Origin of the sequence: Variovorax davisae (genome assembly GCF_030316845.1) — a bacterium.
In the GTDB taxonomy this organism is placed as follows: Bacteria; Pseudomonadota; Gammaproteobacteria; order Burkholderiales; family Burkholderiaceae_C; genus Variovorax; species Variovorax davisae.
On sequence record NZ_JASZYS010000001.1, the window covers coordinates 386,476 to 442,389 of the forward strand.

Annotated in this window: 51 protein-coding genes, 1 tRNA gene and 1 pseudogene (2 of these 53 cut by a window edge); 25 read left to right on the top strand and 28 right to left on the bottom strand. The window is 69.9% G+C overall.

Translation table 11 applies throughout. The features are described from left to right. On the top strand, nt 1-365 hold the 3' portion of the coding sequence (locus QTI33_RS01915) for a GFA family protein (protein ID WP_286504063.1). 43 nt of this gene lie to the left of the window's left edge; only the last 365 of its 408 coding nucleotides appear in the window; its start codon lies beyond the left edge, outside the window; the stop codon is at nt 363-365. Between the two features lie 74 nt (nt 366-439). Here the strand turns inward: QTI33_RS01915 and QTI33_RS01920 are convergent, their stop codons facing one another. Beyond that, nucleotides 440-823 (bottom strand): nuclear transport factor 2 family protein, encoded by a 384-nt coding sequence (locus QTI33_RS01920; protein WP_286504064.1) that lies wholly within the window; start codon nt 821-823, stop codon nt 440-442. Nucleotides 824-936: 113 nt separating this feature from the next. On the opposite strand from QTI33_RS01920, the gene QTI33_RS01925 reads away from it, so the two are divergent. Continuing rightward, nucleotides 937-1,368, top strand: a complete 432-nt coding sequence (locus QTI33_RS01925; protein WP_286504065.1) for a hypothetical protein — start codon at nt 937-939, stop codon at nt 1,366-1,368. A gap of 215 nt (nt 1,369-1,583) precedes the next feature. Then, nucleotides 1,584-1,919: a hypothetical protein gene (locus tag QTI33_RS01930; RefSeq protein WP_286504066.1), complete on the top strand. Its 336-nt coding sequence runs from the start codon at nt 1,584-1,586 to the stop codon at nt 1,917-1,919. A 51-nt stretch (nt 1,920-1,970) separates the two neighbouring features. Here QTI33_RS01930 and QTI33_RS01935 read toward each other — a convergent pair whose 3' ends face one another. From QTI33_RS01935 to QTI33_RS01960, 6 genes and pseudogenes are all read right to left on the bottom strand, one after another. Continuing rightward, nucleotides 1,971-2,726, bottom strand: coding sequence for a tRNA-uridine aminocarboxypropyltransferase (locus QTI33_RS01935; protein WP_286504067.1), 756 nt, complete (start codon nt 2,724-2,726; stop codon nt 1,971-1,973). 107 nt (nt 2,727-2,833) lie between these two features. After that, nucleotides 2,834-3,004, bottom strand: a pseudogene (locus tag QTI33_RS01940) (VOC family protein); the annotation flags it as partial. Between the two features lie 108 nt (nt 3,005-3,112). Next, nucleotides 3,113-3,352, bottom strand: coding sequence for a hypothetical protein (locus QTI33_RS01945; protein WP_286504068.1), 240 nt, complete (start codon nt 3,350-3,352; stop codon nt 3,113-3,115). Between the two features lie 177 nt (nt 3,353-3,529). Beyond that, on the bottom strand, nt 3,530-4,150 hold the full coding sequence (locus QTI33_RS01950) for an FMN-binding negative transcriptional regulator (protein WP_286504069.1): 621 nt from the start codon (nt 4,148-4,150) through the stop codon (nt 3,530-3,532). Between the two features lie 57 nt (nt 4,151-4,207). Then, nucleotides 4,208-4,993 carry a helix-turn-helix domain-containing protein gene (locus QTI33_RS01955; RefSeq protein ID WP_286504070.1) on the bottom strand — a complete coding sequence of 262 codons (786 nt, stop codon included), beginning with the start codon at nt 4,991-4,993 and terminating at the stop codon, nt 4,208-4,210. 60 nt (nt 4,994-5,053) lie between these two features. Beyond that, entirely contained in the window at nt 5,054-5,956 is a 903-nt protein-coding gene (locus tag QTI33_RS01960) for a LysR family transcriptional regulator (RefSeq protein WP_286504071.1), read from the bottom strand. Nucleotides 5,957-6,063: 107 nt separating this feature from the next. Between QTI33_RS01960 and QTI33_RS01965 the strand changes: the two genes are divergently transcribed. The 4 genes from QTI33_RS01965 to mmsB are packed head-to-tail and all read left to right on the top strand — an operon-like array spanning nt 6,064 to nt 10,792. Next, a complete protein-coding gene (locus QTI33_RS01965) occupies nt 6,064-7,584 on the top strand; it encodes a CoA-acylating methylmalonate-semialdehyde dehydrogenase (RefSeq protein WP_286504073.1) in 1,521 nt (506 codons plus the stop codon). 10 nt (nt 7,585-7,594) lie between these two features. Beyond that, nucleotides 7,595-8,749, top strand: coding sequence for an acyl-CoA dehydrogenase family protein (locus QTI33_RS01970; protein ID WP_286504074.1), 1,155 nt, complete (start codon nt 7,595-7,597; stop codon nt 8,747-8,749). Continuing rightward, nucleotides 8,746-9,861, top strand: a complete 1,116-nt coding sequence (locus QTI33_RS01975) for an enoyl-CoA hydratase/isomerase family protein (RefSeq protein ID WP_286504075.1) — start codon at nt 8,746-8,748, stop codon at nt 9,859-9,861. Before QTI33_RS01970 ends, QTI33_RS01975 begins: the two co-directional genes overlap by 4 nt. 40 nt (nt 9,862-9,901) lie before the next feature. Next, a complete protein-coding gene (gene mmsB, locus QTI33_RS01980) occupies nt 9,902-10,792 on the top strand; it encodes a 3-hydroxyisobutyrate dehydrogenase (protein ID WP_286504076.1) in 891 nt (296 codons plus the stop codon). Between the two features lie 21 nt (nt 10,793-10,813). On the opposite strand, the gene QTI33_RS01985 is transcribed toward mmsB, so the two are convergent. After that, nucleotides 10,814-11,506, bottom strand: a complete 693-nt coding sequence (locus tag QTI33_RS01985) for a hypothetical protein (RefSeq protein ID WP_286504077.1) — start codon at nt 11,504-11,506, stop codon at nt 10,814-10,816. A gap of 133 nt (nt 11,507-11,639) precedes the next feature. Between QTI33_RS01985 and QTI33_RS01990 the strand changes: the two genes are divergently transcribed. Next, nucleotides 11,640-13,376, top strand: coding sequence for a dipeptidase (locus tag QTI33_RS01990; RefSeq protein ID WP_286504078.1), 1,737 nt, complete (start codon nt 11,640-11,642; stop codon nt 13,374-13,376). 9 nt (nt 13,377-13,385) lie between these two features. On the opposite strand, the gene QTI33_RS01995 is transcribed toward QTI33_RS01990, so the two are convergent. From QTI33_RS01995 to QTI33_RS02040, 10 genes are all read right to left on the bottom strand, one after another. Next, on the bottom strand, nt 13,386-13,712 hold the full coding sequence (locus tag QTI33_RS01995; RefSeq protein ID WP_286504079.1) for a chaperone modulator CbpM: 327 nt from the start codon (nt 13,710-13,712) through the stop codon (nt 13,386-13,388). A 5-nt stretch (nt 13,713-13,717) separates the two neighbouring features. Continuing rightward, nucleotides 13,718-14,677 (bottom strand): DnaJ C-terminal domain-containing protein, encoded by a 960-nt coding sequence (locus QTI33_RS02000; protein WP_286504080.1) that lies wholly within the window; start codon nt 14,675-14,677, stop codon nt 13,718-13,720. A gap of 20 nt (nt 14,678-14,697) precedes the next feature. Beyond that, nucleotides 14,698-15,312 carry a histidine phosphatase family protein gene (locus QTI33_RS02005; protein WP_286504081.1) on the bottom strand — a complete coding sequence of 205 codons (615 nt, stop codon included), beginning with the start codon at nt 15,310-15,312 and terminating at the stop codon, nt 14,698-14,700. Nucleotides 15,313-15,338: 26 nt separating this feature from the next. Further along, a complete protein-coding gene (locus QTI33_RS02010) occupies nt 15,339-17,000 on the bottom strand; it encodes a phospholipase D family protein (RefSeq protein WP_444814791.1) in 1,662 nt (553 codons plus the stop codon). Nucleotides 17,001-17,007: 7 nt separating this feature from the next. After that, on the bottom strand, nt 17,008-17,646 hold the full coding sequence (locus tag QTI33_RS02015) for a CDP-alcohol phosphatidyltransferase family protein (RefSeq protein WP_286504083.1): 639 nt from the start codon (nt 17,644-17,646) through the stop codon (nt 17,008-17,010). A 119-nt stretch (nt 17,647-17,765) separates the two neighbouring features. Then, the gene (locus tag QTI33_RS02020) at nt 17,766-18,524 is read right to left on the bottom strand and encodes a glutamine amidotransferase (protein WP_286504084.1); all 759 of its coding nucleotides are present in this window, start codon (nt 18,522-18,524) and stop codon (nt 17,766-17,768) included. Between the two features lie 53 nt (nt 18,525-18,577). Beyond that, the gene (locus QTI33_RS02025) at nt 18,578-19,987 is read right to left on the bottom strand and encodes a GTPase/DUF3482 domain-containing protein (protein WP_286504085.1); all 1,410 of its coding nucleotides are present in this window, start codon (nt 19,985-19,987) and stop codon (nt 18,578-18,580) included. Further along, entirely contained in the window at nt 19,984-21,366 is a 1,383-nt protein-coding gene (locus tag QTI33_RS02030; protein ID WP_286504086.1) for a DUF2868 domain-containing protein, read from the bottom strand. Before QTI33_RS02030 ends, QTI33_RS02025 begins: the two co-directional genes overlap by 4 nt. Nucleotides 21,367-21,692: 326 nt before the next feature. Beyond that, on the bottom strand, nt 21,693-23,576 hold the full coding sequence (locus QTI33_RS02035; RefSeq protein ID WP_286504087.1) for an ABC transporter ATP-binding protein: 1,884 nt from the start codon (nt 23,574-23,576) through the stop codon (nt 21,693-21,695). Nucleotides 23,577-23,644: 68 nt separating this feature from the next. Continuing rightward, the gene (locus tag QTI33_RS02040) at nt 23,645-24,538 is read right to left on the bottom strand and encodes a LysR family transcriptional regulator (RefSeq protein ID WP_286504088.1); all 894 of its coding nucleotides are present in this window, start codon (nt 24,536-24,538) and stop codon (nt 23,645-23,647) included. 93 nt (nt 24,539-24,631) lie between these two features. Here QTI33_RS02040 and QTI33_RS02045 point away from each other — a divergent pair, with 93 nt between their 5' ends. Further along, nucleotides 24,632-25,453, top strand: coding sequence for a DODA-type extradiol aromatic ring-opening family dioxygenase (locus QTI33_RS02045; RefSeq protein WP_286504089.1), 822 nt, complete (start codon nt 24,632-24,634; stop codon nt 25,451-25,453). Between the two features lie 20 nt (nt 25,454-25,473). Further along, entirely contained in the window at nt 25,474-26,352 is an 879-nt protein-coding gene (locus tag QTI33_RS02050) for an alpha/beta fold hydrolase (RefSeq protein ID WP_286504090.1), read from the top strand. Here the strand turns inward: QTI33_RS02050 and QTI33_RS02055 are convergent. Further along, nucleotides 26,349-27,170, bottom strand: a complete 822-nt coding sequence (locus QTI33_RS02055) for an aldo/keto reductase (protein WP_286504091.1) — start codon at nt 27,168-27,170, stop codon at nt 26,349-26,351. The genes QTI33_RS02050 and QTI33_RS02055 overlap by 4 nt on opposite strands. Before the next feature lie 194 nt (nt 27,171-27,364). Between QTI33_RS02055 and imuA the strand changes: the two genes are divergently transcribed. From imuA to QTI33_RS02070, 3 genes are read left to right on the top strand one after another with little or no spacing between them, the layout of a single operon-like run. After that, complete coding sequence (imuA, locus tag QTI33_RS02060) at nt 27,365-28,162, top strand: translesion DNA synthesis-associated protein ImuA (RefSeq protein WP_286504092.1); 798 nt, start codon at nt 27,365-27,367, stop codon at nt 28,160-28,162. Further along, nucleotides 28,131-29,441 (top strand): DNA polymerase Y subunit UmuC family protein, encoded by a 1,311-nt coding sequence (locus QTI33_RS02065; protein ID WP_286504093.1) that lies wholly within the window; start codon nt 28,131-28,133, stop codon nt 29,439-29,441. The genes imuA and QTI33_RS02065 overlap by 32 nt, the downstream gene beginning before the upstream one ends. After that, nucleotides 29,434-32,784, top strand: a complete 3,351-nt coding sequence (locus QTI33_RS02070) for an error-prone DNA polymerase (RefSeq protein WP_286504094.1) — start codon at nt 29,434-29,436, stop codon at nt 32,782-32,784. Before QTI33_RS02065 ends, QTI33_RS02070 begins: the two co-directional genes overlap by 8 nt. 161 nt (nt 32,785-32,945) lie before the next feature. On the opposite strand, the gene QTI33_RS02075 is transcribed toward QTI33_RS02070, so the two are convergent. Continuing rightward, nucleotides 32,946-33,377, bottom strand: a complete 432-nt coding sequence (locus QTI33_RS02075) for a hypothetical protein (protein ID WP_286504095.1) — start codon at nt 33,375-33,377, stop codon at nt 32,946-32,948. Beyond that, nucleotides 33,374-34,393, bottom strand: a complete 1,020-nt coding sequence (locus QTI33_RS02080) for a M35 family metalloendopeptidase (protein ID WP_286504096.1) — start codon at nt 34,391-34,393, stop codon at nt 33,374-33,376. The genes QTI33_RS02075 and QTI33_RS02080 overlap by 4 nt, the downstream gene beginning before the upstream one ends. A gap of 635 nt (nt 34,394-35,028) precedes the next feature. On the opposite strand from QTI33_RS02080, the gene QTI33_RS02085 reads away from it, so the two are divergent. After that, the gene (locus tag QTI33_RS02085; protein ID WP_286504097.1) at nt 35,029-35,385 is read left to right on the top strand and encodes a hypothetical protein; all 357 of its coding nucleotides are present in this window, start codon (nt 35,029-35,031) and stop codon (nt 35,383-35,385) included. A gap of 136 nt (nt 35,386-35,521) precedes the next feature. Here QTI33_RS02085 and QTI33_RS02090 read toward each other — a convergent pair whose 3' ends face one another. From QTI33_RS02090 to QTI33_RS02100, 3 genes are read right to left on the bottom strand one after another with little or no spacing between them, the layout of a single operon-like run. Beyond that, nucleotides 35,522-36,517, bottom strand: a complete 996-nt coding sequence (locus tag QTI33_RS02090) for a S1C family serine protease (protein ID WP_286504098.1) — start codon at nt 36,515-36,517, stop codon at nt 35,522-35,524. 8 nt (nt 36,518-36,525) lie between these two features. Next, nucleotides 36,526-36,897, bottom strand: coding sequence for a response regulator transcription factor (locus QTI33_RS02095; protein ID WP_286504099.1), 372 nt, complete (start codon nt 36,895-36,897; stop codon nt 36,526-36,528). A 2-nt stretch (nt 36,898-36,899) separates the two neighbouring features. Beyond that, nucleotides 36,900-37,796 carry a S1C family serine protease gene (locus tag QTI33_RS02100; protein ID WP_286504100.1) on the bottom strand — a complete coding sequence of 299 codons (897 nt, stop codon included), beginning with the start codon at nt 37,794-37,796 and terminating at the stop codon, nt 36,900-36,902. 162 nt (nt 37,797-37,958) lie between these two features. Here QTI33_RS02100 and QTI33_RS02105 point away from each other — a divergent pair, with 162 nt between their 5' ends. Both QTI33_RS02105 and QTI33_RS02110 read left to right on the top strand, forming a co-directional pair. Then, a complete protein-coding gene (locus QTI33_RS02105) occupies nt 37,959-38,231 on the top strand; it encodes a hypothetical protein (protein WP_286504101.1) in 273 nt (90 codons plus the stop codon). A gap of 62 nt (nt 38,232-38,293) precedes the next feature. Beyond that, a complete protein-coding gene (locus tag QTI33_RS02110) occupies nt 38,294-39,226 on the top strand; it encodes a hypothetical protein (RefSeq protein ID WP_286504102.1) in 933 nt (310 codons plus the stop codon). A gap of 78 nt (nt 39,227-39,304) precedes the next feature. Here the strand turns inward: QTI33_RS02110 and QTI33_RS02115 are convergent, their stop codons facing one another. Continuing rightward, a complete protein-coding gene (locus QTI33_RS02115; RefSeq protein WP_286504103.1) occupies nt 39,305-40,402 on the bottom strand; it encodes an acyltransferase family protein in 1,098 nt (365 codons plus the stop codon). A gap of 153 nt (nt 40,403-40,555) precedes the next feature. Continuing rightward, nucleotides 40,556-41,602 (bottom strand): glycosyltransferase family 2 protein, encoded by a 1,047-nt coding sequence (locus QTI33_RS02120; RefSeq protein ID WP_286504104.1) that lies wholly within the window; start codon nt 41,600-41,602, stop codon nt 40,556-40,558. A gap of 294 nt (nt 41,603-41,896) precedes the next feature. On the opposite strand from QTI33_RS02120, the gene QTI33_RS02125 reads away from it, so the two are divergent. The 5 genes from QTI33_RS02125 to QTI33_RS02145 all read left to right on the top strand — a co-directional run bounded on the left by QTI33_RS02125 (nt 41,897) and on the right by QTI33_RS02145 (nt 50,463). Next, a tRNA-Gly gene (locus tag QTI33_RS02125) sits at nt 41,897-41,970 on the top strand. Nucleotides 41,971-42,008: 38 nt separating this feature from the next. After that, the gene (locus QTI33_RS02130; RefSeq protein ID WP_286504105.1) at nt 42,009-42,995 is read left to right on the top strand and encodes an exostosin domain-containing protein; all 987 of its coding nucleotides are present in this window, start codon (nt 42,009-42,011) and stop codon (nt 42,993-42,995) included. A gap of 13 nt (nt 42,996-43,008) precedes the next feature. Then, nucleotides 43,009-46,728 carry a CHASE domain-containing hybrid sensor histidine kinase/response regulator gene (locus QTI33_RS02135; RefSeq protein WP_286504106.1) on the top strand — a complete coding sequence of 1,240 codons (3,720 nt, stop codon included), beginning with the start codon at nt 43,009-43,011 and terminating at the stop codon, nt 46,726-46,728. 88 nt (nt 46,729-46,816) lie between these two features. Beyond that, nucleotides 46,817-49,441 (top strand): alanine--tRNA ligase, encoded by a 2,625-nt coding sequence (gene alaS, locus QTI33_RS02140; protein ID WP_286504107.1) that lies wholly within the window; start codon nt 46,817-46,819, stop codon nt 49,439-49,441. Nucleotides 49,442-49,443: 2 nt separating this feature from the next. Continuing rightward, nucleotides 49,444-50,463 carry a 2-dehydropantoate 2-reductase gene (locus QTI33_RS02145; RefSeq protein WP_286504108.1) on the top strand — a complete coding sequence of 340 codons (1,020 nt, stop codon included), beginning with the start codon at nt 49,444-49,446 and terminating at the stop codon, nt 50,461-50,463. 6 nt (nt 50,464-50,469) lie between these two features. On the opposite strand, the gene QTI33_RS02150 is transcribed toward QTI33_RS02145, so the two are convergent. Together QTI33_RS02150 and QTI33_RS02155 are read right to left on the bottom strand one after the other, a co-directional pair. Then, the gene (locus QTI33_RS02150) at nt 50,470-51,216 is read right to left on the bottom strand and encodes a transporter substrate-binding domain-containing protein (RefSeq protein WP_286504109.1); all 747 of its coding nucleotides are present in this window, start codon (nt 51,214-51,216) and stop codon (nt 50,470-50,472) included. A gap of 31 nt (nt 51,217-51,247) precedes the next feature. Then, a complete protein-coding gene (locus QTI33_RS02155) occupies nt 51,248-52,555 on the bottom strand; it encodes an MFS transporter (RefSeq protein ID WP_286504110.1) in 1,308 nt (435 codons plus the stop codon). 294 nt (nt 52,556-52,849) lie between these two features. Between QTI33_RS02155 and QTI33_RS02160 the strand changes: the two genes are divergently transcribed. The 4 genes in view from QTI33_RS02160 to QTI33_RS02175 are tightly spaced (at most 38 nt apart) and all read left to right on the top strand, a layout consistent with a single transcriptional unit that may run on beyond the window. Beyond that, nucleotides 52,850-53,833: a Bug family tripartite tricarboxylate transporter substrate binding protein gene (locus QTI33_RS02160; protein ID WP_286504531.1), complete on the top strand. Its 984-nt coding sequence runs from the start codon at nt 52,850-52,852 to the stop codon at nt 53,831-53,833. A gap of 16 nt (nt 53,834-53,849) precedes the next feature. Further along, on the top strand, nt 53,850-54,665 hold the full coding sequence (locus QTI33_RS02165) for an SDR family oxidoreductase (protein ID WP_286504111.1): 816 nt from the start codon (nt 53,850-53,852) through the stop codon (nt 54,663-54,665). Between the two features lie 25 nt (nt 54,666-54,690). Beyond that, nucleotides 54,691-55,236, top strand: coding sequence for a cupin domain-containing protein (locus QTI33_RS02170; protein WP_286504112.1), 546 nt, complete (start codon nt 54,691-54,693; stop codon nt 55,234-55,236). Between the two features lie 38 nt (nt 55,237-55,274). Next, nucleotides 55,275-55,914: the 5' portion of an alpha/beta fold hydrolase gene (locus tag QTI33_RS02175; RefSeq protein ID WP_286504532.1), read on the top strand. The gene runs 218 nt beyond the window's last position; the window shows 640 of its 858 coding nt (coding positions 1-640); the start codon lies at nt 55,275-55,277; its stop codon lies off the right edge, out of view.

Sequence of the window (55,914 nt, forward strand, 5' to 3'; positions counted from 1 at the left end):
AAGCGGAAGTTCAGGAAGGAAGCATGACAGTCTGCCACTGCACTGACTGTCAAACTCACTCGGGTTCCGCCTTTCGCGCCAACATCTCCGCACCCGCGGCCGGCTTCCGTCTGGTGAAGGGCGCTCCTCGCACCTATGTCAAGACCGCTGCCAGTGGTGCAAGGAGGGTTCTCGCATTCTGCGAAAACTGCGGCACCCCGCTGTATGCATGCGCAGTCGAAGCGCCGACAGCCTATTCGTTGCGAATCGGGACGCTCAAACAGCGGCATGAATTGGGCACGCCGAAGAGGCAGATATGGGTGCAACGACGCCTTCCGTGGGTGACGCTTGCGGAAAGCGCAGAGACTTTCCTTGGCCAGCCGTGATGGGAGGCGTCATGGCATTCGACGGATGGCGGTCGCTCCGTGCGTTTGGCAGATGACGGGCCTGAAGGTGAACGCTATGCCGCCGGAAGCGCGGGGCGGTTCTTGCGGTACGAGTTCTTGACGGCAATCTTTCCTTCCCGGAAAGTGAACACGTCGCATCCGTGGACCTCGACGCGCGAGCCGTCGGCCCGCGTCCCGGCGAATGTCCATTCGGACACCCCACGGTCGCCGCAAACGAAGTGACGAGGGTCCAGCCACCGCGCGTCGGGAAATGTCTTCCAAACGTCGGAAAATGCGGCCCGGACAGCCTCTGTGCCGATGTGCGAGGTTCCGCAGATGTCGGGGCCGGCGGACGCTTCAAACACACAGTCGTCCGTCATGAAGCTCATGAGGGCTTCGGCATCGTGGCTGTTCCAGGCATCGGCGAAGGCCTGCAGGGTTGCAACGCTGACATTCATGTTTCACCTCCAGTTTGGCGTGACTTGCGAATTGTTGCTCAGGTTAGCCGACTCCCTGCGCCCATCGCATGCGGCAGCGGCGGCGTCGCCGGAAGCTCCCGCACGCGATCCCGATGCAAGACTTCGACAAATTTATCGCCCCTGCGGTGGCTGGCGCATTGCGCTTCGGTCGTACTGAGCTGCGGGTTGCAGAGCTGCACGCGGCGGGCAGAATGCGGCAAGAAACCGGACCTCCGATGTTGACCTCCAATCGCAGCTGGCACCTTTTCGCAGCGCTCGTACTTCTCCACGCGGCAGGCGTGCTGTTTGCACCAGCTCCGTTGGCGCCACTCGTCGCGGCTTCGGTGTACTTGCCGCTCATGCCGCTGCAGCAAATGGGCGTCCCTGTCTTCGGCTCTGGCGAATCGGGAGGCTGGGCAGCTCCGTCGGTGCTTGGATGGGCAGCGGTCGTCGCCGTGTGGGCCGTCACCTGGTGGGCCGTCGCCCAGCTCGGCTTCGGACTGTGGCGCCGCGTCGGCAGTTCCAGGTCAGGCGAAGGAGTCTAGGTCGAATGCGCCACGACCGGAACGGTCACCGGCGCCTCGGAATGCGCGGGATGCCGGACGTTCGCGGTGCGCGCGAGGCGGCTTGGCTTGAAGGCTGCGAGGCCATTGCAACAGGGGGTGTCGTCCTGCATTGACTCCGCGATTCGGCTTGCATCGGCAGGCCCAGGCTTCGTGGCACCTTTCGACCACCAGGTTCCATCGAGCCGGAGGGCCCAATGACTGAGCAACAGAATCTCTTGACACCGGGCGCAGCGGAAGGCGTCGAGAAATCCCCTGCGGACTTGGGCCGTGCGGGCGGCTTCGCCAACCTCGAAGACAAGGGCGGATGGCTGACCTTCCGCGTGACGCGGGCGGGTGGTTCGATCCCGGTGCGCGCCACGCGAGAGGCGATGGAAGACCACTTTGGAGCAGGGCCGGGCGAGAAAGGTCTGGCCGAGGCCTACCTTCAACACAGCGAGGCCATCAACGCGAAGGTGTTGGAGCTCGCTCCAGCGGGCGACGTGTACTCCACGGAGAACCCCTTGAAGCTCGGCACTGGAGATTTCGAATAGGAATCCCGTCACCGCTCGAACGACCGCCGGATCTCGAGCGCATGTTCAGTTTCATATGCGCTGGGTGGCTGTGAAAGACACCTCGCGCAATCGCTGGTGGGCGGCGCCATCCATCGCGATGGGCTGCTGGTTCTTCGCATGCAGATAGTGTTGGGTGAATACCGCCAGGTAGGCTTCCAGCATTTGCTCGGCAGCGCGTTCGCCCGCCAGGTTCATGCACAAGGCGGCCACTTCGCTGGTGCAGAAGTGGTCGTTGCGGCCCGAGTTGCGCAGTTTGTATTGCGATGTCTGGTCGGGCTCCAGGCTCAGCACCGGCAGCCGGTCCAGGTAAGGGCTTCTTCGGAACATCTTGCGAGCCTCGGACCAGGTCCCGTCCAGGAGGATGAAGAGCGGGCGCTTCTTCCGGGCCTCATCCCGGAGGCTGGCGGGCGGTTGAACGGTGCGCACGACCCGCTCGGGCGCTGCATAGCGGCCGGGAAACACCACATAGGGATGCCATTGCGGGTCGCGCAACAGGGCCAGAAGGGCCGGGTCGGTTTCGGTGCGCTTCCAGCCGAAGGCAAAGGTATCTCGCACCACATCGGCGACCAGCCAGCCCGTGTTGCTTGGCTTGAGCGGCTCGATGTCCGCCATCAGCAGGCACACCCCAGCCGAAGTCGTCAGCGAAGGGCGCAAGGCACACATGCAGTGGCTGGGTACCAGCCGGCAGTCCGCGCAGCGCTCGCGCTTGAAACCACCACGGGCGAGAAAGGGTTTGGCGCTGCGCGCCAGGCGCGCGGCGCGCAGGTGGGAGACGGCGTGTGGCATGCGGAGATTCTCTTCGGGATCGTCGTGCGCGCGAGCGATCCGCCCGCCCTCAGCCGAGTGGCTCGGCCAGCCCGACGATGATGCCCTCGGGTCCACGAACACAGGCGAGGTCCGAACCCGACCGCGTCCGGCGTGTGGAATGTGTCCAGTTCGATTCGCTGCCCATCGGGCGTGCGCAGCATTGCGAGGGTGGCTCGGACGTCGCCAAGCCCTATGAGGCTCCCGATGGAAGGCCCTTCGACCGTGGTCTGGCCATCGAATTCGAGGCCCAACTCGACCACGCGGAACAATGCGGCTTCGTCGCCGGGCCTGAATCGTCGAATCTCCATGAGACCCGAAGATGCGACATCTTGCTCGCCGCCGGCGGCGTTGGCCTTCTCCGCGCCTCAAAAAGAGGGGACCGCCGGCGTCTCGTCGCGCTGCTGCGCCAGCGCCGCCTGAACCTGCGCGAAGCGCTCGCCGAAGTAGGCGTTGGAGGCCTCGGACAGTTCGGCCGCCGGGTTGGCCTGGCCGATTCCGGCCAGCGTGGGTGCGAGGTGTTGTGCGGCGTGTTCGTCGCAGGCGACCAACGTCAGCATGGTGCAGAGGGCGCCGGCGCACAGCGGGCGCTGAAAGATGCGAAGCATGGAAATCTCCCGAAACCGGCCCACGGCGGGCTCGGCATGCGTCGATGTTGGTCGCGGCTGTGCTCTGGAGCAAGGCGGCAAATGGCCAAGGCACCCCTGGCCTAGGCCGGCCGGCTGTAGGGACTACGACTGCATAGGCCGTTGGGCGATCTCGTGCCAGGCGCCGCAGCGCCCGACTCAGGGCACGATCAGCGCCGCCAGGTCGCGGGCCGTGCCGGACGCTTCGCGTTCGAGATGCTGGATCACGCTTCGGCGATCGGCCTCGGTGCGCTGTTGCGACAGGAAGAGCTTGCCGCTCAGCGCCAGGATGTCGATCTCGAAGCCGACCAATGCCTGCGCCGCGTCCGCTGCGAACGGCGCGGAGGTGTCCGCCATCGACCAGGGCTGCTCGCGATGCGCTTCCTGCCGCTCCATGAGCGAGGTCAGGTGCGCCAGCACCCATGCCGCGTCATCGATGAAGCGCAAGCGGCCGCGGGCCTGAACCGCAACGTAGTTCCAACTGGGCGCCAGCCGGCCGCTGCGCTGTCCGTTCACATACCAGCGGGGGGAGATATAGGCATTCGGCCCCTGGAAGACGGCCAGCGCGCTGTCGTCGGGGGCGTCTGCATACAGCGGGTGATGGCGTGCCACATGGCCTCGCAACAGGCCGCAGGTGCCGGCTTCGATCAGTTCCAGGGGCAGCAGATTGGCATCCAGCCCGTGGGATGTCTGGGTCGTCAGCGTGGCCAGCGGGTAGGCGCGGATCAGGCCGTGAAGTGCACGGATGTCGGTTTCGGCGAAGAGGGGCTGGATGTGCATGGAGGCTCCGTCAAGTCTCGCGCAGTGTCGGCGGATCGCGCCTCGGGGTCTTGAACGTTACGGCCACGCCGGATGGCGATCGATGGCCTCCACGACCGGTGCGGCGGCCGGCAATGCGGGCGTGAAGGCACCGAATCGGCGGAACTCCCGCGTCATGTGGGCCTGGTCCGAATACCCGGTATCGGCAGCCAGGTCTCCAAGGCTGGGCATCGTCCCCGCCTGGAGCCGGGCCATGGCACGCTGGAAGCGCAGGATGCCCCAGAGGGTGCGCAGCGACAGGCCGACATGATTGTTCACCCCGCGACGCAGCGTGCGCTCCGAGGTGCCGGTCCGGGCGCCCAGGGCGCTGATCGGCACGCCCCGCCGCAACAGCGCCACGGCTTCCAGGACGCTCGCATGCCCCGCGGCCGGCGAGGCGCGGGCGCTCACCGTGCGGGCGGCGTCCATCAGCGCGCGCTGCAACTCGTCCAGGCTGCCCGAGTGCAGCATCGATTGCGCGACCGGGCCGATCAGCGCCTCGGCGGCGCGCCCGACGACCACACGGTTGCGCATCGAGGCCGCTTCGAGGCCCAGGCACGCGCTCCCCCATCCGATGTGGAATCGCACGCCCAGGGTCACGGAACCCGCAGGGGCGACAACGAAACCGGGCCGGTCGGCGGGGCCTGCGACTGCGAGCTGAACCCTGGAGATCCGTCCGGAGGCGGTCAGGGTGCCACGCGCCACCAGATCGATCCGTCCATCGGGCAGCACGAGCTGCCGATGGACCATCTTGGCGCGGTAGCGCCACAACGCTTCGATGCGTTCCGCCGGCAGATGGTCGAGCGGCAGTTCCTCATAGGGCATGGAACTGGCGTGATTGTGGTGCATCGCGCGCCATGATAGGCAACCGCACTCGCCGAGCTTTCAGCCTTCGGGCCCCGGCGGCAGCAGGACATCGCGCTGCGACTCCACCGTCTCGCGCAGGAAATCCCACACCGCCTTCATCCGCGCCAGGTGCCGCGTCTCCGCCGGCACCGACATCCAGAAGGTGCGCGTGAAGTTGGCTTCATGGGGCAGCACCCGCCGCAGCGACTTGTCCCGCTCGGCGATGAAGGCCGGCAGCACCGCGATGCCGGCGCCGGCCGCCGTGGCCTGGTGCTGCGCCAGGATGCTGGTGCTGCGCAGCGCGAAGGAATCGGGCTTGTACAGCTCGTCGAGGTACTGCAGTTCCTTGCTGAACAGCAGGTCGTCGACGTAGCTGACGAAGGTGTGGCCGCGCAGGTCGTCGCGGCTGCGGATCGCGGCGTGGTTCGCCAGGTAGGCCTTCGAGGCATAGAGCCGCAGGACGTAGTCGCTGAGCTTGGTCACGACCACCGGGCCGCGGGCCGGCCGTTCGAGCGAGATCACGATGTCGGCCTCGCGCCGCGACAGGTGCACCAGCCGCGGCATCGCGAGCAGGTCGATCACCAGCTTCGGATGCGCCTGCGCGAACAGCGCCAGCTGCGGCGCCAGCACGACCGTGCCGAAGCCCTCGGTGGCACCGATCCGCACCAGGCCCGACAGGCCTTCCTGCGATGCCGGAGCCGAACGCTCGACGGTATGGAAGGCGGCCTCCATCGCCTCGACCTGCGGCTGCAGCCGGCGGCCGGCCTCGGTCAGGCGGTGGCCATCGGCCTCGCGCGAGAAGAGGGCGCTGCCGACCTGCTTCTCGAGCGACTGGATGCGGCGCGCCACCGTCGTGTGGTCGACCGCCAGCCGCCGGGCCGCGCCGACCAAGGTGCCGGTGCGCGAGAGTTCGAGAAAGAAGCGCAGGTTGTCCCAGTCCATGATCTGCAATTATGCAGATCGAAGGTGCATATTTGTCTATTGCCATCGCAAAAGTGCAAAGCTAGCATCGGCCGTTGACGACCCCCATTCCAAGGAGACACATACACATGGACGCCACCACCACCCCCGCGACGCAAGTCGCCACCGTCAAGCTGCTGATCGGCGGCAAGTTCGTCGATTCGAAGACCACCGAGTGGCGCGACATCGTCAACCCGGCCACGCAGGCCGTGCTGGCCAAGGTGCCGTTCGCGACGCCGGCCGAGGTCGATGCCGCCGTCGCCTCCGCCAAGGAGGCCTTCAAGACCTGGCGCAAGACGCCGATCGGCGCCCGGGCCCGCATCTTCCTCAAGTACCAGCAGCTGATCCGCGAGAACATGGCCGAGCTGGCCGCGATCCTCACGGCCGAACAGGGCAAGACGCTGCCGGACGCCGAAGGCGACGTGTTCCGCGGCCTCGAGGTGGTCGAGCATGCGGCCGCCATCGGCAACCTGCAGCTGGGCGAGATGGCCAACAACGTCGCCAACGGCGTCGACACCTACACGCTGATGCAGCCGCTGGGCGTCTGCGCCGGCATCACGCCCTTCAACTTCCCGGCGATGATCCCGCTGTGGATGTTCCCGATGGCGATCGTCACCGGCAACACCTTCGTGCTGAAGCCCTCGGAGCAGGACCCGATGGTCACGATGCGCCTGTGCGAACTGGCGCTCGAAGCCGGCATCCCGGCCGGCGTGCTCAACGTGGTGCACGGCGGCGAGCAGGTGGTGAATGCGATCTGCGACCACCAGGACATCAAGGCGATCTCCTTCGTCGGCTCGACCAAGGTCGGCACCCATGTCTACAACCGCGCCACGCTGGCCGGCAAGCGCGTGCAATGCATGATGGGCGCGAAGAACCACGCGATCGTGATGCCCGACGCCAACAAGGAGCAGACGCTCAACGCGCTGGCCGGCGCGAGCTTCGGTGCCGCCGGCCAGCGCTGCATGGCGGTGTCGGTGGCGGTGCTGGTGGGCGACGCGCAAAAGTGGGTGCCGGACCTGGTCGAAAAGGCCAAGTCCCTGAAGATCGGCGCCGGTACCGAGAAGGGGGTCGACGTCGGCCCGCTGGTCTCCTGCGCGGCTTACGACCGGGTCAACGGCCTGATCGAGCGCGGCGTGGCCGACGGCGCGACCCTGGCACTCGATGGCCGCAAGCCCGCCGTGCCCGGCTACGAGAAGGGCAACTTCGTCGGCCCGACCGTGTTCGCCGACGTCAAGCCCGGCATGACCATCTACGAGCAGGAAATCTTCGGCCCGGTGCTGTGCCTGGCCAATGCCGAGAGCATCGACGAGGCGATCGAGATGATCAACGCCAACCCGAACGGCAACGGCACCGCGATCTTCACGCAGTCGGGCGCCGCGGCGCGCCGCTTCCAGGAAGACATCGACGTCGGCCAGGTCGGCATCAACGTGCCGATCCCGGTGCCGGTGCCGATGTTCTCGTTCACGGGCTCGCGCGCTTCCAAGCTCGGCGACCTGGGTCCGTATGGCAAGCAGGTGATCCTGTTCTACACGCAGACCAAGACGGTGACGTCGCGCTGGTTCGACGACAGCACGGCGCACGGTCTCAACACCACGATCAGCCTCAAGTAAGCTCGTCCGCATGGACTTCGAGCTGACCGAGGAGCAGCGCGCCTTCGCGCAGACCGCGCGCGACTTCGCACTGAACGAATTCGCGCCGCATGCGGCGCGCTGGGACGCCGAGGCGATCTTCCCGAAGGAAGCCATCGCCAAGGCCGGCGAGCTCGGCTTCTGCGGGCTCTATGCGCCGGAAAGCATCGACGGCCTGGCCCTGCCGCGCCTCGATGCGACGCTGGTGTTCGAGGAGATGGCCGCGGTCGATCCCTCGACCACCGCCTTCATCACGATCCACAACATGGCGACCTGGATGCTCGGCACCTGGGGCGGCCCGGCGGTGCGCGAGCGCTGGGGTGCGGACCTCACCAGCGGGCGCAAGCTGGCCTCGTACTGCCTGACCGAGCCCGGCGCCGGCTCGGACGCCGCATCGCTCAAGACCCGCGCCGAGTTGCAGGGGGGCGAGTACGTCATCAACGGCGGCAAGGCCTTCATCTCGGGCGCCGGGTCGACCGACGTGCTGGTGCTGATGGCGCGCACCGGCGGTGGCGGGGCGGGTGGCATCTCGGCGCTGGCAGTGCCGGCCGATGCGCCCGGCATCCGCTACGGCAAGAAGGAGCACAAGATGGGCTGGAACAGCCAGCCTACGCGCACCATCGACTTCGACAACGTGCGGGTGCCGGCCGAGAACCTGCTGGGCAGCGAGGGCGAGGGCTTCCGCATCGCGATGAAGGGGCTGGATGGCGGCCGGATCAACATCGCGACCTGCTCGGTCGGCGCCGCGCAGGGTGCGCTCGACGCGGCCCGGCGCTACCTGCACGAGCGCCAGCAGTTCGGCAAGCCGCTGGCGAGTTTCCAGGCGCTGCAGTTCAAGCTCGCCGACATGGCGACCGAACTCGTGGCAGCTCGCCAGATGGTGCGGCTGGCGGCGAGCAAGCTCGACGCCGGCCATGCCGATGCGAGCACCTATTGCGCGATGGCGAAGCGCTTCGCGACCGATGCCGGCTTCAACGTCTGCAACGAGGCGCTGCAGCTGCACGGCGGCTACGGCTACCTGAGCGAATTCCCGCTGGAGCGGCTGGTGCGCGACGCGCGCGTGCACCAGATCCTCGAAGGCACCAATGAAATCATGCGCGTGATCGTCGCGCGCAAACTTCTCGAAGGCGATTGCGATATCCGATGACCGACTCCGTCATTCTCTTCAACGAAATCAAGACCGCCGACGGCCAGCGCTTCGGCGTTGCCACGCTCAATGCGCCGGCCTCGCTCAATTCCCTGTCGGTCGCGATGGTGCGGCTGCTGACACCGAAGCTGCGCGAGTGGGCGGCGGACGCGGGCATCGTCGGCGTGCTGCTCGATGCGGCGGGCGAGAAGGCCTTCTGCGCCGGCGGCGACCTGCGCCAGCTCTACCAGACGCTGCGCGACTGCGGCCCTGACCGCAACGAATATGCCGAGCGCTTCTTCGGCGAAGAGTACGAACTTGATTACCTCATCCACACCTTTCCCAAGCCCTTCCTGTGCTGGGGCCACGGCATCGTGATGGGCGGCGGCGTCGGCCTGATGGCGGGCTGCTCGCACCGGGTGGTCACGGCACAGAGCCGGGTCGCGATGCCCGAGATCAACATCGGCCTCTACCCGGACGTCGGCGGCAGCTGGTTCCTGCGCCGCATGCCGGGGCGGGTGGGGCTGTTCCTGGCCCTGACGGCGGCGCCGCTGAATGCCGCGGACGCGATCTTCTGCGGCCTGGCCGACCTGCTGGTGCCGCACGAGAACAAGGCGCAGGTCCTGTCCTCGATCGCTGCGACCGCATGGCGGTCCCAGGCGCAGGCCGATCGCGCCACGCTGTCCCGCCTGCTGGCGCAGGCCGGCGAAGGCGCCGCACCGCCGCCTTCGAAGCTGCGCGAGCACTTCGACACCATCAACGCGCTGATGGCCGGCGACGACCTGCTCGACATCGCGAAGCGCCTGCGCAGCCTGCAGCACGAAGACCCGTGGCTGCAGACCGCCGCCAAGACCTTCGCCAAGGGCGCGCCGAGTTCGGCCGCGCTGAGCTTCGCGCTCTGGCAGCGCGTGCACCGCATGTCGCTGGCCGAGGTGTTCCGGCTCGAGTACTGGGCCTCGCTGGGCTTCTGCGCCCACAAGGATTTTGCCGAGGGCATCCGCGCGGTGCTGGTCGACAAGGACCGCAATCCGAGCTGGAGCCCGGCCACCCTCGAGGAGATCACGCCGGCCTTCATCGAAGACCATCTGCGCCCGCGCGGCGAGATGGCGCCCGAACTGGTGTCGCTCAGCTGAGCGGGCCGCACGCATCCCCACAAGAACGGAGACACACGACATGAAGATCGCATTCATCGGCCTGGGCAACATGGGCGGGCCCATGGCCCTCAACCTGCTGAAGGCCGGCCACACGCTGAGCGCCTTCGACCTCTCGGCCGACGCCTGCAGGAAGTTCGCGGCCGAAGGCTTGGCCATCGCCGCCTCGGCGGCCGAGACCGTGGCCGGCGCCGAGGTCGTGATCAGCATGCTGCCGGCCAGCGCGCATGTCGAAGGGCTCTACCTGGGCAGCGACGGCCTGCTCGGGAAGATCGCACCGGGCGCGCTGGTGATCGACAGCAGCACCATCGCGGCCGCGACCTCGCGCAAGGTGGCCGAGGCCGGCGCCAAGCGCGGCATCGCGGTGATCGACGCGCCGGTGTCGGGCGGCACCGGCGGCGCCATCGCAGGCACGCTGACCTTCATGGTCGGCGGCGCCGAAGCCGACCTCGAGCGTGCCCGTCCGGTGCTCGAGAAGATGGGGGCCAACATCTTCCACGCCGGCGCCGCGGGTGCCGGCCAGACCGCCAAGATCTGCAACAACATGCTGCTCGGCATCCTGATGATCGGCACCTCGGAGGCGATCGCGCTGGGCGTGGCCAACGGCCTCGATCCCAAGGTGCTGTCCGAGATCATGCGGCGTTCTTCGGGCGGCAACTGGGCGCTCGAGAAGTACAACCCGCTGCCTGGCGTGATGGAAAACGCGCCGGCCTCCAAGGGCTATGCGGGCGGCTTCGGCACCGACCTGATGCTGAAGGACCTGGGCCTGGCGCAGGAGAACGCGGCCGCAGTGCGCGCCTCGACCCCGCTCGGCGGCCTGGCGCGCAACCTGTATGCCGCGCACAGCCTGGGCGGCCATGGCGCGCTCGATTTCTCGAGCGTGATCAAGCTGGTGCAGGCCAAGGCGGCCTGATCCAGAGGCAGCCCCGCCGCCTCAGGTCCCCAGCATCGGATTGCGCCGCGCCTCGTCGCGGCGCCGGTCCGCCCGCACCTCGTTGCAGCGCGGATGGCGTGTGTAGGCCGCCTGGTCGCAGTGCGCGGCTTCGCAGCGGGCGGCGGAGAAGAAGTTGAGGTTCTGGCAGCCCTGGCGCGGGTCGAGGGCGGCCGCGCGCGCCGGTGCGGCCGGCGCCGGCCGGCGTTCGACCGCCGCCGGCGTGGCGGGTGGCGGCGCTGGCGCGGCGGCGACGCCCGATGGCGGCACGGGCGGCTGCTGTTCGGTCACTTCCGCTTCGCCCGCGCCCAGCGACGAGCCGAGCGGTATCGGCACGGGCGCCGGCTCCGCCAGCCTGGGCGCCTCGGCGGCCTGCGCCGGCGGCGCGACCGCCACCGGCGCCGGGCGGCTGGCGGGCGCGGGGACCTTGCGCGTCACGTAGCCGAACCAGCCGCCGAATCCGACCGCCACCGCGAGCATGAGCGCCCCCAGCCCGAGCCAGAATTCGCGCGGCGCGTTCTGCCCGGCGAGGCCGGACGGATGCCCCGCGGCCGCGTCGGCCGGCCGCTGCGCGCGCAGGCCGTCCAGCAGCGAAGGCCCGGTGGCGGCGAAGCCGGGCAGCTTGCGGGCGCAGCCGTGGCAAAACTTCGCGGCCTCGCGGTTCTCGGTTTGACAGGCGGCGCAGATCACCGGCATCGGGACTCCTGGGGCAAGGGAACGCAAGCGTGCATTTTTCGGCCTGGTCGTCGCGCTGTCTGCCAGCCGCCGCCTACTTTTTCCGGTCGTAGACTTGCACGCCTGCCCCAAGTTCCCAGGCCGGACCCTCACCATGCATCGATTCACTTCTTCCGTTTTCTCGGTCGGCCTCGCGCTGGCCGTCGCCACCCCGTGGGCCGCCGCCGACACCCTCAAGAAGCCCGAGCTCGACCGCCTGGCCGCGACCCAGCAGGCGGCGCCTTCGGCCAGCTTCCGCGCCTTCCTGGCGCAGGCTGCCAAGGCCGATCCCAGGCTCAAGCCGGCCATTGCGGCCTACGAGGCCAGGCGGCCGCTCGCCGGCGATGACCTGACCCAGGTCGCGCGCCTGCTGGGGCTCTACAACCGCCTGCACAACCAGAAGGCGGTGCTGTCGTCGCTGGAGGCGATGGTCGCGATCCCGACGGTGCGCGACGACAAGGTGCCGCCGCACGAGAGCCCGCAGATCATCGAGTTCGGCCGCCTGGTCGAACGCATGGCCAAGGACTTCGGACTGCAGTACCGCAACGTCGACAACCGGATCTTCGAGGTCAAGCTGCCGGGCCGGGGCGCCGACGAGTTCGGCATCCTGACCCATGCCGACGTCGTGCCCGTGGTGGCCGACGAGTGGGTGCTCGACGACGGCACGCGGCTCGACCCCTTCAAGATGACGCGCGTGGGCGACACGCTCTACGGGCGCGGCACGATCGACGACAAGGGCTCGATCGCGGCGGTCCTGTATGCGATGAAGGCCGTGAAGGAAAGCGGCCTGCCGCTGGCCCGCACGATCCGCCTGATGATCGAGACCACCGAGGAAACCGGCGGCGACGGCATGAAGTACTACCGCGCGAAGACGCCGCTGCCCGACTACAACATCGTGCTCGACAGCAAGTACCCGGCCGTGGTCGCCGAGAAGGGCTCGGGCGCGCTCAAGGTCTTCTTCCCGGTCGAGGAGGCGGACGGCAGCAGCGCCGTGCGCACCGCCATCACCGCGATGGCGGGCGCCTCGTCGGCCAATGCGGTGCCGCAGACGGCGACCGCCACGCTGAAGGGGGGCGACCTGGCGCAGGTGGCGGCCCGGCTCGAATTCGTCAAGGGCCCGTTCATCCGCAAGTACGAGGGCCAGGGCGGCAAGTTCGGCATCGACATCGCGAAGGGCGCGGACAGCATCGAGGTCAAGGTCACCGGCGTGTCGGCGCACGGCTCGCGGCCGGAGGAGGGCGTCAATCCGCTGCCGCGGCTCGCGCTCTTCCTGCAGGAGTCCGGCGTGGTGACGGCGGGCAACCACTACACCAAGGCCGTCAGGTACCTGATCGACCTCTACGGCACCGGCTACCTCGGCGAGAAGATGGGCGTCGGCTACCAGGACGACTTCATGGGGCCGCTGACCCTGTCGCCCAACCTGATCCGCGAGAAGGACGGCAAGCTCGAAGTGACCACCAATGTGCGGATGCCGCGCGGCGGCACGCCCGAGCAGCTCACCGCCACGCTCAAGGCCAAGGTCGACGAGTGGGCCGCGGCGAGCCAGGCCCGGGTCGAGATCGACCATGCGCAGGGCGACTGGATGGCCCGCGACCCCAAGGGCGCCTGGCTGGCGACCTTGCTGAACATCTTCGGCGACACCACGGGCCTCGAAGCCAAGCCGGTGCCCACCGCGGGCAGCACCACCGCCAAGCTGATGCCCAACGCGATCAACTTCGGCCCGGCGATGCCCGGCAAGAAGTACACGGCGCACAACGCCAAGGAATACAAGGAGCTCGTCGACCTCGACGCCGACATGCAGATGTTCACCGAGATGCTGGTGCGGATCGGGAACCTGAAGACGATGCAGTAGGCGGCGGCGTCAGATCTCGCGCTCCAGCCCCTGGGCGCGCAGCACGCCCTTCAGCCGCCGCACCTCGTGCTCGAGGTCGAGGATCAGCGCAGCCGCATCGAGCCCGACGCCGAAGTCGCGCTCCAGCCGTCGCGCCTCCAGCGCGCACTGCAGGTCCGCGCCATGGAAGCGCCAGTCATCCGGTTGCTCGGCGGGCGTGCGCGATTCGATGATCCCGACCTCGACCAGCTGGACCACCCAGTCGAGCTGCGCGCCGCAGGCATGCGCGAGTTCGCCGGCGGCCAGGGGGTGCGAGGCGCTCAGGGTGGTGGTCGTGATGGAGACGGAGGAAGTCATGGTCGTCACACTCCGAGATGGCGCCGCGGATCGAAGGGCGCGGCCTGGGCGAGCTGCTCGTAGGCCTTGCGCGCGGCGTCGGTGTCGGCCGGCGGCAGGGCGATCTCCAGCAGCAGATACAGGTGGCCCGGCGGCTTGCCCGGCAGGCCGCGGTCCTTGAGGCGCAGCTTGAGTCCGTTGCGCGCCTTCGGCGGCACCGTGACCTCGACCACGCCGCCACTCGGCGTCGGCACCTTGACCTGCGCGCCGAGCGCGCCTTCGGTCGGCGTGATCGGCAGCGTCATGTAGAGATCGCGGTCCTCGACCCGGTACAGCGGATGCGGCGCGATGCGCACCTCGAGGTACAGGTCGCCGGCCGGCTCGCCGCCGTGGCCCGGCATGCCCTGGCCGGCCAGCCGGATGTACTGGCCCGGGTGCACGCCGGGCGGGATCTTGACGGACAGCGTGCGGGTCTTGAACTCGGGCCGGCCCTGGGCGTCGAGCTCCTGCGAGCGCAGCGTGATCTCGCGCTCGGCACCGTTGAGCGCATCTTCCAGCGCGATCTCGATGGCCGCGTGGTGGTCCTCGCCGCGGGCGCGGTAGTTGCGGCGTTCGGCACCGCGCCGTTCGGCGGCGCCGAACACCGAGGAGAAGAACTCGCTGAAGTCCGCATGGTCGGCCGGCCCCTGGTTGGCGCCCCGGTGGAACTCGAAGCCCTCGTCCCAGTTCGGCGGCGGCCGGAAGCTGCCGTCCGGGCTGCCGCCGCGCGCGACATGGTCGGCCAGCTGGTCGTAGGCGGCGCGCTTCTCCTTGTCGCGCAGCACGTCGTTGGCCTCGTTGATCTCGCGCATGCGCTGGTCGGCGTCGGCTTCCTTGCTGACGTCGGGGTGGTACTTGCGCGCCAGCTTGCGATAGGCCTTGCGCACCTCGTCTTCCGAGGCCCCGCGCTCGAGGCCCAGCGTCTTGTAGTAGTCCTTGAAGTCCATGGCGGATCCGCGAAGCGTTGTCAGGCAATGGCGGCGCCGCCGTCGACCTGCTGCAGCAGCGAGCGGACGCGCCAGCCGGCGCCATCGCGTTCGAAGCGCAGCGGCTGGGCGTTGCCGAGCAGTCCCATGTCGACCGGCACGCCGAGCAGCGCCGCCAGCACGTAGAGCGAGCCGCCGTGCGCCACGATCAGCACCGGCGCCGGCTGTGCGAGCGCCTCATCGAGGGCGGCCCGCTTGCGGGCCACGAACTCGGGCAGGGTCTCGCCGCCCGCGGGCGCGCAGGCCCAGTCGATGTTCGCCGACGAGCTGCCGATCAGCGCGCCGAAGTGGCGCTCGCGCAGGCCCTCGTGCACCCAGGGCGCGATGCCGTGCGGCGCCGACACCGCCTGCGCCGTGGTCAGTGCCCGCTGCACGTTGCTGCTCACGATGCTGCGGATCGGCTCGCCGGCCAGCAGCTCGGCGGCGCGCGCCGCCTGCTGCAGGCCGAGCGCGCTGAGCGGCTCGTCGGCGGCCTGGAAGATGCGCCGCGCATTGCACTCGGTCTGGCCGTGGCGCAGGAAGTAGAAGTGGTCGCAGGCCGGCGCCAGCGGGTGCGCGGCGGCCAGGGTGGCGAGTTGGAGCAGGCCGGGATTCATTCGGGTGGGTTCCGGGTAGAAAGCAGTCAGAGCAGCCATTCGATCGGCAGCACTTCGAGGACATCGATCCAGGTCCGCTTGAGGGCGCCGGCGCCGGGCTCGGTGGTGTAGCGCATCTGGCCCTGCGGCGTCTGCTCGATCCATTCCATGCCACGGCCGTCCGCCTGCAGCCGCACCTCGAAGGCCTTGGCCGGGATCACGGTGTCGAACTGCTGGGCCAGCTGGCCGGACAGGTTGCGGCTGTCGATGATCACGCCCATCTCGGTGTTGAGCCGGGCCGATCGGGGGTCGAGGTTGAAGGAGCCCACGAAGATGCGTTCGCGGTCGATCCCGAAAGTCTTGGCGTGCAGGCTGGAAGCCGAGCTGCCGCGGCTGCCGCTGCCCGGGAGTCCGCCGCCGCGTTCGCCGTCCTTGCCCTTGTCCTTCTCGGGCGGCGGCACGGCGTCGCCGGGCTTCAGCTCGTAGACCCGGACCCCGCCCTCGAGCAGCGCCTTGCGGTACTTGGCGTAGCCGGCGTGAACCGCACCGACGTCGGTCGCCGCCAGCGAGTTGGTCAGCACGCGCACCTGGATGCCGGAGCCGGCCATCCTCACCAGCGCCGCGGTGCCGTCCTTGCCGGGCACGAAGTAGGGCGAGACCAGGTCGAGTTCGCGCCGTGGCTGGCCGAAGGCCGCGACCAGCAGCGGCATCATCTGCAGGTCGCTGCGGTCGGTCGACTCGAGCACCTTGGCCGGGTCGTCGTGGATGACATGGGCGCTGGTCCAGTCGAGCGCCAGGCGGCCGTCGTTCAGGTCGCGCAGCAGCGGCGTCTGGCGCACGGCGTCGAGGTAGCGCGTGGCCTCGGGGTCGCGGTGGACCTGGTCCCAGCCGGCCCTCAGGTCGGCCTGCGCGGCCGGGCCCGGCGGCGCCAGCAGGCTGGCGGCGGGATAGGCCGAGGCGCTGTTCCAGAACAGGTCGAAGGCGGTCGAGACTTCGCGCACCACCGGGCCGACCGCCACCACGTCGAGGTCCTGGAAGCCGACTTCCATGTTGGCGCCGAAATACTCGTCGCCGATGTTGCGGCCGCCGACGATCGTGAGCTGGTTGTCGGCCGTGAAGGACTTGTTGTGCATGCGCCGGTTGACGCGCGAGAAGTCGAGGGCGAAGTCGCCGACCCGCAGGCCCCGGTTGGCGAAGGGATTGAAGAGCCGGACCTCGATGTGGGGGTGGGCGTCGAGCGCCGCCAGCATCGGGTCGAGCCCGCCGGTGTTGGCGTCGTCGAGCAGCACGCGCACCCGCACGCCGCGTTCGGCCGCGTCCCACAGCGCCTGCCACATGAGCTTGCCGGTGGTGTCGTTGCGCCAGATGTAGTACTGCAGGTCGAGGCTGCGGTCGGCATGGCGGGCCAGCAGGATGCGGGCCGCGAAGGCGTCCTCGGCCGACTGCAGCGCACGGATGCCGGATTGGTCCGGGTGGGCCGCCACCGCGGGACCGAAGGCCTTGGCCAGCCGGCTGTCGGCCGTGTTGACGAGGGCATGCGACTCGGTCCGTTCGACCTTGCCGGGCAGGCTGGCGCAGCCGGTGACGAGCAGGCCGAGAACGAAGGCGATCAGGACGCGTGAGGCTGAAATGGGCACGGCGCGTTTCGGACGGTGACTGTGCGGCCATTCTAGGCAGGTTGAAGCCGCAGGCCGGCGCCCGGCCGTCATCGCGGCGTCACAGCTTCGGGATGTGCAGCGTCTTGCTGATCATCAAGGTGCCCGAGAGTCCGAACAGCAGGGCGAGCGGATGCAGCACCCAGGGCCCGATCGACCAGGCGCCGCCCCAGATGGCGTCGCCGATGTGGCCCTGCCAGGCCGCCAGGGCCAGCAGGCCGACCAGCACCACGCTGGTCGGGATCGGCGTGCCTTCGAAATACTTGACCTTGTCCGCGCCTTCGGAGAGGGCTTCGGCCGTGACGTTGTAGCGCGCCAGGCGGCTCACGCCGCAGCAGACGAAATAGATCAGCAGCACGCAGTCCCAGCCGCCATCGAGGCCGGCCGCGAAGGCCAGGGTCGCCGGCAGCACGCCGAAGGAGATCACGTCGGCCAGCGAGTCGAGTTCGCGGCCCAGCGCCGAGTGGGTCTGGCGCCAGCGCGCGATGCGGCCGTCGAAGACATCGAAGACGAAGGCCGCGGGCGCCAGCGCCGCGGCCCAGAGGAAATGCGCCACCGACTGGCTGCGCATGAAGGCCATGGCCAGGAAGATGGCGCCGACGCCGCAGGCCGCGTTGCCGAGCGTGAACGCATCGGCGAGATGGAAGCCGCGGATCATCGAGAAATGCTTGCGGGCCGGCGCGGGGGCTGAAGTGGGCATGCTGGGTTCCATGGAGAAATGCGACTGCACCATAGCTCAACCGCGAGCCGGGGTGTGTAGTCGCATTCTGATGCCGAGCCGGCTCCGCGGGGGCACAGGGACCGGCCCTGCGAAGCGTGCTAACCCGCGGTCGCTGTCGCCAAGGCGTCGTGCGCCTCGGCGATGCGGGCAAAGCGGCCGAGCAGCCCGGCCGCCTGCGCGGTCGGCGCCACCCGCTCGCGCAGCGCCGCCGGATCGAGGCCCTGGCGGCGCAGGTCGTCGCCCAGGTGGTCGACATAGCCGCGCATGACCTCGGCGTCGAATTCGGGATGGAACTGCAGGCCCCAGGCCTGGTCGCCGACCCGGAAGGCCTGGGTCGGCTCGAAGCCGTTGCCGGCGAGGCGGACCGCGCCTTCGGGCAGCTGCAGCGCGCTCTGCCGATGCACCACATGGGCCTCGAAGCGCGCCGGCAGGCCGCCCATGAGGGCATCGTCGGCGGCCTCGGGCCGGAGCTCGACTTCGACCGTGCCGATCTCCAGGCCCCCCGGGTGGTCGCCGGCCTCGCCGCCGAGCGCATCGGCCAGCAGCTGATGGCCGAAGCAGATGCCGAGCACCGGCGTGCCGTGGGCGACCAGCTGCGCGAGCCAGCGGCCGGTGGCTTCGCTCCAGGGCGCGCGGTGCGAGACCATGGCATGCGAGCCGGAGACGATGGCGCCCGAGATCCGGTCGGGCGGGGGCAGCGCGTCGCCGCGGCGCGGGTCGAGCACCACGACCGGCAGCCGGGTGTCGCCGAGGCCGTCGGCCATCCAGTGTTCGAAGTCGCCGCGCCGTTCACGCAAGGCGTCGAAGGTTTCTCCGACCTTGATGATCGCGAGCGGGCGGGGAGGGGTGTTTTCCATGGCCGGGATGATGCCGGAATCCGGATCGCCCGGCGGGCGTGGGGTCGACCGGCTCAGGGGCCGGCCAGGGCCGCGAGCGCGGCCGGCACCTGGCGCGCGACCGCGGCCACCAGCGCCTGCCGCTGCGGCGTCTCGCGCCAGCGCAGGCCGCTGCCGGCCTCCCATGCCGGGTGGCTGCGCGCCGGTTGTGCCGCGTGCACCAGCTCGGCCAGCGCGCGCCGGGCCGCCGCGGCCGGCTCGCCGGGGGCGTTCGCGATGCGGTCGACCGCGGCGTGGCCGCGCGAGGCGAGCGCGCGCAGCAGTTCGAGCTGCCAGGCCGCCAGCACGAACAGCACCCGGTCCTCGACCGTCAGCTCATGGACGTCGCGCAGCTTGTTGACCAGCTTGCGGCCCAACGGCCCCAGGCCCTGCGAGACCGCGCCGCCGATGGCGCCGCCCAGCGCCGCGCCGGCGCCGAGCGACAGGCCGGCGAGCGCCAGGTCGGCCACCACGCCGACGGCGGCGCCCACCGCCACGCCCTTGCCGAGCAGGATGCCGGCATCCTTCAGCGCCTCGGGGTGGAAGAAATCCATGGCCCAGCGGCCTTCTAGCAACGGCAATGCGGCTTCGTCGGCGTCGCCTTCGCGAAAGCCATGGAGCGCCAGCAGGTCGTCGGCGCAGCGCTGCGCCTTGTCGAACACGGCCTTTTGCAGTCCGGCGATCAGGCGCTGGCGGGTCGGCGGGTCGGCGAAGGCGTCGGCCGAGGCGGTCCGCCGCATCGATGCGGCATCGACCAGCAACTCGGCGATGCGCGTGCTGGCGGCCTGGCGGCGCTGGGCCGCCTCCGCTTCGAGGGATTCGGCCACCCGGTCGAGCTGGGCGCGGCGGTCGCGCAGCAGGGTCGCCAGGTCGCGGTAGAGCTCGCGCTCGGCGCCGACGAAGGGTGCCGCCGCATCGAAGCGCACCACCACGTGCAGCCCGTAGGCCGACAGCAGCTCTTTCCAGGCCGCTTCGCGGCTGGCGGCATCGCGCACGAAATTCAGCACCGGCAGTACCGGACGCGCGCAGGCGTTGAGCAGTTCGATCTCGGCCCGGAACTTGGGCAGCACGGGCTCGCGCGCGTCGATCACGAGGAAGGCGGCGTCGACCTCGAGCAGGGCGCGCAGCACCTTCGCCTCCTGCTCGAACACCCCGTGCGCCTCCGGCCCCTGCAGGAACAGGCGGATCCGCTCGGGCGGCGTGGCCGCCTTGTCGAGGCCGTCGATGTGCTCGCGCAGTGCCACGCCGTCCTCCAGCCCCGGGGTGTCGAGGAAGCGGACGGCGGCCGCGCCGTCGACCCGCAGGTCGACCGCCTCGACATGGCGCGTGGTGCCGGGGCGCTCGGACACCTCGCCGAAGTCGACGCGCCGCGTCAGCGTGCGCAGCAGCGAAGTCTTGCCGGCATTGGCATGGCCGACCACGGCGATGCGGATCGGCGCCGTCATGCCCAGCCGTGCATCACGGCCTCCGGGGCTGCTTCGGCGCCGAGCGCGTCCAAGCCGGCGTCCGCCAGCCAGGCCTGCCAGCGCGAGCGGGCGGCGCTGTCGTCGGGCGCGCCGAGCAGCCACAGGCGGCATTCGCCGCACAGGGCCATGACCTCGCGCAGGAAGCGCTCGGTGCCGCGGTCCGGGCTGGCGGCGGCGCGGCAGCCGATCACGGCGCGGCGCGGGCGCAGGCGCGCCAGCGTGTCGAGCAGTTCGCGCCGCTGTGCCGCGCTGCCGTCGATGCGCAGCGCGCGCGTGGCGGCGGCTGCGAGCGCGGCCGGGGGCCAGTCCTGTTCCGGCGGCAGTTCGAAGCCGATCGCGACCAGGGCGTCGGCGGTGTCGCCGGCCGCCAGGTGCGCGGGCCGGCCGGGCGCGGTCCTGCCGGGATCGGCATCGACGATCTGGCGCGGGGCCAGGGCCTCGAAACGCGCCAGCAGCCGCTGGAAATAGGGTTCGGACAGGTCGGGTTGCAGCGCCTTGCTGCGCTGGGCGCAGACCGCGGCGCTCAGCAGCGCCAGCGCCAGCCGCGGCAGCAGCCCGTAGACCACGATGCAGCCGGTGAGCCACAAGGCCCAGGCTCGCTGGCCCGAAGCCGCCGCGAGCGGCGACAGCACGGCCTGCGCATCAGGCACCGGAAAGCCCAGCCAGGCCGGCGCCCGCCCGAGCAGCTGGACGCTGTGCACGAAGAAGCCGGGTTCGAGGATGGTGGTTTCCCAGCTCAGCGTGTAGTTGCGGAAGGCCAGCGCGAACAGCAACGCCGCCAGCACGACCGCGAACGACAGCGTCCAGATCGCATGGCTCGCCAGCCCCAGTGCCCAGGGCAGCAGCCGGGCGCGCGCCAGCAGCCGGGTGATGGCCCGCAGCAGCACCGGGGCCTGGCCCCGCCGGCCGCCGGCCACCCGGGCCGTGAGGTTCAGCCAGAGCCAGCCGAAGGAGGCCTGGAAAGCGCCCAGCGGCAGCACCAGCCCCGCCAGCCACAGCAGCAGGGTGAGCAGGTGCAGGCCCAGCAGGCTGGCCAGCGCCACCACGACGTTGATCTGCCGCTGGCCGCCGCCCAGCACGTTGCCCGCGAGCGTGAGCCCGGCGACCACGATCAGCGCCACCAGGCCCAGCAGCACCCACGGCGCCCAGGCGCGGGCGCGCGCCAGTTCGGCCTGCAGCCCGAGGCGCCGGCCCAGCAGCCGCGCGCGTTCGGCGATGCGGGCCGCCGCGTCGCCATGAAGCGCGATGGCCTGGCGCACCGCCTGTGCGTCGTCGAGCGGCCCCGTTGCCTCGATCAACTGGACGGCCTCGGTGATGGCGGCGTCCTGGAACGACGAGCGGGGCGCAACGGAATTCAACGGCTTCCTTCACAACGGGGAACGGTGTCGGCGCACCGGGGTGGAGCGCGAAATTATGCCCGTCGAAGCCGCGCCGCCCGGCCATGAAAAACGGGGCCGCAAGCGACCCCGTGAACCCCCGCTGGAGGGCGGAAAAAGAGGAAACGGGCGCGATCAGCGCAGGCCGAAGAACGACAGCACTGCAACCACGACCACGACCAGACCGACGATGTAGATGATGGAATTCACGGTGGAAACTCCTCTTTGTTGAAGACGCATCCACTGTGCGCGCTTCCCCGTGCGGCTGTGTGTAGTCGGCGGTCATCGCCCCCTGTAGGACTCCCGAGTCAGACCGTCGAGGGCTCCTCGACCGCACCGCTCTCCTGGTCGTCGTCCTCGTCGTTGCCGTCGCCGAGGAAGCCACCGCTCTGGTGCGCCCACAGCCGGGCATAGAGGCCGCCGCGGGCCAGCAGCGTCTTGTGGTCGCCTTCCTCCACCACCCGGCCCTGGTCGAGCACGATCAGCCGGTCCATCGCCGCGATGGTCGACAGCCGGTGCGCGATCGCGATCACCGTCTTGCCTTCCATCAGCCGGTAGAGGCTGGCCTGGATCGCCGCCTCGACCTCGGAGTCGAGCGCGCTGGTGGCCTCGTCGAGCAGCAGGATCGGCGCGTCCTTGAGCATCACCCGGGCGATCGCGATGCGCTGGCGCTGGCCGCCCGACAGCTTCACGCCGCGTTCGCCCACGTGGGCCTGGTAGCCGCGCCGGCCGCTGGCGTCGCCCAGCGTCTGGATGAACTCGTGCGCCTCGGCGCGCTCGGCGGCGGCGCGGATCGCGATCTCGCCGGCATCGGGCCGGCCATAGGCGATGTTGTCGGCCACCGAGCGGTGCATCAGCGAGGTGTCCTGCGTCACCATGCCGATGTGGGCGCGCAGGCTGTCCTGGGTGACGTGGGCGATGTCCTGGCCGTCGACCAGGATGCGGCCGCTGTCGAGGTCATGGAAGCGCAGCAGCAGGTTCACCAGCGTCGACTTGCCGGCGCCGGAGCGGCCGACCAAGCCGATCTTCTCGCCCGGCGCGACCGTGAGCGTCAGGTCGTCGATGACGCGGCGGCCCGCATCGGCGTAGCGGAAGCTGGCATGCTCGAAGCGCACTTCGCCGCGCGGGACTTCCAGCGTCTTCGCGTCGGCGGCGTCGAGCACCGTGCGCGGGCGCGACAGCGTGTTCATGCCGTCCTGCACGGTGCCGATGTTCTCGAACAGGCTGGTCATCTCCCACATGATCCAGTGCGACATGCCCTGCAGGCGCAGCGCCATCGCGGTCGCCGCGGCCACCGCGCCGACGCCGACCGCGCCCTGCGACCAGAGCCACAGCGCGGTGCCCGCCATGCCGGCGGTCAGGCCCATGCTGAGCGTGTGGTTGACGATCTCGAAGGCGCTCACCAGCCGCATCTGGGCATAGCCGGTGCCCATGAACTCCTTCATGGCCGAGCGCGCGAAGCCGGCTTCGCGCTGGGTGTGCGAGAACAGCTTGACGGTGGCGATGTTGGTGTAGGCGTCGGTGACGCGGCCGGTCATCGAGGCCCGCGCATCGGCCTGGGCCTTGCCGACCTTGCCCAGGCGCGGGACGAAGAACACCAGCGAGCCGATGTAGAACGCGAGCCAGACCAGGAAGGGCAGCATCAGCTGGCGGTCGAGCACCGCCGCCAGCACGATCATCGTCGCCACGTAGACCACCATGGCGACCAGCACGTCGGCCAGCACGAAGATGGTTTCGCGCACCGCCAGCGCGGTCTGCATCACCTTGGCCGTGATGCGGCCGGCGAACTCGTCCTGGTAGAAGGCCATGCTCTGGCCGAGCATCAGGCGGTGGAAGTTCCAGCGCAGCCGCATCGGCAGGTTGACCGCCAGCGTCTGGTGCTTGACGATGGTCTGCAGGCCCACCACGGCGATGCTCGCCGCCAGCGCGAAGGCCAGCCACATCAGCGTGGTGCCGCGCTCTTCCCACAGCCGTGCCGGCACCTGGCCGCCGAGCCAGTCGACGATGCGCCCGAGCATCGCGAACAGCAGCGCCTCGAAGGCCGACATCGCGGCCGTCAGCAGCGCCATCGCGGCGATCTTGCCGCGCAGGCCCTGGGTGCAGGCCCACAGGAAGGCGAGGAGGCCGCGCGGCGGCAATTCGGGTTCGGCGGCGGGGTAGGCGGGAAGCAGTTTTTCGAAGAAGCGGAACAAGGCGGACGGTCTCCAGTGAGGCGTCACTGTAGCGGCGGCCACGGGGCTGCGCGCACGAAAGGGATTTGTCAGGCGACGGCGGCGCCCAGCCGCTCGCCGAGGAAGTCGATGAAGCTGCGCAGCTTGGGCGCCATGTACTGCCGGCTGGTGTAGACCGCGAACAAGGTCACCGCCGGGGCCTTGAAGTCCGGCACCAGCCGCACCAGCCGGCCCTGCGCCAGGTCGTCGTCGATCAGCCATTCGGGCAGGAAGGCCATGCCGATGCCGGCGCGCACCGCGTGCAGGGTCAAGGTGGTGTCGTCGGACTTCATCACCGGCTGCAGCCGCAGCGGCGCCTGGCGGCCCTTGCCGTCCTTGAGCGCCAGGCCTTCGATGCTGACGTAGCTCGGCACGATGGCGTCGAGCTTCGCCAGGTCGGCCGGCAGCCGCGGCAGGCCGGCGCGGGCGATGCAGGCGGGCGCGGCCACCAGGTGGAACTGAAGGGTGCACAGCGGCCGGGCGATCAGCGCCGGCGAGAGTTCCTGCGTGGCGCGCAGCGCGAGGTCGTAGCCGTCGGCCGCGAGATCGACCTTGCGATTTTCCAGGTGCAGGTCGACCAGCACCTCCGGAAAGCGCTCACGGTAGCCGGCCAGCACGGCGGCGAAGCGCGGCGTGGCGCACCACACGGGCGCGCTGACCTTGAGCTGGCCGCGCGGTGCTTCGTTCTTCCGGCCGATCGCGTTCTCGGCGGCGTCGAGCAGGTCGAGCGCACGGCGGCTCTGCTCGTACCAGGCCTGGCCCGCCTCGGTCAGGCTCAGGTGCCGGCTCGAGCGATGCAGCAGGCGGGCGCCGAGCGATTTCTCGAGCTGCGCCACATGCTTGCTGGCCATGGGGGCCGAGATGGCGAGGCGCTCGGCAGCGGCGACGAAGCTGCCCGACTCCACCACCTCCCTGAAGACCCGCAAACCGGTCAGGCGGTCCATTTGATGATTTCCTCCTGGGAAACGAATCGATGAATCCTAGCCTATCGATTTCCTGAAGGGAAATCTCTAGACTTGGCTTCCAAGGAGCCTTCCATGACCACGACTTCCAGATTGCCCACCTATTTCATCTCGCACGGCGGCGGCCCCTGGCCGTGGATGAAGAAGGAAATGGGCGCCACCTACGCCAGGCTCGAAGCCTCATTGGCCGACATGCCGCGCCAGATCGGCCGCACGCCGGCCGCGATCCTGATGGTGTCCGCCCATTGGGAAGAGCCCGCCTTCACCGTGATGGGCAGCCCGCGCCCGCCGATGATCTACGACTACGGCGGCTTCCCGGCCCACACCTACCAGGTGCACTACGACGCGCCCGGTTCGCCCGAGCTGGCGCGCCGCGTGCAGTCGCTGCTCGAGGCGGCGGGACTGCCGGCGGCGTTCGATGGCGAGCGCGGCTTCGACCACGGCACCTTCTCGCCGATGGCGGCGATCTACCCGAAGGCCGAAGTGCCGGTGGTGCAGCTGTCGCTGCGGCGCGGGCTCGATCCGGCCGAGCACATCGCGCTGGGCCGGGCGATAGCGCCGTTGCGCGACGAGAACGTGCTGATCGTCGGCAGCGGCCTGAGCTATCACAACCTGCGCAATTTCGGTCCGCAGGCGCGCGACGTCTCGAAGGCCTTCGACGACTGGCTCGACGAGGCGGTGGTCGATGCGGCGCCCGGCGAGCGCGTCGAGCGCCTGCTGCACTGGGCGGCGGCGCCGGCGGCCCGGATCGCCCATCCGCGCGAGGAGCACCTGATCCCGCTGATGGTCGCGGTCGGCGCGGCCGAGGGCGAGGCCGGCGAGCGCGTCTATCACGAGGATGCGTTCATGGGCGGGATCTCGGTGTCGAGCTTCCGTTTCGGGTCGGCTTCCGCCTGAGCCCGCGGCACAATGCGGCGGTGCCCTATTTCTCGACCTTCGATCCCCAGGCCGAAGCCGGTGCGCTCGACCTGATCGCGCGCATCGATGCGCTGGCCACCCTCCACGACGTCGAGCACGATGGCCTGCGCGTGCGCTGGCGCCGCTTCGGCAGCGACAGCTCGCGGCCTCCGCTGGTGCTGCTGCACGGCGGCCATGGCAGCTGGATGCACTGGCTGCGCAACGTCGAGGCGCTGGCGGCCTCGCGCACGCTGTGGCTGCCCGACCTGCCGGGCTTCAACGAATCCGATGCGCCGCCGGCGCCGCGGGCGGGCCAGGCGGCGGTCGACCCTTTGCTGGACCTGCTTTCGGCGACGCTCGACCGCCTGATCGGTGCCGGGACCGAGGTCGATCTGGGCGGCTTCTCGTTCGGCGGCCTGGTGGCCGCCAAGTTCGGCCAGCGCCGGGGCCACATCCGGCGCATGGTGCTCGTGGGCAGCGGCGGCCACGGCACGCTGCGGCGCATGACGGTCGAGATGATCAACTGGCGCGCCGCCGAGGACCGCGACCAGGAGCGTGCCGCGCTGCTGCACAACCTGGCGGCGCTGATGCTGCATGACAAGTCGGCCATCGACGCGCTGGCTTTCGCGATCCACGACATCTCCTGCCATGGCACCCGCTTTCGCAGCAAGGAGGTCTCGCTGTCTGGCGGACTGCAGGCCGCGCTCGACGCGATCGGCGGGCCGCAGCTGCTGCTGTGGGGCGAGCATGACGTCACGGCCGATTCGCGGCCCCTGGTGGCACAGCTCGCGGCAGGACATCCGCTGCGCGAAGGCGTGGTGATCGACGGTGCCGGGCATTGGGTGCAGTTCGAGCGGGCCGGCGAGTTCAACGCGGCGCTGCTGCGCTTCCTGGATTAGGACGACACCGACGCCGCATGGCGCCGCCAGAAGTCGGCGTCCGGAAACGCGCCCGCGCCGGCCGCCGCGTTGTCCGCCATGTGCTCGGGCCGGCTGGTGCCGGGAATGGTGCAGGTCACGGCCGGATGGCTCAGCACGAACTTGATCAGCACCTGGGCCCAGCTGCTGCAGCCGATCTCGGCGGCCCAGGCGGGCAGGGGCTTGTCGCGCAGCCGGCGCAGCAGGCCCCCGCCGCCGAAAGGCATGTTGACGATCACGGCCGCGCCGCGCTCGGCCGCCAGCGGCAGCAGGCGCTGGGCGGCTTCGGGCGCATCGAGCGAATAGTTGATCTGCAGGAAGTCGAGCTTCTCGGCGCGCAGCACGGCCTCGACCTCGGCATGGGCCGAGGCCGTGTAGTGCGTGATGCCGATGTAGCGCACGCGGCCCTTCTCCTTCCAGCCGCGCAGGGTCTTGAGATGGACGCGCCAGTCGACCAGGTTGTGCACCTGCATCAGGTCGATGCGCTCGGTGCGCAGGCGCTGGAAGGACTGCTCCATCTGCGCGATGCCGGCCTCGCGGCCGGAGGTCCAGACCTTGGTGGCAATGAAGGCCTTGACGCGCTGGGGCGAGGCGGCCAGCAGGTCGCCGGTCACGGCCTCGGAGCGGCCGTACATCGGCGAGCTGTCGAGCACCGAGCCGCCGGCGGCGAACAGCGCCTCGATGACGCCGGGCAGCCGCTGGTATTCGGCGCTGCCGGGCGCGACGTCGAAGCCGATCCAGGTGCCGCAGCCGACGACGGGCAGGGCTTCGCGGGTGCTGGGGATGGGGCGGGTGTTCATGCGCTGGACTCCCGGGGGCTGGGCTGAGGCGGCTCCTGGCCAGGCGGCGCACAGCGAGAGCGCCGCGCCGAGGCGAAGCAGCGCGCCGCGGGTGAGGACGGGGGAAGAAGCCACACCGGACTATGCACTCCTTACAAAAAATCCTTCCATGACGCAGAGAATACTGTATAAAAATACAGTCTTCTCGATCCATCATGGGCCTCCCTTCTCTCGACCCTTTCTCCTCCTCCGCGCGCCACAAGGTCTGGCGTGCGGACGAGTTGGGCCTGGCCGATGCACAGGTCATCGGCACCGGCCATGCCGCGCTCGACGCCCAACTGCCCGGCGGCGGCTGGCCGGTCGGGGCCATGACCGAACTGCTGCAGTCGGCGCCCGAGGCGCATGCGTGGCAACTGCTGCTGCCCGCCCTGGCGCAGGCCGTTCAGGGCGGTACCGGCCCGGTGGTGCTGATTGGCGCACCGCACGAACCCTTCGGTCCCTCGCTGGCGGCCGCGGGCCTGCCGATCGAGGCACTGCTGTGGGTGCGCAGCGAGGCGCCCGCCGCCCGGCTCTGGGCCTGCGAACAGGCGCTGCGCTGCGCCGACGTGGCCGCCGTGCTGGCCTGGCTGCCGCAGGCGCGGGTGGGCGAATTGCGGCGGCTGCAGCTGGCGGCGGCGCAGCACGAGTCGCTGCTGTTCGTGTTCCGGCCGGCGAGCGCGGCGGCGTCCACCTCGCCGGCGCGCCTGCGGCTGCAACTGATGGCCTGCGAGGACGACCGGACGCAGATCGATGTCCACATCCTCAAGCGCCGCGGTCCGCCGCTGGCCTCGCCGATCCAGCTGCCGGCGCGCAGCCGGCGCATGACGGCGCTGCTGGCCGCGAACCAGTTGCGGCGCAAGCTGCTGCGGCAACAAGAAGGCGTGGGGCAGGCCGGCGAAGGTGCGACGGTGGTGCGCCTCGAGATTTTTTCAGGAAAACGGCATGCACTGGATCGCATTGCATTGGCCGCCTGAAGTGCAGCAGCCGTCCGATGAAGCGCTCGGCTGGTGGGCGCTGCAGTTCACGCCGCGCGTCGCCTGGGTCGACGAGGCCCTGCTGCTCGAGGTGTCGACCTGCGAGCGCCTGTGGGGTGGGCGGCTGGGCCTGATGCGGCAGATCGCCAGCCTCAATCCGGCGGCGCCGCAGCGTGTGCGGCAGGTGCAGGGCGCGACCAGCCTGGTCGCGCTCGCGCGGCTGCGCATGTTCGCGCGCGGCCAGCAGCCGCCGGTCGACCTGCCCGCGGGCCTGCCGCTCGACACGCTGAGTGCCGCGCACGAGCACCTCGGCGTGCTGGCGCACCTCGGCTGCCGCACCTGGGGCGAGGTGGCGGCGCTGCCGCGCGGCGGCCTCACGCGCCGCTTCGGCAAGGAACTGCGCGCGGCGCTCGATGCGGCCTGGGGCCTGGGTCCCGAAAGCCATCGCTGGCTGACGCTGCCCGACGTGTTCGAGCAGAAGCTGGAGCTGCCCGCGCTGGCCGAGGGCGCCAGCGAGCTCATGTGGTCGGCCAACCGGCTGCTCGCGGCGCTCTCGATCTGGCTGCGCGCCCGGCAGCGCGGCGCGGTGTCGCTCGAACTGCAATGGACGCTCGACCTCAAGCGCTTCAATGGCGTCGACCTGCCGCCGCACCAGCAGATCGTGGTGCGCACGGCCGAGCCGACGCAGGACATGGCGCACCTGCGCCGCCTGATGGCCGAGAAACTCGCGCTCACCACGCTGGCCGCACCGGCGAGCTGGCTGCGCCTGCGCACCCTCGACACCACGCCCTGGGCCGGGGCCAGCACCAGCTTCCTGCCCGAGGACAACCGCAAGGGCGACAAGCTGCACGAGCTGGTCGAGCGGCTCAGCGCGCGGCTCGGCCCGCAGCAGGTGCTGCGCGCGGTGGCGCAGGCCGATCACCGGCCCGAGCGCCGGCAGTCCTGGCAGCCGGCGCTGCGCACGGCGGGCAAGGCAGTGGCTCCATCGCCATCTCCGGCCGATGCGATCTACCCGGCGTGGCTGCTGCCCGAACCCCTGCGCCTCGAGATGGACGGCGAGCGTCCGTGCTACCGCGGACCGCTGCGCAAGCTGATCGGGCCCCAGCGGGTCGAGGCCGGCTGGTGGGGCGGCGTGGGGGAGGGCGGCCGGCCCGCGGTGCGCGACTACTACGTCGCCGAGAGCCCCGAAGCCGGACTGGTCTGGATCTTCCGCGAGCGCCCGACCGCCTGCTTTTCAGAGGGCGAGGTGCACTGGTACCTCCAAGGCCTCTATGCCTGAACTCAGCGACAAGAAGATCCGCTCGCTCACGCTCGGCGAGGTGCACCCGCTGCCGCAGCGCGATGCGCCGGTGCCGGGGCTGCCGGACTATGCCGAACTGCATGGCCTGACCAACTTCAGCTTCCAGCGCGGCGCTTCCACCCCCGAGGAAATGGTCGAGCGCGCCTATCAGCTCGGCTATGCGGCGCTGGCGATCACCGACGAATGCTCGGTGGCCGGCGTGGTGCGGGCCCATGTGGGCCTGCGTGAACTCCCGGCCAAGCTCGATGCCTGGGAGCGCGAGCATCCCGAAGAGCCGCCGATTCCGCGCCACCCGGATTTCCGCCTGCTGTTCGGCAGCGAGTTCCGCTTCGAGCGCTTCCGGCTGGTGGTGATCGCCAACGACACCGAGGGCTGGGGCAACCTGTGCGAGTTCATCACCGCGGCGCGCACGACCGAGTTGCCCAAGGGCGAGTACCGCGTGAGCTGGGAGGGCAGCGACGTGGCCTCGCTGCAGCGCTGCCAGGTGCTCCTGGTGCCGGATCGCGCGCCCGGCGCAGCGGTCGATGCCGATGCGCTGCATGCCGACCTGGGGGCCGCCAAGGCGCTGTTCGGCGGCAATCTCTGGCTGGCCCTGGAACTGCCGAACGAACTCGACGACGACCTCTGGTTCGTCGCGCTGTTCGAGGCCGGCCAGCGCGCCGGCGTGCCGCTGGTGGCGGCCGGCGACGTCCACATGCATTCGCGCTCGCGCAAGCCGCTGCACGACGTGCTGACCGCGGTGCGCGAAGGCCGGACCGTGGCCGACTGCGGCTTTGCCTTGCAGCCCAATGCCGAGCGCTATCTGCGCCCGCGCGTGCGGCTGGCCGGGCTCTACACGGCCGGGATGCTCGCCAACACCTTGGTCGTGGCCGATCGCTGCCGCTTCGATCCCGAGGTGATCCGCGAGAACTACAAGTACCCGCTCGAAAGCCTGGGGGCCGGCGAGACGCCGGCGCAGACGCTGGCACGCAAGACCTGGGAGGGCGCGCGCGCGCGATATCCCTCGGGCATTCCCGAGCCGGTGCGCCTCCAGGTCGAGCGCGAACTGGCGCTGATCCACGAACTCGACTACGAGATGTTCTTCCTCACGGTCGAGGACATCGTGCGTTTCGCGCGTTCGCAGAACATCCTTTGCCAGGGCCGCGGCTCCTCGGCCAACTCGGCGGTCTGCTATTGCCTGGGCATCACCGCGATCGATCCCGACAAGGGCACCCTGCTGTTCGAGCGTTTCCTGAGCCGGCACCGCAAGGAGCCGCCCGACATCGATGTCGACTTCGAGCACCAGCGGCGCGAAGTGGTGATCCAGTACATCTACGAGAAATACGGCCGCGAGCGGGCCGCCATCGCCGCGGTCGTGATCTGCTACCGCTCCCGCAGCGCATTGCGCGACGTCGGCAAGGCGCTCGGCATCGACGCCCGGCTGGTCGACGAATTCGCCAAGGACCACTACTGGTTCGACGAGACCGTGCTCGGCGAGCAGCTGCAGGCGGCGGGCGAGCGCGCGGGCGTCCGGGAAGACGCACTCAAGCTGCAGCAGTGGATCGATCTCACCGTCACCCTCAAGGGCTTCCCGCGCCACCTGAGCCAGCACGTCGGCGGCTTCGTGCTCACCCACACCCGGCTCACGCGCCTGGTGCCGGTCGAGAAGGCGTCGATGAAGGACCGCTCGGTCATCCAGTGGGAGAAGGACGACCTCGAGGCCATCGGCATGCTCAAGGTCGACGTGCTCGCGCTGGGCATGCTGAGCGCCATCCGCCGCGGGCTCGAGCTCATGAACCGCTGGCGCGGCAGCACCACCGAGATGCACCAGGTGCCGAACGACGATCCGAAGGTGTTCGACATGGTCTGCGACGCCGACACCGTCGGCGTATTCCAGATCGAAAGCCGGGCCCAGATGTCGATGCTGCCGCGCCTCAAGCCGCGCACCTATGAAGACCTGGTGATCGAGGTCGCGATCGTCCGGCCCGGACCGATACAAGGCGGCATGGTGCACCCCTACCTGAAGCAGCGCGAGCGGGTGAGCAAGGGGTTGCCGATCCATTACGAGAAGGAGGAACTGCGGCCCGCCCTGGCGCGCACGCTGGGCGTGCCGATCTTCCAGGAGCAGGTGATGCAGATCGCGATGATCGCGGCCGGGTTCACGGCCGACGAGGCCGACCAGCTGCGCCGCGCCATGGCCGCGTGGAAGCGCAAGGGCGGACTCGGCAAGTTCCACGACAAGCTGGTGGACGGCATGACTGGCAGAGGGTACAAGCCCGCCTTCGCCGAGGCGATCTTCAAGCAGATCCTCGGCTTCGGCGACTACGGCTTCCCCGAAAGCCACGCCGCCAGCTTCGCCCTGCTGGTCTGCGTCAGCGCCTGGCTCAAGCGCCACGAACCCGCCTGCTTCCTGGCTGCGCTGCTCGATGCCCAGCCGATGGGCTTCTACAGCCCATCGCAGCTGGTGCAGGATGCGCGGCGCCATGGCGTCGAGGTGCGGCCGGTCGACGTCACGGCCAGCGACATGGACAGCACGCTCGAGGCGCGCGCCCCCGATGCGCCGCGCATGCCCCCCGGCACCGATGCGCGCCACGCCGAACGCCTGGGCAACGACAACCAGCCGGCCGTGCGCCTGGGCCTGCGCCGCGTTTCAAGCCTCAGCGATGCGGGTGCGAAGCGCCTGCTGGCGGCACGCGCCCAAGCGCCCTTCACCAGCACCGAAGACCTGGCGTTGCGCGCCGAACTGGACGCCCGGGACATGGCGGCGCTGGCCGCGGCCGATGCCCTGATGGCGCTGTCGGGCCATCGCCGCCAGCAGGTGTGGGAGGCGACCGCGCAGCGCCGCGCGCCGGCCTTGCTCAAGGGCGTGCCGATCGACGAGCCGGCCTTGCGGTTGCCGGCCGCGCCCGAGGGCGAGGAGATCGTCGGCGACTACGCCGCGCTCGGCCTCACCCTGCGCCGCCATCCGCTGGCGCTGCTGCGTCCGCGGCTGGCGCGCATGCGGCTCATGAGTGCCGAGCAGCTGCGCCCGCTGCCCAGCGGCCAGACCGTGCGGGCCTGCGGCATCGTCAAGGGCCGCCAGCGCCCGCAGACCGCCAACGGCACGATCTTCGTCACCCTCGAGGACGAGACCGGCAACGTCAACGTGATCGTCTGGAGCCACGTGGTCGAGGCCTGGCGCGAGCCGCTGCTCAAGTCGCATCTGCTGGCGGTGCAGGGCACTTGGCAGCGCGACGTCGACAGCGGCGGCGAGGTGCGCCACCTGGTGGCGACCGGCTTCAAGGACCTGACGCCGCTGCTCGGGCGGCTGGCGGACAGCAACAGGAGCCGCGACTTCCACTAGGCCAGCCTGGCTGCCTCTGCCTCTTAGCCAAGGTCACTCGCGTGACATGGGAATTCGTGGGCCATTTCCTCCCGGGTTGCGCTGCACTGGAGATCGCCAATGAGTCGCATGACCGCATGTTCGCGCTGCCGCCTCAGCTTTTCGCCGCCCTGCTCGCGCCGCTACGGGCAACACGACTGAGTTCTCGTGCAGGCTGGCTGTATGCCTATTGCAATCACATCGACCGTGTCTTGGAAAGTCGGCGATGCGATGCTTGACTCGGCTATGGATTTGCGAACGGGGGAGTGATTCGGGTCGCCCTGCTCGATCAATCGAACGATGCGCGAGACGCGCGCCTGGGCTAGACGCTTGCTTCGGGAGTTTCCTTTTTCCACCTTCGCGAAGATCCACAAGTAATCGATCCCCAGTGACGCGTTTTCTCCGGTTTTCCAGATCGAGTACCACTCCGCGAGGGAGCGAATTTGTGCAACGTCCAATGTTGAGCTGCCAGGGCTCAAGTGAACTTCATGTTCCAGGTCGCCGGGCCTGCACGCGAGAGCGAATGAGGTTGCCAGCAGGCATGACAGGCTGATGATGGTCTTCTTGTTGATCATTCTTCCACCCCGACGATGTAGGAGGCAATGCTGTCTGCGTTGGACAGAAGGGCGGCGCGATTCTCGATCAACTTCGCTTGCGCGAGTGATTGCCTGCTGGTGTACCAGGTGTCGTGCGAGCTGAAGGTGTCGTCGAAGTGCGTGACTTCGTGGACCAACGTCAGGAGTTGGGTGTCGCCGAGGAGAATGGTCTGAGTGCCGAATCTCACAATATTCTGCGCCATGTCGCAAAACTTGGGAGCAATCGCGATAGTGCGCGTTGACAGATCCGGCTTGCAAACGGCGGCGACGGTGCCTCCATCGGCGTTGCTTGGGAAGGTACATCCAAGGTATTTTGAGTGGCCGGCTGAATACCTAACGAAGTTCTCGGCCTCTAGCCCTCTAAGCACGCGATCGCAGGCCATCACTCCCTTGCGCAAGTAGACACGAATGTCTTCGCTTGAGTGACCGAACCACTTCTTCACACGGACTTGCGCGCGTGAGTCCCAGCGATCAAGTTCACCGAGCCGTTGTGAGATCAGTGTGACTGCATCGTCACGCGTCTTCAGAATCCTGTCGCAGAACTCTCGATTGGTCATGTTCGGACAGATGTTCTCCGTCTGCTCAGCCTCAGGTGGGTACGTCACCTCCGAATCGACGAGCCGCTTGCTTGCGGCCATCGTGGATCTGTCCGCGCTCAGCCACCCCGGCGCGAGCATATGGGGCTCCAGTTCGCCAGCGCCGCCACCCATGTCTTCGAACCATGAGGTGTGCACGAGCGTCGCGATGATTGGCGGCGGAAGGGGGCAATGGCAGATCACCACGTCGCCCTCCAGGGCCACTTCGGAGATGAACTCCATGCGGCGGGGCCCGCCCGCCTTCGCGATGATGCCCACGCTGTTGCAACCCTCGCAGTAGGCGCGCCCGCCGATGAGTGCCACTTGATGTCCATGCAGGCTGTACTCGCGGCTGCTGTAGGGCAGCACGGCCCCACCCGGTGCCGGGCGGTCGCCGACGACGACCATCTTTCTCATCATTTCTTTTCTCCCTCTTTTACGGGCGTCGAGGGCAGCCGATCATTCGAGCTGCGTGGTTGGGCGGTAGATGATCAGCCCTTGATACGCGGGTTTTGGCCTTGACTCAGGATTTCAGGCGTTTCCCACGCGAGCGCAGGCCTTGTCGTGGTGACAGACCCAAAGCTTCCCGATGGATAGGGTGCGTATCAGCGAGCTTGCGGTCGAACCGGGCTACAGCGTTCAGGTGGCGTCGGATGGGGACTTCGACGAGCAACCCTGGCGACTGCCGGCGAGGGCGATGCCTGCGAAATACGGCGAAGGCTAGGCGCAGAAGTTTCGGACGAAGGTTCGGATCGGGTCGGTGCTTGATTGCGTGCGCTTGCGGTAGCGGCGCAGGCATACTGCGCGCGTCGCGTCGACAAGGGCGCGATCGGGTTTGGAAGCCCGCGAATGACGTCGCTATGGCGGAAGCTGCAGTTGCCTCTATGGCCTGCGGCTTCTCGCCGCTCGGCCCCTTTTAGGCGGCTCGGGCGGGAGGGCGCAAGCCCTGCCGGTTTTCTCGTAGCAACGTCCCCGGTCTTCCAACCCGTCCGAGCCGCCGCCCCTCCTTCGAGCGGGCGGCGGTTGAAGTTGCCGCAATCAGGGAGACCCAAAAAATGGCCAAGACCGTTCGCACGGCGGAGACGACATCCGCCAAGTCAAAAGGCATCAAGCGCAAAGTCGCCGGTGACGACCCGGCCAAAAGCGCCAAGACCAAGAAGCAAGCAAGGAACAAGGCAGCCAGCTCGGCGGCGTTGCTCGTCGAGGACGAGTTCAACAACCTGCGCTGGGCGCATCGCGCTTACGGCTGCGTCCATGACTTCCTGAAGCCCCTCAACATGCTGAACGTCGAGGAGTATCTTGGCGAGCCCCGGGGGCTGACGGCCTTGATGGAGTTGATCAATGCCGAGATGGATCGGCGAATCCAGACGTTGGAAAAGGCGATTCACGCGGCGCGGAAGGTGATTCACTGATGTGTGGTGAGGGCTTGGGCGCTTCTTGCGGCCGCCTCGACCACGTCAGGTCGTCCAACCCGTTCGAGCCGCCGCATCCCGTTTGATCGCTGAAGCACCGGGTGAGGGTGCATTCACTGGCAGGCAAAAAAAGCTTTTAGGCCGCCGGCTGCACGCGCTCCTGCGCCGTGACCGTGCGGGTCATCAGGCGGCCCTCGCGCAGCAGCGACACCTCGACCGGGCGCCCGATCCGCTCGGCGCCGAGCAGGCGCAGCAGGTCGTCGGCGCCCGCGATCGTCACGCCGTCCAGCGCCACCAGCAGGTCGCCCTGGCGCAGGCCGGCCCGCTCGGCGGCGCCGCCGGGCTGCAGCTCGCCGATCCGCACCGCGTGGGTGCCGGCGTGGATCAGGCGTGCGACGCGGCGCGGCAGCGGCACCGTCTGCGCCGCGATGCCCAGGTGCGCGCGCCGCACCCGGCCGTGGGCGATGAATTCCCCGATCACGAAGCGCGCGGTGTTGCTGGAGACCGCGAAGGCCAGCCCCTGGGCGCCGGCGATCATGGCGGTGTTGATGCCCACCACCTGCCCGGACGCGGCCACCAGCGCACCGCCGGAGTTGCCGGGATTGAGCGCCACGTCGGTCTGGATCACGTCGTCGATCAGGTGCCCGCTCTGAGAGCGCAGCGAGCGGCCGAGCGCCGACACGATGCCGGCCGTGATGGTCGATTCGAACCCGAGCGGATTGCCGATCGCCACCACCAGGTGGCCACGCTGCAGCCGCTTCGAATCGCCCAGCGACGCGGCCGCCGCGCCGCGCGGAAGCGCCACCCGCAGCAGCGCCAGGTCGGTGGCCGGATCGTCGCCCAGCACCTCGGCCTCGCTGTCGCCGCCCTCCGCCAGGCCGATGCGCACGCGCCGGGCGCCGGCCACCACGTGGCTGTTGGTGAGCACCAGTCCATCGCCCGCGATGACCACGCCCGAGCCCAGCCCGCCGCGCCGTCCGGGCGGCCCGCTCTGCACCCGCACCACCGCGGGACCGACGCTGTCGGCCACGCCCGACACCGCGCGCGAGTAGGCGTCGAGCAGCGCCTCCCGCGGCGCCTCGGGCAGGCCGCTCTCGTCGGCGGCATCGGTGGCAGGGCGTTCGTCGAACATGGGGTTCCTCAAAGATGGATGACGCCCTGGCGCACGGCCTGGGCCACGGCGTCGGTGCGGCCGGTGGCATCGAGCTTGTCGAGCAGCGAGCCGACGTGGAACTTGGCGGTGTGGACCGAGATGCCCAGCCGGCGCGCGATGCCCTTGTTCGAGGCGCCCTCGGCCAGCAGGTCCAGCACTTCGAGTTCGCGCCGGGTCAGGGCCGTGTCGGGCTCGGGCGCCGCCTGCGCACCGGCCGCCGCCAGCCGCAGGTCGGCCGGCTCGCCGGGCCGCGCCAGCCGCAGTTCGGGCAGCGGCGCCAGCAGCGCGAGCAGGCGCTCGGACAATCGCGGGTCGGCGATGTCGAGTGCGATCACGATCGGGTCCGGCGCGGTCGTCATGCTCAATCGGCCGGCCTTTCGCCCACGGTGAGCTGCGCTTCGAGCGGCTCGCCGCCGCGCTGCAGCGACAGCCGGGCCAGGCTGCCGACGCTGCCCGGCCCGAGCGCGCGCAGCAGCCGTCGCACGCCGTGCACCGGCTCGCCGTTCCAGGCCAGCAGCAGGTCGCCCTGGCGCAGCCCGGCGGCCGCGCCGGGGCCGCCGGGGGCTACGCCCATCACCATGGCGCCGGAGCCCGCCGGCTCGACCTTCACCGCTTGCAGCGCCAGGCCGAGGTAGCCGCGCGGCACCCGGCCGTGGGCTGCCAGCAGGCCGGCCACGCGCTCGATCGTCGGGCCCGGGATCACCAGCACGCGGCGGCGCGGGCCGAACACCGTCATGCCGATGGCCCGGCCGTGCGCATCCAGCGCCAGGCCGCCTTCGGCGCTGCGCCGCAGGCGCAGGTCGAGTTCGATCCGGGTGTCGATGTCGCCGCCGCGCAGGCTGCGCCAGGCTGGGCCGGCCAGCGCCACGATGCCGGCGGCCGCGACCGTGGCGCCATCGGCAGCGCCGACGCCGAGCGCGATGGCGCCGCTCTGCACCGGCTGGGCATCGAAGACCACGGGCGTGGGCGAGGCGCCTGTGATGCGCAGCAGCGCGACGTCGGTGGCGGGATCGCGGCCGACCAGCGTCGCGGCCGCGTGGCTGCCATCGGGCAGGCTGACGGCCAGCGCCACGTCGTCGGGTATCGCCTCCTCGCAGGTCACGATCAGGCCGTCGCGCCAGGCGAAGCCGGTGGCGCGCAGCCGCCCCGGTGGCACCGACTGCACCGCGACCACGCTGCGCGCGGCATGGGCCACGGCAGCGGCCATGGCGCTCGACAACTGCGCGAGCAGCGGGAGGGGAGAAGGGTCGATCGACATGGGAGCTCCTTAGATGGCTTCATTGTGGGAAGCCACAAGGCCCGCGCCAACTGCCCGGATGGGCAGGCGCACTCATGTCGGTTGCGCATCAATGCCCGCGCTCGATTTCATCGAGGAGAAAGCGTCGTCGGGTCTAGCATCGACGCACGACGAGGTGCGACCATGGTGCTGAATTTTCAAGGTGCGAACAACGGCGGTGCGACCGTGCTCGGGGAGCGTGCGCCCGCCACGCGCGCCGCCGAGGCCAGGCCGGCGCCGGCGCCCGCGCCCGCGCTGGGGCACCGCGCCGAGCGCGCCGATCCGATCGCCGAGTTCTTCGCCCGCGCGGCCGAAGAGCGCTACCGTCGCTGGGATGCCGTGGCCGACGTGGCGCATTGGGTCAGCGTGGCGGTCGGCGGCGCCTTCATGGCGGCGGCGGCTCTCGACTGGTTCTAGAAGCCGTGGAGCGCGGCCGGGTTGTCTGGCCGGCACGCGCCGGTTTTCGCTAACCTGTCGCCATGAACGCCATCGCCATGCAGTCCATCGGTGCCGGCACCCCGATCGGGCCGCCGCCGCCGGCGCCCGACCTGCCGGTGCCGCCGCCCACTCTCCCGCCCCCCGCCCCGGCGGGCGACCCGCCACAGGTCGAGCCGCCGCAGGTTGAGCCGGGTGCGCCGGCCCCGGTCGCCGACCCGCCGCCGGGCGCCTCGGCGCTCGGCCGGCTGCATGCGCGGCGGCTGCGCGAGGTCCATCGCTCGGCCGGTTGGCCCTGCTGCGATGCGATCGAGGTCGACCTGCTGGCCGCGGGCCTGCTGGCGCGCGTGCGTTCGGCCCATGGCCACGAGACGCTGCGCCTGACCGATGCGGGCATCGCGCAACTGGCGCGCACGGGCGTGGTCAACCGGGCCGCGCTGTCGCGGCACGAAGCGCTGGTCGAGCAGGTCGCGCGCGAGATGACGCGCGCCGGCCGCCTGGCCTGGCGCGGCTTGAGCCTGCGGGCCCGCCTGGCCGGTGCGGGCGAGGGCGACAAGCCACGCTGGTGCATCGCCCGCCCGGACGTGTTCTCGATCCGCAACACCAGCGTGGAGGCCTATGCGCAGCCGATCGTGCACGAGGTCAAGGTCCACCGGGCCGACCTGCTGAGCGATTTGCGCAAGCCCGACAAGCGCGCCGCCTACCTGGACCTGGGCGGCGAGTGCTGGTACGTGCTGGGTTGCGACGCCAAGGGGCGCCCGATCGGCGAGCCGGACGAGATCCCGCTCGAATGCGGCGTGCTGATCGCGCAGCAGGGGCGCCTGGTGGTCGCGCGCTCGGCGGTGCACCGGGCGCTGCCGCGCATGCCTTTCGCGGTCTGGATGGCACTGGCCAAGGCGCAGCCCGTGGCGGGCTTCGACGACGAGATGCAAGGGCTGCTGGGCGAATTCGACGACGGAATCCCGTCGATCTCGTGACTCGCATCACCGTGAAGTGTCTGCTGCCGGCGGGACTGCGTCACGGCATCTGGTCGCAGCCCCGCCGGCCGGACGCCCTCATGCATCGCGCCGGCTCGGCTTCGCGTAGCGTCGCAGCCCGTGCAGGCCGTCCTTCAGCTTGAGGAAGGGCGTCTCGATCAGCCAGTAGCTCAGCGTGGCGGCCGCGAACGCCTGCAGGATGTTGAGCGGAAAGCCCCAGGTGACGGGCGAAGCGTCGTGCAGGAACAGCTGCTGCCACAGATAGAGGCTGTACGAGATCGTGCCGACGAAGACGAACACCCGGGTGCGCAGCAGCCAGCACAGCCAGAAATCCTTCAGGTGGGTCAGGGCGACGATGATCAGCGCCATGAGGGCGGCGTTGAAGGTGGTGCCGTAGGTGTTCGACCAGTAACGGCCCAGGTTCACCCAGGGCAGCGCCAGCATCAGGACGAACAGCAGGCCCACCAGCAGATTGCGGTACTTGACCGAATCGAGGAAGGCCTTGATCGGTTCGCGCTTCAGCGAGGCGTAGCAGCCGATCAGGATCGAGTCGACGCCCGTGTGCAGCATCATGCCCAGCTGGCCTCGAAGGCCGGGCGCCAGGAAGTAGGACGCGACCCTGACCAAGGGGATGGCCAGGATGAGCACCGGAAGCAGCTTTTCGCTCTTGCGCAGCAGGATGAAGATCAGCAGCGGAGGCCAGAACCAGTAGAACTGCTCTTCGAGCGCGAGGCTCCAGAAATGGCCGAGGTACCAGGCGCCCTCGAGGTGGGCGTTGTTGACCGGCCCGACCCCCAGCATCTCCGCATAGTTCCAGGTGTAGGTGGCGGCAAAGACGAACTGCTGCCAGGCGATGTCGATCAGGCCGGCGTACGACAGCAGGACCAGCACGATGAGGAAGGCGTAGAAGGCCGGCCAGATCCGCAGCGCCCGCCGCAGGTAGAACTGCCAGAGGTCGATCCGCTTCCTGCTCCTGAACTCGGCCTCCAGGATGCCGGTGATCAGAAAGCCGCTGAGGACGAAGAAGATCTGGACGCCCATCGCCCCGCTCGAGAACAGGCTGAGCGGCGCGAGCCAGCCGTGGTACCCGTTGGGCGCCGTGTCGTTCGCATGCCCGAACACGACCATCATCACGGCGAGGCAGCGAAGGCCGGTCAGTTCAGGAACTCTGGTCATCTCTTTCCCGGGGCAAGGGCTGGAACGGTTGTTCGGCGCCGATACGCGTCCGTGCGGACGATCGGTTACTGGATGCTACATTTATATCACTTTTGCATTACAAATTGGGGCGCCATTGAAGACCAACGGCCATGTAACGCAACCGGGACCGGCTCAAGCGCGGCCCAGTGCCTTGCGCAGAAAGGATTTGAGGGGGCTGAGGCCGAACAGGAGGTCCGAAAAGGCGATGAACCCGCGCCTCGGCAAGACCAGGCCGCTGTAGTAGTAGAGGCGCATCTGGCTCGACGCGCGGCGCGTGTCCGGATGATTCAGCACCTTGTGCAGAAGTCCGTAATCGCGGCGTTCCCCGGACAGCCAGCGGGAAAGGAAGCACAGCCAGAGATAGCCTGGCTGCTGGTCCAGGGACGGCCAGGACGAGGACAGGCCCGGCTGGTGCCTGTCCAGCACCTGCCTGACCCAGGCGTCGAGGTCGGCATGGCCCCGGCGCGCGCGGCCGATCTGGTCGACATTCACCATCAGGCCGCCCGTTCTGTTCGTGGCGTGGGTCCGATAGCGCGTCAGCGACTCGGGAATCCAGGCGAGCGGGCTCAACAGCGCGGCACCGGTGCGCAACTGCAGGTCCTGCAGCATGTGGCGCCCATCGTCCAAGGGCAGCATCGCCGCCAGCAATTCGCGCCTGAAGGCGAGGCCGGAGGTGGGGGTGGCCACCGGGCTGCCGCCGGCGGCGAACACCTGGGCGGCGAGCAGGCCTTGCGGCGCCGCCTCGGCGTAGCGCGGCACCGGCCCCAGGTCGGGCTGCTCGCGCGTGAAGCGCAGCAGGTGGTGGTGCACCCATCCCGGCGGCCGCCCGTCGATGGGATCGCGCAGCGCGCGCAGGACCTTTTCGACGCGCTGCGCAAGCAGAATGTCGTCGGCATCGAGAAGGAGGACCACGTCGCCAGTGCAATTCGTCAGCGCCGTGTTGGTCGCGCCGACGATGCCGCGATTGACCTGGTGGATGCCGATGACGCTCGGGAAACGCGCCATGTAGTCCTGCAGGATGCGCTGGGTGTCGTCGGTCGATCCGTCGTCGACGACCACGATCTCGTCGACGCGCACCGTCTGGGCCAGGCAGCTGTCCAGGCACTCGGCCAGGAAGCTGCCGTAGTTGTACGAGATGATCGCGATGCTGACCTTGGGACTTGGCGGAAGCGCCGGCAAGTCCAGGGGCTCGGGGACGGGTACGGGCATGTGCAAGAGGAGTGGGACCAACCAGCCGCAATGGCATGAAAAGCAGAGCAGGGGGGCCGCCGCCTCTCGGCTTCGCGCTTCCTCGCGGCAGTGTATGCAAAGATCTCAAATTGTCAATTTGTTGCCTGGCCGGCGCGCAGGCTCGCGGCGCGGTCGGCGGTGGTGGCTAGAATGCTCCTGCCCACGTGACCGGCCCGCTGCACAACGCAGCGTGTCGTCCGGTGCCTGGGCCGACGGCTCGTCGCCATGGACGAGTCGGAGCATGCGGGTGTAGTTCAATGGTAGAACGGCAGCTTCCCAAGCTTCATACGAGGGTTCGATTCCCTTCACCCGCTCCACTTCCTGCGCCGCTGGCAGCGCCGATGGGTCCCATTCCATGAAACTTCGATTTCTGAAGCCGGATTCCACGCCCCTGGCCAGCGCCGACACCGCGCTGATCGATACCCTCCGGGCCGAGCTGCTGCAGCGCCCGGGGGTGGTCGAAGAAGACGACCCGGCCCTGGCCGATGCCCTGGTGATCCAGGAGCCCTGGGCCTTCAGGGAGTGGCGCTACATCGACCGGCTGATCGCCGACCCGGTGATCGGCCGCTTCTCCCACAAGGTCTACAGCGTCAACGGCGACGATGCCGCCGCGGGCTTGCTGCGCGGCATCTACACCTGCCTGCCGCGCAGCCGCTTCGACCCGGCGCTGCACGCGGCGACGCCGTTCCTGTCGCAGCCCAACGAGCAGGTGCTCGCGCATGCGGGCAGCCCGCGCGGGCCGGCCGCCTTCCTGGGCACCTGGCGCGGCAATCCCAAGTCCAACCGGCGGGTGAGGGGGCGCCTGCTGGATCTCCATGCAGGCTCGACCCGCTTCAAGATCGAGTCGACCGAAAGCTGGCTGAACCACGGGGCCGACGAGAAGCTGCGCTACGTCGAGTTGCTGCGCGCCGGCCAGTTCTCGCTGTGCCCGGGCGGATGGGCGGCGGCCTCGCTGCGGATCTTCGAGAGCATGGCGCTGGGCGTCGCGCCGGTCATCCTCGCCGACGAGTTCGTCGAGCCGGCGGGACCCGACTGGCAGGCATTCTCGCTGCGCGTCAGGGAGCGCGACCTGGGCTCGCTCGAAACGATCCTCCAGGCGCATGCCGGCCGCCACGAGGAGATGGGCGCACGCGCCTACGAAGCCTGGAAGCAGCACTTCCACCCCGACCTCCTGGTCGCCTACTACGCCGACGCGCTGCTCGGCTGCATCCGGGCCAACGCGGGATCGGGGTCGCCGGACGAGGACATCGAGCGCTGGCGCTCGCGCCGCATGTACAAGGCCAACGGATGGACCGCACCGCAACGCCTGTCGAGCAAGCTGAAGCGGCTGTTGCGGGTCTAGGTTGACGCTGCCGATGACGCTGCGGGAGTCGCTGCGCTCGCTGGCGTGGCTCGCCATCGGGCTTGGCGTGGCCGGGGGCGCCGCCTTCTGGCAGGCCCGCTACAACGAGTCGCTGGCCGAGACCCGCTTCGACGCCATGGCGCGGCGCGCGGTCGAGCAGGTGGCCGGCCGCATGCATGCCTTCGAATACGGCTTGCGCGGCGCCCGCGGCGCCGTGATCGCGGCCGGTGGCGAGGCCGGCATCACGCGGCTTCGCTTCGCCCAGTACAGCGCGTCGCAGGACATCGAGCGCGAGTTTCCCGGGTCCAGCGGCTTCGGCTTCGTGCGCCGGGTGCCGGTCGAACAGGAGGCGGACTTCGTCGCCGCCGCCCGCCTCGACGGCAAGCCCGACTTCCACATCCACCAGCTCGGGCCCAACGCGGGCGAGCGCTTCGTCATCCAGTACTTCGAGCCCTCCGATTCCGCTGTTCCCGCGATCGGGCTCGACCTCGCTTCGGAGCCGCGCCGCCGCGCCGCCGCCGAGCGCGCGATGCGGTCCGGCGAGATCGCGATGACGGCGCCGATCACGCTGGTGCAGGCCTCGCCCGGGCCCCGTTCGGTGCTGCTGCTGCTGCCGGTCTACAAGATCGAGGCGCCACTCGACGCGCTCAAGCAGCGCGATCGACGGTCGCTGCCGGCGCGGGGGACGCCCGAGCAGACCATCGGCTGGATCTACACGCCGGTCGTGCCGGCCGAGGTGCTGAAGGATTTCGACTTCGAGGGTGGCCAGTTCGCGATCAGCCTGGCCGACGCGACGGACGGCGGCGAGCCCGATCGCTTCTTCGTCTCGCCCCAGCAGCCGACCGCGGCCGGCCAGCTCAGAAGCGTGTTGGCGCTGGAGCTCTACGGGCGGACCTGGAACGTGGACGTGGTGGCCAAGCCGCAGTTCCTGAAGCAGCTCAACCTGCGCAGCCCCTGGCCGGTGTTCCTGATCGTCGCGACGGTGGCCCTGCTGGTGGCGCTGCTGTCCTTCATCGGCCAGCTGACCGAGCGTCGCAAGCTGCGCGAGAGCGAACAGCGCTCGCGGCTGGCGGCCATCGTGACCAGCTCCAACGACGCCATCATCGGCTGCGGCCTGGACGGCCGGATCACCGACTGGAACGACGCCGCGGCCAAGATCTTCGGCTACGCCGCCGACGAGGCGATCGGGCAGCTGACCCACGCCCTGCTGATGCCGGCCGACCACCGGCACGAGGAAGAGGCGCTGCTGCGCCATGTCGCCGAAGGCCGCTCGGTGGCCGCCTTCGAGACCTTCCGCCGGCACCGCGACGGCATGCCGGTGGCGGTTTCGGTGGCCGCCGCACCGATCCGCTCTGCCGACGGCGGCGTGGTCGGCGCCGCCCAGACCGTGCGCGACATCACGCACGAGAAAGCCACCAAGGCCCGCATCCTCGAGCTCAACGCGACCCTCGAGCAGCAGGTGAGCGAACGCACGGCGCAGCTGGTGGCGCTGTCGAGGCGCGAGCGGGCCATCCTGGCGGATGCGGCGAGCGCGATCATCGCGACCGACGTCGACGGCGTGGTCACGCTGTTCAACCCCGCGGCCGAAGCCCTGCTGGGCTACACGGCGGCCGAGGTGGTCGACCGCTTCGAGATGATCCGCTTCCACGACCCGGCCGAGGTCCGTGCCCGGGCCGAGGCACTCGCCGCCGGGCTCGACCGGCCGCTGCGCGTCGGCGAAGTCTTCGCCCATGCCGAGGCCGGCTTCGGCGCCCATCCGCGGGACTGGACATGGGTGCGCAAGGACGGCCGCCGGCTGCCGGTGCACCTGAACGTGAGCCCGCTGCGCGACGATGTCAACGCGGTGGTCGGCTTCATCGCGATCGGCTCCGACCTGTCGGAGCGCAAGCTGGCCGAGGAAAGGCTGCGCAGCAACGAGCGCTTCATGCGCATCGTGACCGACAACATCCCGGGCATCGTCGCCTACTGGACGACCGACATGCGCTGCACCTTCGCCAACAGCGCCTACCAGCGCTGGCTGGGGCGCACGGCCGAGCAGATGGTCGGCACCACGCAGCTGGAGCTGCTCGGGCCCGAGCAGTTCGGCATCAACGAGCCCCACATGCGCGCCGCGCTCGCCGGCGAGGAGCAGCGCGTGATGCGCACGCGCACCCTGGCCGATGGCTCGATCGCGCACTACTGGCTGCACTACGTTCCCGACCGCGACGAGGCCGGCGTGGTGCAGGGCTTCATCTCGGTGGCGGTGGACGTCACCGACATGCGGCGGGCGCAGGAGCAGCTCGAGGTGCTGAACCTGGCGCTCAAGGAGCGCAGCGCCCAGGCCGAGTCGGCGAGCCGGGCCAAGAGCGAATTCCTGGCCAACATGAGCCACGAGATCCGCTCGCCGCTGAACGCCGTGATCGGCCTGGCCTACCTGCTGCGCCAGACCCGGCTGGACGACACGCAGCGTGATTTCCTGCAGAAGATCGACGCCGCCAGCAGCGCGCTGCTGGGCGTCATCAACGACGTCCTCGACATCTCGAAGATCGAGGCCGGCGAGATGGCGCTCGACGAATCCGGCTTCAGGCTGCGGGAGCTGCTCGACGGCGTGATGGCGATGGCCTCGGTCAATGCCGGCGGCAAGGACATCGCGCTGCGGCTGGAGCTCGAGGACGGCCTGCCGGCGCAGCTGCGCGGCGACCAGGTGCGGCTGCGCCAGATCCTCGTCAACCTGATGAGCAATGCCGTCAAGTTCACGGCCGAGGGCGCGGTGCGCCTGTGCGTGACGCTCGAGGAGCGGCAGGGCCGGCAGCTGCGCCTGCGCTTTGCCGTGGTCGATACCGGCATCGGCATCGAGGCGCAGGTGCTGGAGCGCATCTTCGCGCCCTTCACGCAGGCCGACACCTCCACCACGCGCCGCTTCGGGGGCACCGGGCTGGGGCTGTCGATCGTCAAGAAGCTGGCCGAACTGATGGGCGGCGAGATCGGCGTCGCGAGCACGCCGGGGCAGGGCAGCGACTTCTGGGTCGTGCTGCCGCTGGAGATCGCCGACGACACGGCGGCGCCCGCGCCCGCGCAGCCCGACCTGGCGGACATCCGGGTGCTGGTGGTGGACGACAGCCCGGTCAACCTGCTGGTCTGCCAGAACATCCTGGCCCGCGCCGGCGCCGAGGTCAGCCTGGCGGGTGACGGCCGCGAGGCGGTCGAGAAGCTGCGCTCGGCGCCCGCCGCCTTCGACGTGGTGCTGATGGACGTGCACATGCCGGTGCTCGACGGCAACGAGGCGACCCGGCTGATCCGCGGCGAACTCGGCCTGGTCGCGCTGCCGGTGATCGCGCTGACCGCCAGCGCCCTGGTGGCCGAGCGCCTCCGGGCCTTCGAGGCGGGCATGAACGATTTCGTCAGCAAGCCCTTCGATGCCGAAGTGCTGATGCGCACGGTGCGGCGCTGCGTCGAGCGGGCGCGCCCAGGGGGGGCGGCCGGCCTGCAGGAGGCTGCGGCGCCGCCGGCTGCGGCGCCGCAGCCGGTGGTGTCCGTGCTGCGTCCCGAAGACCTGGCGGCGCTGATCGAGGCCCTGCGCGCGCGCAGCGCCTTGGCGCTGCCGCGCCTCGACGAACTGGCGCCGGCGCTGCGGGCCCACCTCGGCGAGCAGCGCTTCGGCGCCCTCGAGCGGGCGATGCAGACGCTCCGATTCCGGCGCGCCGCCGAGATACTCGAAGGGGCCGGCGCGGGCGGGCAGGCCCGAAACCTATAATCGCAGGCTCCAGCAGATCAAGCAGTCAGGTGGGTTCGAAGCAGGGGCTGCCCCCATCCGGCCGCCGTTGCACAAGCGAAAACCCAAGATGAGCCAGCCCACCTTCAGCGTCGCCGACATCCGCAAGTCGTTCCTCGATTTCTTCGCGACCAAGGGCCACACCGTCGTGCCCTCCAGTTCGCTGGTGCCGGGCAACGACCCGACCCTGATGTTCACGAACTCCGGCATGGTCCAGTTCAAGGACGTGTTCCTCGGCAGCGACCGCCGCCCCTACGTGCGCGCCGCCTCGGTCCAGGCCTGCCTGCGCGCCGGCGGCAAGCACAACGACCTCGAGAACGTCGGTTACACCGCGCGCCACCACACCTTCTTCGAGATGCTGGGCAACTGGAGCTTCGGCGACTACTTCAAGCGCGAATCGCTCAAGTGGGCGTTCGAGCTGCTGACCGAGGTCTACCGGCTGCCCGCCGAGAAGCTCTGGGCCACCGTCTACATCGAGGACGACGAGGCCTACGACATCTGGACCAAGGAGATCGGCCTGCCGCCCGAGCGCGTGGTGCGCATCGGCGACAACAAGGGCGGCCGCTACATGTCCGACAACTTCTGGATGATGGCCGACACCGGCCCCTGCGGGCCGTGCAGCGAGATCTTCTACGACCACGGCCCCGGGATCGCCGGCGGCCCGCCCGGCAGCCCCGACGAGGACGGCGACCGCTACATCGAGATCTGGAACAACGTGTTCATGCAGTTCGACATGCAGCCCGACGGCAGCGTCAAGCCGCTGCCGGCGCCCTGCGTCGACACCGGCATGGGCCTCGAGCGCCTGGCTGCGATCCTGCAGCACGTCCACAGCAACTACGAGATCGATCTCTTCGACGCCCTCATCAAGGCCGCGTCGCGCGAAACCGGCGAAAAAGACCTGGGCCACAAGAGCTTGCGCGTGATCGCCGACCACATCCGCGCCACCGCCTTCCTGGTGGCCGACGGCGTGATCCCGTCGAACGAAGGCCGCGGCTACGTGCAGCGCCGGATCGTGCGCCGCGCCATCCGCCACGGCTACAAGCTGGGCCAGAAGAAGCCCTTCTTCCACAAGCTGGTGCCCGACCTGGTGGCCCTGATGGGCGATGCCTACCCCAAGCTGCGCGCCGACGAGCAACGCATCACCGCCACCCTGAAGGCCGAGGAGGAGCGCTTCTTCGAGACCCTGGCCAACGGCATGGAGATCCTCGACGCCGCCCTGGCCGACGGTGCCAAGCTGCTGCCGGGCGAGGTCGCCTTCAAGCTGCACGACACCTACGGCTTCCCGCTCGACCTGTCGGCGGACGTCTGCCGCGAGCGCGGCGTGGCGGTCGACGAGGCCGGCTTCAATGCCGCGATGGAAAAGCAGAAGGCCGCCGGCCGCGCGGCCGGCAAGTTCAAGATGGAACGCGCCGTCGAATACGGCGGCGCCGGCAACGTCTTCACGGGCTACGAGCATCTCGAAGAGAAGGCGACCGTGGTCGCGCTGTACTTCGAAGGTGCGCCGGTGCAGCAGCTGAACGAAGGCCAGCCGGGCATCGTGGTGCTCGACACCACGCCGTTCTACGCCGAGAGCGGCGGCCAGGTCGGCGACCAGGGCGCGCTGGCGGCCGAAGGCCTGCAGTTCGGCGTCGAGGACACGCAGAAGATCAAGGCCGACGTGTTCGGCCACCACGGCACCCAGACCCAGGGCACGCTGAAGGTCGGCGACGCGGTCACGGCCCGCGTCGACACCGAGCGCCGCGCCGCCACCATGCGCAACCACAGCGTCACCCACCTGATGCACAAGGCCCTGCGCGAGGTGCTGGGCGAGCACGTGCAGCAGAAGGGCTCGCTGGTCGACGCCGACAAGACGCGCTTCGACTTCGCGCACAACGCCGCCGTCACGCCCGCGCAGATCCTCGAGATCGAGCGCCGCGTGAATGCCGAGATCCTCGCCAACCAGGCGACCCAGGCCCGGCTGATGGACATGGAGTCGGCCCAGAAGACCGGCGCCATGATGCTGTTCGGCGAGAAATACGGCGAGACGGTGCGGGTGCTCGACATCGGCAGCAGCCGCGAGCTCTGCGGCGGCACGCACGTGGCGCGCACCGGCGACATCGGGCTCTTCAAGATCACCAGCGAAGGCGGCGTGGCCGCCGGCGTGCGCCGGATCGAGGCGGTCACCGGCGCCAACGCGCTGGCCTATCTGCAGCAGCTCGAGGCCACCGTGCACAGCGCGGCCGCGACGCTGAAGACGCCGGCCTCGGAACTGCAGGGCCGGCTCGCGCAGGTGCTGGAGCAGGTGAGGGCGCTGGAGCGAGAGGTCGGCGCGCTCAAGGGCAAGCTGGCTTCCTCCAAGGGCGACGAACTGCTGGCGCAGGCGGTCGATGTCAACGGCGTCAAGGTGCTGGCCGCCAAGCTCGACGGCGCCGACGCCAAGACCTTGCGCGACACGATGGACAAGCTCAAGGACAAGCTCAAGACCGCGGCGATCGTGCTGGCGGCGGTCGACGGCGGCAAGGTCCAGATCGCGGCCGGCGTCACGGCCGACACCATGGGCCGCGTGAAGGCCGGCGAGCTGGTCAACTTCGTCGCCCAGCAGGTCGGCGGCAAGGGCGGCGGCAAGGCCGACATGGCGATGGCCGGCGGCACCGATGCAACGGGCGTCCCGGCGGCGCTGAAGTCGGTGCAGGGCTGGGTCGCGGAACGCCTCTAGCCATGGGGGGCGACGACGCGGCGCTCGACATCCTCGTGATGGGCGCCGGCACCATCGGCTCCTTCATCGGCGGCAGCCTGGCGGCGTCGGGGGTCCGGGTCGGCTTCGTCGGCCGGCCGCGCGTGCTCGGTGCCCTGGCGCTGCAGGGCCTCACGCTGACCGACCTCGAAGGCCATCGCACCCATGTGCCGCCAGCCGAGCTGCGTCTCTACGAACGCGTCCCTGCCGATATCCGCCCGGCGCTGGTGCTGCTCACGGTCAAGAGCGGCGCCACCGCCGAAGCCGCGGCCGAACTCGGCGCGGCGCTGCCGGCCGGCACGCCCGTGCTGTCGCTGCAGAACGGCGTGGCCAACGCGCGCGTCGCCGCCGAAGCCGGGCCGGGCCTGCGGGTGCTGCCGGCCATGGTCCCCTACAACGTGGCCGAAGTCGGGCCCGCGGCCTTCCATCGCGGCACCGAAGGACGGCTGGCGGCCCGGGACGATGCGGCGCTGCGGCCGTGGGTGGCGGTGTTCGAACGGGCCGGGGTGCCGATCGACCTGCATGCCGACCTGCTGCCGGTGCAGTGGGGCAAGCTGCTCTTCAATCTCAACAATCCGGTCAACGCGCTGTCGGGCCTGCCGCTGCGCGAGGAACTGCTGGAGCGCGGCTACCGGCGTTGCTTCGCGGCGCTGATCGACGAGGCGCTGGCCGTGCTCGGGCGCGCCGGCATCACGCCGGCCCAGCTGGGCGCGGTGCCGCCGGCGCGGATTCCGCCGATCCTGCGGCTGCCGACGCCGCTGTTCAGGCTGGTCGCGGCGCGCATGCTGCGCATCGACGCCCAGGCGCGCTCGAGCATGGCGGACGACCTGGCGCTGGGCCGGCGCACCGAGATCGACGTGCTCAGCGGCGAGGTGGTGCGGCTGGCCCAGAGCCACGGCATGCAGGCGCCGCTGAATGCGCGGATGGTCGAGCTGGTGGAGGCCTGGCCGGCCCGGCGCGAACGCTGGCCGGCGCGGCAACTGCTGACGCAGCTGGGGCTGTAGCGCGCCTCAGGACGCGGCGGCCGGCGCCACGCTGGCGCCCTGGATCCGGTGCCGCGCCAGCGCCTCGGCCACGAAGCCGCCGGCCTTCATCTCCTCGACGAAATCGGCCAGCGCGGCGGCCGCGGGTGCGCCGCGCGAGGCCGGCGTCCCCATGGCCTGCTGGATCACCATGAATCGGCCCGGCAGCAGGCGCAGGCCGGCGTCGCGCGCGGCCTCGGCTTCGAGCACCTGGCGGATGCCGGCCGCCACGTCGACCTCGCCGGCGCGCAGGCTCTGCATCACGCCCTGGGCACCTGGCACGCGCACGATCTGCGCCTGCCGGATCTCGCGCGTGAGGAACAGGTCGTAGGCGCTGCCGCTGCCGACCGCGATCCGCTGCCCCGCGCGGTCGACCTCGTCGTTGCCCTGCAGCGCCGAGTCCGCCGGCACCAGGTAGCTGCCTTCGATCAGCACATAGGGCGCCGTGAAGCGCAGGCCTTCGCTGCGCGCCGGGTCGATGGCGAAGAAGCCGATGTCGGCCTGCTCGGCGCGGACCGCATCGACCGAGGCCGCGGCCTTTTCGAAGACGACCAGCTCCAGCGCCACGCCCAGCCGCTGCGCGAAGGCGCGCGCCAGGTCGATCGAGACGCCGGCCGGCTCGCCGCTGGCGGGATCCCGGTTCGCCAGGATCGGATTGCCGAGGTTGATGGAGGCGCGCAAGGCGCCCGAAGGCGTGAGGGCCGAGACCACGGCCGGGGCGAGGGGAGTGCTCATCGCCCCGGATTCTGCCGCAGCGCAGGCCCGGTCAGGCCACCGAGGGCCGCCGTCCCTTGCGGTAGAGGATCAGCGTCGCCGTCAGGCCGCAGGCCGCGGCCACGCTGAGCCACCAGGCCGGCGCCGCCTTGTCGCCGCTGGTCTCGATCAGCCAGGTGGAGATCGCCGGCGTGAAGCCGCCGAAGACCGCGGTCGACAGGCTGTAGGCCAGCGAGAAGCCCACCACCCGGACTTCGACCGGCATCACCTCGGTAAGGGCCACCACCATGGCGCCGTTGTACATGCCGAACAGGAACGAGAACCACAGCAGCACGTCCAGCATGCGGCCGAAGCTGGGTGCCGCGGCCAGCCAGTGCATTGCCGGGTAGGCCGTGAAGAAGGCCAGCAGCGTGACCGCCAGCAGCAATGGCTTGCGCCCGATGCGGTCGGACAGGGCGCCGCCGATCGGCAGCCAGATGAAGTTGGTGACGGCCACCAGCAGGGTCACGACCAGGCTGTCGCGCGCGCTCAGGTGCAGGACGGTGCGCCCGAAGGTCGGCGTGTAGACCGTGATCAGGTAGAAGGTGGTGGTGGTCATCGCGACCAGCAGCATCCCGCACAGCACCACGCGCCAGTTGCGCGCCATCGACTGGAACACCTCGCGCGTCGTCGGATGGTGCTTGCGGGCCTGGAAGGCCTCGGTCTCCTGCAGCGAGCGGCGCAGCACGAAGATGCAGGGAATGATCATGCAGCCGACGAAGAACGGGATCCGCCAGCCCCAGTCGGCCAGCACGGCCGGCGACAGCATCTCGTTGAGCGCGAAGCCGAGCGCTGCGGCCAGCACGATCGCGACCTGCTGGCTGGCCGACTGCCAGGCGGTGTAGAAGCCCTTGTGGCCGGGCGTGGCCATCTCCGACAGGTAGACCGAGACGCCGCCGAGTTCGGCGCCGGCGGAAAAGCCCTGCAGCAGCCGGCCGAGCAGCACCAGCACCGGCGCCACCACCCCGATGGTCGCGTAGCCCGGCACGAAGGCGATCAGCACCGTGCCGCTGGCCATGATCGCCAGCGTGACGATCAGGCCCTTGCGCCGGCCGACCTCGTCGATGTAGGCGCCCAGCACGATGGCGCCCAGCGGCCGCATCAGGAAGCCGGCGCCGAACACCGCGAAGGTGAGCATCAGCGAGGCGAAATCGCTGCTGGCGGGGAAGAAGGCCTTGGAGATGTAGGTGGCATAGAAGCCGAACAGGAAGAAGTCGAACTGCTCGAGGAAATTGCCGCTCGTGACGCGCAGCACGGCGCCGAGCTTGGAGGCGCTGGCCGGCGGCGCCGGAGGGACGTTGGCAAGGGTGGCGGTGCTCATGGATGTCTCCTGCGGATCTGCGGCCCGGTGGCCGCAAGGTCCGTCCATCGTAGGAGGCCAAGCTGTCGATCAGCCGTCCTTGCGCTCGGGGTATGTCCCGCCCCGAGAGGTCAGGTCGTGCTCAGGGCTGCGGTGCTACCGCCGCATGTTTCCCAATGAAACATAGGGTTTTTACCTATATTTCATCGAGGTTTCACGTTCTATTCTTCGTCCATCGTTTCATTACTAAATCAGTGATTCATTAGTGAAACAGAGCGACATTTCCCCACCGCCAAGGAATCGCCTCCCATGATGATCAAGAACACCCGCCGCCAACTGCTGGCGCTCGCGCTCTGCGCCGCAGCCGCCGGCGCCGCCGGCCCCGGTTGGGCCCAGGCCTGGCCGACCAAGCCGATCACCCTCGTCGTGGCCTATCCGGCCGGTGGCGACACCGATGCGCTGGCCCGGCTGTTTGCCGAGAAGCTCTCGGCGCGGGTCGGCCAGCCGGTGGTGGTGGACAACCGCCCCGGTGCCAGCGGCGTCATCGGCAGCAGCTTCGTCGCCAAGGCGCCCGCGGACGGCTACACGCTGCTGGTCGCGCCGAGCACCTTCTCGATCGCCCAGATCGTGCTCAAGACCGGCGCCGGCGCCGGCTACGACGTGGTGAACGGCTTCACGCCCATCATCCAGACCGCGATGATGCCGTTGTTCCTGGTCTCGGGGCCCGGCAGCGGCGCCAAGAACCTGAAGGACATGGTGGCCGCCGCCCAGCGCAGCCCCGACCTGTCCTACGCCAGCCCCGGCAGCGGCTCGCCGATGCACATCCTGGGCGAGATGTTCAACAAGTCGGCCGGCCTGAGCATCAAGCACGTGCCCTACAAGGGCGTCGCGCCGGCGATCAACGACGTGCTCGGCGGCCATGTGCCGCTGACCGTGGTCACCTACGGCCCGATCGCGCCGTACCTGCCGAGCGGCAAGGTCACGCCGCTGGCGGTGGCCGACCGGGCCCGCTCGCCGCTCGCGCCCAACGTGCCGACCCTGGCGGAGCTGGGCTACAAGGACATCGAGGTGGTGGCCTGGAACGGCATCTTCGGTCCCAAGGGCCTGTCGCCCGAGATCGTGAAGACGCTCAACGGCCATTTCAACGAAATCCTCAAGATGCCCGATGTCGCCGCCAAGATGGCGGTCTTCGGCGCCCTGCCGCTGGGCGGCACGCCCGAGACCCTGGCCAGGACCAACGCCGCCGACTTCGAACGCTTCGGCCGCGTGATCAAGGAACTCGGCATCCAGGCCGATTGAGCATCGAGAGCACGACATGACCCAGCCCAGCGGCACCCCCGACCAGCAGAGCCTGCAAACCCTTCTTGCGGAACTGCCCGCCAACCTGCTGGCCGGCCGCAAGGTGCTGGTCACGGGCGCGGCGCGCGGCCTCGGCCTGGCGTTCGCCAAGTGCATCGCGGCCGCCGGCGGCGCCGTCGTGATGGCCGACATCCTGTCCGACCTGGTGCAGACCGAGGCCGAGGCGCTGCGCGCGGCCGGCTTCACCGCCCATGGGCTGGGGGTCGACCTGTCGGACCTGGCCTCGATCGACGGCTGCGCCGAAGCGGCCGTCGCCGCGCTCGGCGGCCTCGACGGCCTGGTCAACAACGCCGCCATCACCAACTCCGGCGGCCGCGACGCCCATGCGCTCGAGATCGACATGTGGGACCGCGTGATGGCCGTCAACGTCCGCGGCACCTGGCTCATGAGCCGCGCCTGCCAGCCGGCGCTGGCCCGGAGCGGCCGCGGCGCGATCGTCAACCTGGCGTCGGACACCGCGCTGTGGGGCGCGCCGAACCTGCTGGCCTATGCGTCGAGCAAGGGTGCCGTGGTCTCGATGACGCGCTCGCTGGCGCGCGAGTGGGGCGGCGAGGGCATCACGGTCAACGCCGTGGCGCCCGGCCTGACCCTGGTCGAGGCCACCGAATACGTGCCGATGGCGCGCCACCAGAAATACCTCGAAGGCCGCGCGATCCCGCGCGAGCAGCAGGCTGCCGACGTCTGCGGCGCGATGCTCTTTGCCCTCTCCGGCCTGTCGCGCTTCGTGACCGGCCAGCTGCTCGCCGTCAACGGCGGCTTCGTGATGCACTGATTTTTTCGACCAAGGAGTAAACCCGATGAGCGATTTGTCCGAACAACAGAAGATCGACGGCGCCGCCGACACCCTGGCGCAGCCCGAAGGCAGCAGCCTCCAGCAGTGGATGGAAACGCGCATCGCGCGCTATGCCACCCGCAAGTACGACTGGGACGCGCTCAAGTTCCAGGCCGACTTCGATCCCAAGTTCCGCCGCGCCCAGATGCGCTACGTGGGCACCGGCGGCACCGGCGTCGCCAAGGACGTGAACACCGTGCCGGCCGAGAGCTTCACCTTCTCGACCATGGTGATCCCGGCCGGCCACGAAGGCCCGCCGCACCTGCACACCGACGTGGAGGAAGTCTTCTTCCTGATCCGCGGCAAGCTCAAGGTCGTCATCGAGAAGGACGGCGAGCGCTTCGAGACCATCATGACCGACCGCGACCTGATCTCGGTGCCGCCGGGTGTCTACCGCGAAGAGATCAACATCGGCGACGAAGACGCGCTGATGTGCGTGATGCTCGGCGCCAAGAAGCCGGTGACGCCGACCTACCCGGCGGACCATCCGCTGGCCAAGATCAAGCGCTGACCTCCGGCATCGAGCACCCGCCCGTGAGCACCGCCGCCATGAACCCCGCCGCGACCCCGCCGCCCGCCGAACTGGCGCGCCTCGATGCGTGCTTCCCCGCGCGCGCCGTGGCGCTGCGCGACGGCGGCCGGATGTCGGTGCGCGAATGCGGCAGCGGGCCGGCGCTGGTCTGCCTGCACGGCATCGGCTCGGGCGCCGCCTCCTGGCTCGACACGGCCCTGCTGCTGGCGCCGCAGGCCCGCGTGCTGGCCTGGGATGCACCCGGCTACGGCGCCTCGACGCCGCTGGCGCCCGCGCTGCCCAGGGCCGCCGACTATGCCGAGCGGCTGGGCGCGATGCTCGACGCACTCGACATCGACCGCTGCACGCTGGTCGGCCATTCGCTCGGCGCCCTGACCGCGGCGTCGGCGGCGCGGCCGGGCTCGGCGCTGGCCGCGCGGATCGCCCGGCTGGTGCTGATCAGCCCGGCCGCCGGCTACGGCGCGCCCGAACGCGCTGACGAGCGCCGCCGCGTGCATGCGCAGCGCACCGAAGCCCTGTCCGGGGCCGGCATCGCCGGCATGGCGGCGCGCGCCGACACCCGGCTGCTGTCGGCCGGCGCCGGCGAACAGGCCCGGCAATGGGTGCGCTGGAACATGGCGCGCCTGAACGAGGGCGGCTTGCGGCAGGCGATCGAAC

Bases quoted from the DNA above. Each gene is read 5' to 3' on its own strand.
- QTI33_RS01920 (WP_286504064.1), bottom strand. From the start codon at position 823: ATGAATGTCAGCGTTGCAACCCTGCAGGCCTTCGCCGATGCCTGGAAC.
- QTI33_RS01925 (WP_286504065.1), top strand. From the start codon at position 937: ATGCAAGACTTCGACAAATTTATCGCCCCTGCGGTGGCTGGCGCATTG.
- QTI33_RS01930 (WP_286504066.1), top strand. From the start codon at position 1,584: ATGACTGAGCAACAGAATCTCTTGACACCGGGCGCAGCGGAAGGCGTC.
- QTI33_RS01935 (WP_286504067.1), bottom strand. From the start codon at position 2,726: ATGCCACACGCCGTCTCCCACCTGCGCGCCGCGCGCCTGGCGCGCAGC.
- QTI33_RS01945 (WP_286504068.1), bottom strand. From the start codon at position 3,352: ATGCTTCGCATCTTTCAGCGCCCGCTGTGCGCCGGCGCCCTCTGCACC.
- QTI33_RS01950 (WP_286504069.1), bottom strand. From the start codon at position 4,150: ATGCACATCCAGCCCCTCTTCGCCGAAACCGACATCCGTGCACTTCAC.
- QTI33_RS01955 (WP_286504070.1), bottom strand. From the start codon at position 4,993: ATGCCCTATGAGGAACTGCCGCTCGACCATCTGCCGGCGGAACGCATC.
- QTI33_RS01960 (WP_286504071.1), bottom strand. From the start codon at position 5,956: ATGGACTGGGACAACCTGCGCTTCTTTCTCGAACTCTCGCGCACCGGC.
- QTI33_RS01965 (WP_286504073.1), top strand. From the start codon at position 6,064: ATGGACGCCACCACCACCCCCGCGACGCAAGTCGCCACCGTCAAGCTG.
- QTI33_RS01970 (WP_286504074.1), top strand. From the start codon at position 7,595: ATGGACTTCGAGCTGACCGAGGAGCAGCGCGCCTTCGCGCAGACCGCG.
- QTI33_RS01975 (WP_286504075.1), top strand. From the start codon at position 8,746: ATGACCGACTCCGTCATTCTCTTCAACGAAATCAAGACCGCCGACGGC.
- mmsB (WP_286504076.1), top strand. From the start codon at position 9,902: ATGAAGATCGCATTCATCGGCCTGGGCAACATGGGCGGGCCCATGGCC.
- QTI33_RS01985 (WP_286504077.1), bottom strand. From the start codon at position 11,506: ATGCCGGTGATCTGCGCCGCCTGTCAAACCGAGAACCGCGAGGCCGCG.
- QTI33_RS01990 (WP_286504078.1), top strand. From the start codon at position 11,640: ATGCATCGATTCACTTCTTCCGTTTTCTCGGTCGGCCTCGCGCTGGCC.
- QTI33_RS01995 (WP_286504079.1), bottom strand. From the start codon at position 13,712: ATGACTTCCTCCGTCTCCATCACGACCACCACCCTGAGCGCCTCGCAC.
- QTI33_RS02000 (WP_286504080.1), bottom strand. From the start codon at position 14,677: ATGGACTTCAAGGACTACTACAAGACGCTGGGCCTCGAGCGCGGGGCC.
- QTI33_RS02005 (WP_286504081.1), bottom strand. From the start codon at position 15,312: ATGAATCCCGGCCTGCTCCAACTCGCCACCCTGGCCGCCGCGCACCCG.
- QTI33_RS02010 (WP_444814791.1), bottom strand. From the start codon at position 17,000: ATGACGGCCGGGCGCCGGCCTGCGGCTTCAACCTGCCTAGAATGGCCG.
- QTI33_RS02015 (WP_286504083.1), bottom strand. From the start codon at position 17,646: ATGCCCACTTCAGCCCCCGCGCCGGCCCGCAAGCATTTCTCGATGATC.
- QTI33_RS02020 (WP_286504084.1), bottom strand. From the start codon at position 18,524: ATGGAAAACACCCCTCCCCGCCCGCTCGCGATCATCAAGGTCGGAGAA.
- QTI33_RS02025 (WP_286504085.1), bottom strand. From the start codon at position 19,987: ATGACGGCGCCGATCCGCATCGCCGTGGTCGGCCATGCCAATGCCGGC.
- QTI33_RS02040 (WP_286504088.1), bottom strand. From the start codon at position 24,538: ATGGACCGCCTGACCGGTTTGCGGGTCTTCAGGGAGGTGGTGGAGTCG.
- QTI33_RS02045 (WP_286504089.1), top strand. From the start codon at position 24,632: ATGACCACGACTTCCAGATTGCCCACCTATTTCATCTCGCACGGCGGC.
- QTI33_RS02055 (WP_286504091.1), bottom strand. From the start codon at position 27,170: ATGAACACCCGCCCCATCCCCAGCACCCGCGAAGCCCTGCCCGTCGTC.
- imuA (WP_286504092.1), top strand. From the start codon at position 27,365: ATGGGCCTCCCTTCTCTCGACCCTTTCTCCTCCTCCGCGCGCCACAAG.
- QTI33_RS02065 (WP_286504093.1), top strand. From the start codon at position 28,131: ATGCACTGGATCGCATTGCATTGGCCGCCTGAAGTGCAGCAGCCGTCC.
- QTI33_RS02070 (WP_286504094.1), top strand. From the start codon at position 29,434: ATGCCTGAACTCAGCGACAAGAAGATCCGCTCGCTCACGCTCGGCGAG.
- QTI33_RS02075 (WP_286504095.1), bottom strand. From the start codon at position 33,377: ATGATCAACAAGAAGACCATCATCAGCCTGTCATGCCTGCTGGCAACC.
- QTI33_RS02080 (WP_286504096.1), bottom strand. From the start codon at position 34,393: ATGATGAGAAAGATGGTCGTCGTCGGCGACCGCCCGGCACCGGGTGGG.
- QTI33_RS02085 (WP_286504097.1), top strand. From the start codon at position 35,029: ATGGCCAAGACCGTTCGCACGGCGGAGACGACATCCGCCAAGTCAAAA.
- QTI33_RS02090 (WP_286504098.1), bottom strand. From the start codon at position 36,517: ATGTTCGACGAACGCCCTGCCACCGATGCCGCCGACGAGAGCGGCCTG.
- QTI33_RS02095 (WP_286504099.1), bottom strand. From the start codon at position 36,897: ATGACGACCGCGCCGGACCCGATCGTGATCGCACTCGACATCGCCGAC.
- QTI33_RS02100 (WP_286504100.1), bottom strand. From the start codon at position 37,796: ATGTCGATCGACCCTTCTCCCCTCCCGCTGCTCGCGCAGTTGTCGAGC.
- QTI33_RS02105 (WP_286504101.1), top strand. From the start codon at position 37,959: ATGGTGCTGAATTTTCAAGGTGCGAACAACGGCGGTGCGACCGTGCTC.
- QTI33_RS02110 (WP_286504102.1), top strand. From the start codon at position 38,294: ATGAACGCCATCGCCATGCAGTCCATCGGTGCCGGCACCCCGATCGGG.
- QTI33_RS02115 (WP_286504103.1), bottom strand. From the start codon at position 40,402: ATGACCAGAGTTCCTGAACTGACCGGCCTTCGCTGCCTCGCCGTGATG.
- QTI33_RS02130 (WP_286504105.1), top strand. From the start codon at position 42,009: ATGAAACTTCGATTTCTGAAGCCGGATTCCACGCCCCTGGCCAGCGCC.
- QTI33_RS02135 (WP_286504106.1), top strand. From the start codon at position 43,009: ATGACGCTGCGGGAGTCGCTGCGCTCGCTGGCGTGGCTCGCCATCGGG.
- alaS (WP_286504107.1), top strand. From the start codon at position 46,817: ATGAGCCAGCCCACCTTCAGCGTCGCCGACATCCGCAAGTCGTTCCTC.
- QTI33_RS02145 (WP_286504108.1), top strand. From the start codon at position 49,444: ATGGGGGGCGACGACGCGGCGCTCGACATCCTCGTGATGGGCGCCGGC.
- QTI33_RS02150 (WP_286504109.1), bottom strand. From the start codon at position 51,216: ATGAGCACTCCCCTCGCCCCGGCCGTGGTCTCGGCCCTCACGCCTTCG.
- QTI33_RS02155 (WP_286504110.1), bottom strand. From the start codon at position 52,555: ATGAGCACCGCCACCCTTGCCAACGTCCCTCCGGCGCCGCCGGCCAGC.
- QTI33_RS02165 (WP_286504111.1), top strand. From the start codon at position 53,850: ATGACCCAGCCCAGCGGCACCCCCGACCAGCAGAGCCTGCAAACCCTT.
- QTI33_RS02170 (WP_286504112.1), top strand. From the start codon at position 54,691: ATGAGCGATTTGTCCGAACAACAGAAGATCGACGGCGCCGCCGACACC.